Below are 42439 nucleotides of genomic sequence, written 5' to 3' on the forward strand. Positions count from 1 at the left end.
CCCGCGATTCGGCGCCCCGCGCCTGTCGCGCCCACTGCCGCAGCCCTTGCCGCAGCGGGCCCTAGCCCTCTTGGAATCCCCCCGTGTCCTACGCCCCCGAAACCCGGCGCCGCCGCACCTTTGCCATCATCTCCCACCCCGACGCCGGTAAAACGACGCTGACGGAAAAGCTGCTGCTGTTCTCGGGCGCAATCCAGATCGCGGGCGCCGTGAAGGGCCGCAAGGCCAGCCGCCACGCCACCTCCGACTGGATGGAGATTGAAAAGCAGCGCGGCATCTCGGTGGCCTCGTCGGTGATGCAGATGCTGTACCGCGAGCATGTGATCAACCTGCTCGACACACCCGGCCACAAGGACTTCTCGGAAGACACCTACCGCGTGCTCACCGCCGTCGATTCGGCCCTGATGGTGATCGACGCTGCCAACGGTGTGGAAGCACAGACCCGCCGCCTGATTGAGGTCTGCCGCCAGCGCGATACGCCCATCATCACCTTCGTGAACAAAATGGACCGCGAAGTGCGCGACCCACTGGACATCATGGACGAGGTGGAGCGCGAACTGGGCATGCCCTGCTGCCCCATGACCTGGCCTGTAGGCCAGGGCAAAAGCTTCGGCGGCATCATCAACCTGCGCACCAAAACCATGACGGTGTTCGAGTCCGGCAGCGAGCGCCGCCCGCAGGACTTTGAATCCATTCCCCTGACCGACGAAGCCACGCTGCGCGCTCGCTTTGGCGCCGAGTTCGACGCCGCGCTGGAGAGCATGGAGCTGGCCGTGGGCGCATCCCCCGCATGGGACCATGAAGCCTTCCTGGCCGGCAAGCTCACCCCCGTGTTCTTCGGCTCTGGGGTGAACAACTTCGGGGTGATGGAGGTGCTCGATGCGCTGGTGGACATGGCCCCGCCCCCCGGCCCCCGCATCAGCACGCTCGAAGTCAACAAACAGCCCGTGGTCAAAACCATCCAGCCCGAAGACGAGGGCTTCTCCGGCGTCGTGTTCAAAGTGCAAGCCAACATGGATGCCAACCACCGGGACCGCATCGCCTTTGTGCGCGTGGCGAGCGGCAAGTACACGCCGGGCATGAAGCTCAAGGTGCAGCGCACCGCCAAGGAACTGCGCCCCACCTCGGTCGTAACGTTCATGTCCCAGCGCCGCGAGGCGGTGGAAGAAGCCTACGCAGGCGACATCATCGGCTTCACGACGCACGGCGGCGTGCAGCTGGGCGACACCATCACCGACGGCGCCAACCTGCAGTTCACCGGCCTGCCGTTCTTCGCGCCCGAGATGTTCATGACCGTGGTACTCAAGAACCCGCTGCGCACCAAGCAGCTGCAACAAGGCCTGGCCCAGCTGGGCGAAGAAGGCGCCATCCAGGTCTTCAAGCCCGACGCAGGCGGCAACATGCTGCTAGGCGCCGTGGGCCAACTGCAGTTTGAAGTGGTGCAACACCGCCTCAAGGCCGAGTACGACGCCGACGTGCGCCTGGAAGGTTGCCAGTACACCGGCGCGCGCTGGATCACTGCCGACAACGCGGCCGACCTGCGCGCATTCACGGATGCCTACCCGCTGCGGCTGGCGCACGACGCGGCGGATACGCTCGCGTACCTATGCACCTCGCCCTATGACGTGCGGCTGGCGCAGGAAAGGTTCCCGAAGATTCATTTCCATCCGCTGCGAGAGCATGCGGGGTTGGCGCTGCAAGTGGGTGGTTGAACCATGCCAAGCCCAACGCAAACCACGACAAACCTATCAGCAGCAGCTACCCACCCTGGAAACAACTTTGATGCGATCCGTATCGCAGCGGCCCTGGCCGTACTAGTCAGCCATCACTACGCACTCACGGCACAGGCTGAGCCCTCGTTTCTAGGACTCCACAGCTGGGGAGGGACTGCAGTCATCGTTTTTTTCGTCATCAGCGGCTACTTGGTAACGTCAAGCTGGTACAACGACCCCAGCGCTTTGCGGTTTGCCCAACGGCGCATCCTTCGCATATGGCCTGCACTCACCGTGGTGGTGGTGGTGACCGCCTATGGCCTGGGCGCATGGGTTACCAGCCTGCCGCTGATGGAGTACTGGAAGCACCGGGCCACGCTGGACTACCTGCTGAACCTCAAGCTGGATGTGCACTACGTACTACCAGGCGTCTTCGAAAGCAACCCATACCCCAGGGGCGTCAACGGCTCCCTATGGACCATTCCACTGGAAGTGCGTTGCTATGTGGTGATGGCACTTGCGGGGCTGCTGGGTTTGATGCGGTTCAGGAGCGTCTGGATGATCCTGATCGCAGCTTACCTAGTCTGGTTCATGGCCAAAGGCAATGCGGACGTCACGGGCAAGATGAACTATGGGCGCGAACTCAGCGCCTACTTCCTTGCGGGCTCTGCGCTTTACCTCCTGCAGTCTCAATGGGAGCGTCGCCCAGCGGCTTGGCTCTTTATCGCCTGCACAGGCGCTGCAGCGCTTTGGGTCAGTGGCTGGCACCACACAGCTTTGCTCCTGCTGTTGCCCCTGTTGGTGCTCTATATCGGCACCCGCTCGACCGCAGTGGTCAGGCGCTTTGGTCGCTGGGGCGATCCGTCCTACGGAATCTACTTGATTGCCTACCCCGCACAGCAGACCGTAATCCATTTTCTCTGGCCAGAACTGGGGTTCTTTGGCACCCTGACACTGGCATCGGCAATCACCATCGCACTGGCCTATGTGTCGTGGCACGGAATTGAAAAAGTCGCACTGAAACTGAAGCCCCGCAGACAATGATGGCAGCACTTCCGATGGCATCTCGCAAGCGATTTGGCCTTCTATTGGCCCTGCTCTGCTTTCTGTATGCTCTTTGGATGGTGGCCAGCTGGCCCGGCGTTCTAGGCCAAGACAGCTTGGCTGTCATCAAAGAAGTTGACTCTAACCGGGAGTTCCAAGCCGGTAAACCAGCGTTTTGGTACCTGTGGGTGCTGAGTTTGTATGGGCCCTGGCGGCTGGTAGAAATACCCATCATCTGCCAATTGCTGGTCTGCGCGCTGGTGTGCGCACGCATGCTCAACTGGATGCTGGACCAGGGCATGCGCAAAAGCTTTTGGTACAGCCTGCTGGGGGTGGCCTTGGCACCAAGCGTGGTTTACTACGCCAGTAGTCTGTACTCTGATGGTATCTACGCTATTGCAACAGCAGGGATGCTGTTTGAGGTGTGGCGCAGCTACCGCGAACGCAGACTAGACGGCACCGCCTGCTGGATGCTACTGCTCACCGTTCCCTTTGCACTATTTTCCCGCCCCAATGGACTCCTCAACGCGATAGCGCTGGTTGTCCTTGCCTTGGCATTGCCCAACGCAGGCCGCTGGAGGCTTGGGATATTGGTGCTGCCCTGGTGCCTCATCGCCCTGGTTGCCCACTCACAATTCAAGTACCGAACACCCATTGGCTCCGTTTTTCCGCTGGCCGTGTACGAAACCGTTGGCTTTCTGGAGCATCGCCCCATGGGCCTGTGGGAACGTAACGAGCCAAGGGTCAGCAAAGAAACCGTGCAGGCATTGACGGCTGGGGGCAAAGACCTCGGTCACATCCAGCGCTTCTACGACCACTACTACTGGGATCCGCTGGTCTTCTTCCCTGAAGGGCCAGATATGTTGGCACTGCCCGAAGAAGCCAAAACAATCATCATTCGCGAGTTTTTTACCTACAACTTGTGGCACAACTTCCCGGCCTTTGCGGCAAGCCGCGTGAATATTTTTCTCTACGCTGCTTTCGCCAACGGAGGGATAGCTGGCCCTAACAACGCCGAAAACATCTTGCCACACACCCAGGCCAGCTCCAAAATTCTCTTTCGCAATGGCAAGACCCACCACACCCTGGTGGGCTGGTTCGATTTCACAATCAAGCATCGCACGATCTTTTGGACCCCATGGGTTGGGCTGTGGCTGATCGTGCTGGGCCTTGTGACGACATGGCGCAGGCGCGATCACGCCGGCCTGGTGGTATGCCTCGTGTTTGGGCTGCAATTGGCCGCTGTCTTCAGTTTTTCTATCGCAGGGGAATATCGGTACCTGCTGGCATTTTTCACCGCGCCATTGGTTTTGCTTCCCGTCATACATACCAAGCCCCAACCAGCACATGCCTAAGCTTCTCATCCTGTACACACTAGCTTGCGTGCTGGCCATCAGCGTTGGTCAACTGATGTTCAAGAAAGCCGCTGCGGCAATGCTTGTCCCCCTGACGTTGTCCAACCTTTTGCAAAACGGCTGGCTCCTTGCGTCGCTGCTTTTGTATGGTTTCACCACGCTGGCCTGGGTCTGGGTTCTACGCAATGCACCGCTGCACCTCGCCTACCCCTTCATGGGGCTGGCATTTTTGATCGTTCCAACCTTGGCATGGATGTTCCTTGGTGAGCCACTGCACTGGCGCACGCTAGCAGGAGGCGCACTCATTTTGGCTGGCGTCGCTCTGGCATCATCGAGCTAAGGACTGTTTATGCGTATCGCCGTCGCGATCCCCTGCTACAAAGTCACCCAACACGTACTCGGAGTGATTGCCGCCATCGGCCCAGAAGTTCACACCATCTACGCCGTCGATGACGCCTGCCCAGAGGGCAGTGGCCGCTTCATCGGCGCACACAACCAAGACTCCCGTGTCAAAGTTCTGTTCAACCCAGAGAACCGGGGCGTGGGTGGGGCCATCGTCACCGCTTACAAAGCAGCCATTGCCGACGGCATGGACATCGTGGTGAAGATTGATGGCGACGGGCAAATGAACCCGACCCTGCTGCCCCAGTTTGTCCGCCCGCTGCTGCGCGGAGAAGCCGACTACACCAAGGGGAATCGCTTCTTCCGCCCAGAATCCGTGCAGGGCATGCCGCCTGTTCGGTTGTTCGGCAATGCAGTGTTGTCCTTTATGACCAAGCTCAGCTGCGGGTACTGGAACATCATGGACCCCACCAATGGATACACCGCCGCTCGCACCTGCGTGCTGGCTGAGTTGCCTTTAGAACGGCTGGAGAAGCGCTACTTCTTCGAGACCGACATGTTATTTCGCCTCAACACATTGCGTGCTGTGGTTAAAGATATTCCCATGGACTCTGTCTATGCAGATGAGGAGTCAAACCTCCAGATCGGCATAGTATTGCCAGAGTTTTTGAGGAAGCACGCGGCACGCCTGTGGCGTCGATATGTTTACAACTACTTGGTACGCGATTTCAATGTGGGCAGTCTCTACAGCCTCTTTGGCACGCTACTTGTACTTTCGGGATCAGTTTTTGGCAGTGTGCATTGGCTTAACAGCACAAACTCCAATCATCCTGCCACCAGTGGCACCGTCATGCTGGCGGCTCTGCCCATCATGATTGGTATTCAGTGCCTGATTGCATTCCTCCACTACGACGTAAGCAACATCCCCACAGAGCCCCTGAGCCGTTCGATATCCAAACCACCTGCCGATGAGTCCTGAGGTGTGAGTGTGGCATCCACCATCCTGGCATCAAGCCCCCCCCTGCGCCAAGGCCCCGCGCCATTCTTTATGTTATGGGCACTGCTGACCGGTGCTTATGCTGTTTGGCTGATGGCATTCTGGCCTGGCGTGCTGGGCGAAGACAGCGTAGCCATATTGCAGGAAGTACAAAACCCAGATGCCTTTCGATCCGGCAAAACGGTTGTCTGGTACTACTTTGTCAAATGGCTATACGGGTGGACAGGGCGTGTCGAAGTTCCGGTGGGCTCCGCACTGGTACTCTGCGCTGGAATGCTGGCCCGCATCCTAGCTTGGTGCTGGACGCAGCGTTTACATAAGACGCTTCTGTTTGGGCTGCTGGCCATCGCGCTAGCTCCCCACATGGTGTACTTCATGGGCACGCTATACCCCGATGGGCTATTCGCTGTCGCTTCTGCGGCCTTGCTGTTCGAGGTCTGGCTGTGCGTACAACGCAGGGCGGCATCCAGCGCTAGCTTACTCATGGTGGCTGTGGCACTACCTTTCGCTGCGTTCCTGCGACCCAATGGTCTAGTCTTCCTGGCCCCTGTGGTGATCGCCTGTTGGTGGCTTGATGCACGCAGCCGCCTGTGGACACTTATCATCGTTTCAGTGTGGTCTGCTGCCGTTTTCGCTGGCAGCCAAGTGCATAAGTCAACCACACAGGAAACCCAGTTCCCCCTCGCAGCCTTTGAAACGGCGGGCTTCCTTCAAAAGCGGGCGATGAACGAACTATGGGCGTTGTACCCTCACATGAATGACCCGTGGGTACTGCAAAAGCCCAAGGTTTCCCCCGCAAGTGTGGAAGCCTTGAGCCGCAAACACCCCATTGAGAAGATTCAACAGTACAGAGACCCAGCGTATTGGGATATGCTGGTCTTCCACCCAGACGGCCCGCAGCTGGGAGCTTTGTCGGACATGGACAAACAAACCGTAGTCCGCGAGTTCTGGACCTACAACCTGTGGCAGAACCTGCCCGACTTCATCGCCAGTCGGGTCAATGTGTTCGTATCTGCCGCCCTGGCACAGGGCGGGTTTCCTGCGTCGTCGTACGCAACCAATGTGCTGCCCCGGGTGTCATCACAGTCCTCATACCGACTGTGGCATTTGGATCAACTGGAGCACTTCCTAAAAAAAGTGCACGCGAAAAGTTACGCTTGGCGGTGGTTGCTTTGGACACCTTGGTTGGGCTTCATGCTCTTAGCCTGGGCCAGCATCCGAGGGATGCGTCGCGCCGACGCAGGCTTATTACTGATCAGTATTCCTATGATCATCCAATGGGGCGGGGTTTTTGTGTTTTCGATCGCAGGGGAGTATCGCTACCTGCTGCCTTTTTTCACATTGCCATTAGTCATGCTGCCAGCCATCGCGAAGGGATATCCCCCCACACACCTGGACACGCGCACTCAGGCCAACGTACCTCGGGCTGCGCAGGGAGCACTGCTAGTGACTGCGCCGTAGACGTGCAGAACTGAAGCCGCAGAACCAGCAATATGGTTCACAGATCTCCGCCAAGCGCCGATCAATACGCCAAAAGAATGACAACCTTGCTTCGCTCTATCCGTCCATTTAACACTTGGGTCTCACCGCAGAGACTACATGGCATATTCACCGACATCGACGATACCCTCACCACCGAAGGCGCTATCACGCCCGACGCACTGCAGGCGCTGGCCGACCTGAAAGCGGCAGGTCTCACGGTCATCCCCATCACTGGGCGGCCGATTGGCTGGTGTGAACCCTTCATGACCGGGTCTGCAGGTATGGGCTGGCCCGTGGATGCAATGGTGGCGGAAAACGGGGCCGTGGCATTTGCCCGGGATACCGACCCGCAAAAGCCGCTGGCCAAGCTGTACCAGCAGGACTACGCCACGCGCAGTGCAAACAGGGCGCGCATGCGAGAGATCGCCGCCACCGTGGCAACCAAGTTGCCCAGTGTGGCCCTGAGCCGCGACAGCGCCGGGCGCGAGACCGATCTGGCGTTTGACTACGCCGAGTTCGACCGGCACTCGCCCGAGACCGTGCAGCAGGTGCTGACCCTGCTGCAGCAGGCGGGCATGCTGACCACGGTGAGCAGCATCCACATCCACGGCTGCTTTGGCGACTTCAACAAATGGCAGGGCGCAAACTGGATCGTGCGCGAGCTGCTGAACCGCGATCTGGCACAGGAGTTGGACCGCTGGGTGTTTGTGGGCGACTCGGGCAATGACCAGGCGATGTTCCAGCACTTCACACACAGCGTGGGCGTGGCCAATATCGCGCGTTTCGTTCCGCAGCTCACGCACCTGCCGCGTTTTGTGACGCAGGGCGAACGGGGTGCGGGGTTTGCCGAGGTTGCGCGGGCGATCCTGGCGGGCCGATAAGACAGCGGAAAGACTATCAGCGCCCGGATTCACCGAAGAAACTGGAGAATAACAGGGCTTTCCGCGCGCTGGACGTTCCCACACAGCTACATATTTGATAGCGATTGATTTCAACGCACTGCGCTGCCGAAGCAGCGCCTTGAGAACGATTTCCGTATCTGGCGTAAAAAGCTCGCAAGGGCTGCAGTACCCCGACCAGCGTGCGGGCATCCAAGCCCATAGTGCCCAGAGCAAGCCGGAGCGACTGGTGTGGGCCTTCCCGGTCATAGCCGGGCAGTGCGTGGCAGGAGCCTTCGCACAGCCCCTGCAGTAGCCCCGGGGCGGCAGCGCCATATGCCGTTTTGTGATTCAGGTCCAGGAACGCAGTGGCCGAGACGATGCAGCGAGTCAGGCCTGCCGCAGAATGTACGACCCACGCCCCGACTGAGCCCCAGCCACGGAGCCTGTGGGATGTGCTTGTCTTAGGCGGCCATAGGATCGATCCCGCCAAGACGAGGCTTGGCAAATGAGCTGCGCGGGGGGTGGAGCAGGCGGGTTGCACGCCCCGGCTGAAGAAGTGCGAGAGAGGCTCACGCCGCGGCACTCAGCTACCACAGCGGCTAGAAGACTCTCATTCGGCAAGTTTTTCGGACGGTTTGCGGGCTCGGCTGCGCGGGCGCGCAGCGGGCGCCTTGGCGGGCTCCGTGCCCTCCGCATCGGTGGCTGACTGCTGCTGAATAGTCGCTGCCAGAGACGGGGCCCCCTCAGCATCGCCCGCTTCCGTAGCGGCACGCACTCCACGCACACGGGGCGCAACGGTCTTGCGACTGGTGCTCCGTGGGGTGGCGCCAGACTTGGCATCATCCCCACTGCGAGCACGGCTGCGGCGAGGAGCTGCGGCATCAGCGCCGTCGTGCTGGGCGGAATGACCTTGCACCGAAGCACCCGCGCCATCCTCTGCGTCTAGGCGTGCATCCTGCACAGGAGCGGTGTCGGCCACTGGCTCCTGCAACGCGGCCCCGACGGCCACGGACTGGTTGAAATAGCGGCTGGCCGGGCGCTCTGGGGGCGCATCGGCCTGCTCGAAATCCTGCGGCTCGTGGTGCAGATCACTGCGCAGCTCGTTGCGTGGCGTTGGGCGAACATCTGAGCGATCAGCCACCTCACTGCGACGGCCCCTGCCCCTGGCTGACGCGCCCTGCCCTTCGCCACCGTCAGAACGCAAGTCAGTCGCTGTAGCTACCGCATGAAAGTCATGCCGCGTAGCCCCGCCCTGGCTGGGGCGCTCCCCCACGCTCTCAGACCGTGCGGGCATCGCTGCTGCGCTGGGCACGCCATGGCTGCGGTACACATACGCCCCCGACTTTTCATCGCGCCCAAACTCCAGCAGACCACGCGCCTGCGCTTCTTCCAGCAAATTGCCAAAGGTGCGGAAGCCATACCTGCCCTCGCTGAAATCGGGCTTGCGGCGCTTGATGGCCTCCTTGAGCACCGAGGCCCAGATCTTGCCGCTGTCGCCGCGCTCGAGCAGCAGGGCCTCAAACGTTTCCGCGGCCAGTTCCACGCCCTGGGTGCGGCGCGCATCCTGGCTTTCCTTGCGGCTGCGCTCCTCCTCGGGGCTGCGACGGGGCGCAGGTGGCGGATTGCTGCCAGGGCTCTGACGTCGGGCCTGGGCGCGCTGGTTTTCGCGGACCAGGTCGTCGTAAAAGATGAACTCGTCGCAGTTGGCGATCAGCAGATCGGACGTGGACTGCTTGACGCCCACACCGATCACCTGCTTGTTGTTCTCGCGCAGCTTGGACACCAGCGGCGAAAAGTCCGAATCGCCACTGATGATGACGAAAGTGTTGACGTGCGACTTGGTGTAGCAAAGGTCTAGCGCATCCACCACCAGGCGGATGTCGGCCGAATTTTTGCCGGACTGGCGCACATGGGGGATTTCGATCAGTTCGAAATTCGCCTCGTGCATGGTGGCCTTGAAGCCCTTGTACCGCTCCCAGTCGCAATAGGCCTTCTTGACGACGATGGAGCCCTTGAGCAGCAGGCGCTCCAGGATGGGCTTGATGTCAAACTTTTCGTACTGCGCATCGCGCACGCCCAGCGCAACGTTTTCAAAGTCGCAGAACAGGGCCATGCTGATGCTGTCGGAGGGGGATGCCATATCGTGTGTGAGTTCCGTTCAATGCTGCGGATCATCACACGGAACGGGCAATACCCCTCCCCAGGGTCAGCTTCACACCGGTTTTGCAAGCCCCAGCTTTTCCACCAGTGCCTTCTCTCGTGCAAAGGTGTCTGCTGCAAACTTCTTGTAAGCCGATGTGCTCATGTACATGGGCACCATGTCGTAGCGCGCCAGGGCGGTTTTGTAGCTGTCTTGCTCCATGGCCTGCTTGAAGGCATCGTGCAGGCGCTTGACCACAGCATCGGGTGTGCCCTTGGGCGCACCAATGCCAAACGGCGAGTTCTGCACCAGGTCGAGCCCCAGCTCCTTGAGCGTAGGCGCGTCCGGAAACTTGGCCAGGCGCTCCGCCCCCCAGGTGTTGAGCACGCGCAGCTTGCCAGCCTCGACCTGCGGCGCAAAGCCGGTGGAGTCGGCCGCCGCCATGATCTGCCCGCCCAGGATGGACTGCATGAGGTCGGCGCTGCCCTTGTAGGGCACGTGCAGGAGTTCGAGTCCCAGCTTCTGCGCAATCAGCTCCATCGTGAGGTGCGGGCTGGTCATGGTGCCGGTGGAGCCGTAGCTGAGCTTGCCAGGGTTGGCCTTGGCCCAGGCCACGAAGTGCGTCCAGGTCTTGAGCGGCGAGTCGGCAGGCACTACCAGACCAAACGCATAGCCGGTGACATTGAGCACGTAGCTGATGTCCTTGACCGGGTCCCAGTTGATCTTGGTGGTGTAGGGCAGACGGAACACACCCAACGGGATCTGCGCCACTGTGTAGCCATCGGCGGGAACCGTCTGCAGCGCCTGGGCAGGCAAGGTGCCACCCGCGCCGGGCTTGTTCTCCACGATCACGGGCTGGCCCAGGATCTTGCTGGTGTTGTCGGCCAGCGCGCGCATGGTGATGTCGGTGGGGCCACCGGCCGGAAAGGCGATGACCAGCTTGATGGGCTTGTTGGGAAAGCTCTGGGCCTGTGCCAGGAATGCGGGGGCAGCCAGGCTGGCGGCTCCCCATTGGATGATCTGGCGACGTTGCATGGCGGGGCTCCTGAAAAAGCAAAAACAAAGACTTCTCCATTGGACTGCAGGCCACGCTGCGAGGGCATGCGGAAACCCCCTAGCCGCTGTCGCCCATGTGCCAGGAGAGCCGCCAGCAGAGCCGCATCAAGCCTTGTAGGTGGACAACAAGATGCTGGTTTCAGTGTTCGCAATGCCCGGCGTGAGGCGGATGCGACCCAGCGCCGCGTCAAACCCTTCCAGGCTCTCGGCGCGCACCTCGGCCACGATGTCCCAGCGGCCATTGGTGGTGTGCAGCGTGCCCACCGTGGGCTCACCGCGCAGCGCGTGGATCACAGCGGGGGCGGCATTGCCCTCCACGGCAATGCTCATCCAGGCGCGGATGCGCTGCGGCTCGGAGTCGGGCCGCAGGCGCACGGTGTAGCCGGTGATGACGCCACTCTCTTCCATCTTATGCAGGCGGTTCTGCACGGTGCCGCGCGATACGCGCAGCTTTTGCGCCAGCGTGGCCACCGGGGTGCGGGCGTCGGCGCGCAAGATGCTGATGATTTCGCGATCGGTGTCGTCGAGCTTGGTCATGGTGGGCGGGGAAACTGGCAGAACGGCAATTTTCTGCGCATTTTGGTGACTCCGGTGCTCTGCCGAACCCGCTGAGCAAACCACGCCCGTGCGCTCCGCCACGCGCTGCGCGCAAGGGGCTGGCTACCGGCCTGTCTATGCGCTTCGCGGATAAGATCCGAACAAAAACAGCCGCCATCGCCTGTCAATAAAGCGCCAAAAGCTATCAAAACAGGAGCAAATAGACTCATTGACCAGGCGGAACCGCCTGCACGTCCAGCCGCGCATCGCAGCCAATGCCCGCTGCAATCCAGCGCCTCGCCAGCGCCGACATGGCGCGTACCGCCCAGGGGTGGGCGAGCCCCGTCACCTCGGCCGGGTCGGCCACCATGCCGCACCAGTAGCGCTGGTCCGTCTCGCTCCAGCGCAGGGCCACGCAGGCGCCCCGGCGGCGGCGCGACACCAGCACGCCCAACGGGCAGGGCTCCGCCAGGCAGCACAGGCCGCAGCCGTTGCAGGGCGCGCCCTCGGCGGGCTTGGCGGGGGCCTCGGGGTGTAGCCAGACCACCGAGGCGTGCGCGGAAAGAGGGTCAGGCATGGTGGATGGGTGCTCAAGCGCGCTGAGCGCACAAAGGCAGCGCGCAGCAACATCCATTGTGCCGTCACACGGGCCTCAGCGCCGCAGGTGGCGTGGAGGCTCTATGCCCGCCGCAGGCAGCACACACAAGACTCCCTCAGCAGCCCGACGGCCTGTTGGGCCGCATCGGCACGATGCCGCTCACGCGCAGCGTGGCCCCCGAGCCGTCGCTGGCTGTCAACGTCTTGCCGGTGATCCGCACCTGGTCGCTTTCGCGCACCACGGCAGTGTCGGAGGGTTCGCCACTGCCGTATTCCTTGCCGTCAAAGGTCAGGAACACCTGGTGCAGGCTGGTGGTGTCGGGGCGGTAACGGAGATCGCCGAAGGCCGTGGCGGACGAGCCCATCTTGTTGGCGCCGTCAAAGCGGAAGGTGCACAACTCCGGCACCGAGCCCACGGGGTTCTTCTTGTCTACCTCGGTGAGGTTGAGCGCTCCGTTGCCATACACGCCATTGAGGCCGTCCACCGTGGCGCTGCTCACGGTCAGCACACCGGGCTCGTTGCTGGGTGTCGGGTCGTCGTCATTGCCACCGCCGCAGGCAACCAGCAGCACCGAGGTGGCCGCCAGCGCAGTACAGGTCTTGAGGAAATTGAAAGCGTTCATGGTGATGGGCGTCCTTGTATGTGGATGAAAGGTAGGGAGCCAATCCCCTGCAATCCATCGTAGGAAGCCCTCCCCATGCAGCGCGTGCGCCATGTTCCGCGCACTGCGTAGGACAGGTGGCCGACAGGGCTGTGCACCATCCCCCAGGCTCGCACCAGCCACCGGCCCTCAGCCCCTCACAACCCCCACATGCCTCAGCGCGCCAGCACCGGCGCCAGGGCTTTGCCCGTGTGCGTGCCCGCCGCCACCACGTCTTCAGGCGTAGCCGCCGCCACGATCCGCCCCCCTGCACCACCACCTTCGGGCCCCAGGTCCAGAATCCAGTCGGCCTCGGCGATCACATCCAGGTCGTGTTCGATCACGATCACGCTATGCCCGCCATCGACCAAGCGGTGCAGCACGCGGATGAGCTTGTCCACGTCGGCCATGTGCAGCCCCACGGTGGGCTCGTCCAGCACATACAGCGTGTGCGGTGCTTTCTGGCCCCGGCGGCCGACCTCGTCGCGCACCTTGGTCAGCTCGGTCACCAGCTTGATGCGTTGCGCCTCGCCACCGCTCAGCGTCGGCGAGGGCTGGCCCAGCGTGAGGTAGCCCAGGCCCACGTCCTGCAAGAGCTGCAGCGGGTGCGCAATGCTGGGCATGGTGGCGAAGAAGCCCACGGCCTCGTCCACCTCCATCTGCAGCACGTCGCCAATGCTCTTGCCGCGCCAGGTCACGGCCAGCGTTTCGGGGTTGAAGCGGGCGCCGTGGCAGGTTTCGCAGGGCACCTTCACATCGGGCAAGAAGCTCATCTCGATGGTGCGCACGCCCGCGCCTTCGCAGCTGGGGCAGCGGCCTTCGCCGGTGTTGAAGGAAAAGCGCCCGGCCGCATAACCGCGCGCCTTGGCCTCCAGCGTTTCTGCAAACAGCTTGCGGATGGTGTCCCAGAAGCCGATGTAGGTGGCGGGGCAACTGCGCGGCGTTTTGCCAATCGGCGTCTGGTCCACTTCCAGAACGCGGTCAATGCTCTCGAAGCCCGACAGGCCCGTGCAACCGACCAAGGGCGGCGCCTTGCCTGCATCCATCGCATCGCGCCCGGCCTTGGTACTGCGCTGCTGCACCCAGGCCTGCACGTTGGCGAGCAGCACATCGCGCGCCAGCGTGGACTTGCCTGAGCCGCTCACGCCCGTCACCGCCACCAGACGGTGCAACGGCACGGTGGCGGTCACGTTCTGCAGGTTGTGCAACTGCGCGCCATGCACGGTGAGCCAGCGCATCGCAGCGCGCTCCTTGGCCTCGGTCAGCGCATCCGCCGCCAGCGATGCAGCCTGAGCTGCGCGCTTCTTCACGGCTGCGCTTTGGCGGCCCGTGGGTGCTGCCGCCTCGACCTGCGCAAAGGCCGCCGTGGCCTCGGCGCTGACCTCGCCGGGCGCCATGCTGCGGCGCAGCTGCAGCGGGTGCTTCATCGCGTGCAACAGGTAGCGGCCGGTTTGCGAATCTTCGGCGCCCGTGATGTCGGCCACGCTGCCCTGCGCCACCAGGCGCCCGCCGCGTTTGCCAGCGCTCGGGCCAATGTCGATGATGTGGTCGGCACGGCGGATGGTGTCCTCGTCGTGCTCCACCACCACCAGCGTGTTGCCCTTGTCGCCCAGCTTGTGCAGGGCGTTGAGCAGGATCTGGTTGTCGCGTGCGTGCAGGCCGATGGTGGGCTCGTCGAGCACGTAGCACACGCCTTGCAGGTTGCTGCCCAGCTGCGCGGCCAGGCGAATGCGCTGGGCCTCGCCGCCGCTGAGCGTGGGCGCGCCACGGTCGAGCGTGAGGTAGCCCAGGCCCACTTCTTCCAGAAATTCGAGGCGGCTCTGGATCTCGGGCACCAGGTCGCGGGCGATGTCGGCCTCACGGGCTGTCATGCCACCCTCCACGCGCAGGGTCTCCACCCAGCGGCGCACGTCCGTGACGGACAGCGCGGCAATGTCGGTGATGCCCACGCCCGCAAACTTCACAGCGCGGGCCGTGACGTTCAGCCGCGTGCCGCTGCAGGTGGGGCAGGCCGTGTCGGCCAAGTCTTCCACCTCGGGCTCGGCAAAGGTCTGCTCGCGGCCTTTTTCCTTGTCGCCCTGCACCGAGTCGTCAAACACCTTGCGCTGGTCTTTGGTGAGCTTGACACCCGTGCCCACGCAGTCGGGGCACCAGCCGTGTTTGCTGTTGTAGCTGAACAGGCGCGGATCCAGCTCGGCATAACTCGTCGCGCACACGGGGCAGGCGCGCTTGGTGGAGAACGCCTGCAGCGTGCCAATGCCCGCCGTGGGCTGGCCGCCCTCCATGGCTTCACGCAGGCCTGTGATGCCAGAGAGAACATGCACCACGCCCTTGCCGTGCGTAAGCGCATCGGCCAGCGCTGTGCGCAGTTGCGCTTCGTTCTCGGGCGACACATCGAGGCTTGCCACGGGCAGCTCGATGGTGTGTTCCTTGAAGCGGTCGATGCGCGGGAAGTTGGTGGTGGGCAAGAAGTTACCGTCCACCCGCAGGTGCGTGTAGCCGCGCGGACGGGCCCAGTCGGCCAGCTCGGTGTACACGCCCTTGCGGTTCATCACCAGCGGCGCGAGCAGGCCGATGTGCTGCCCCCGGAACTGCGTGAGCAATTGGGCGGCAATACTCTCGGGCGTTTGCGGCTGAACGGCGGCGCCGTCGTGGATGCAGTGCTGCGTGCCCAGCTTGACGTACAGCAGGCGCAGAAAGTGCCACACCTCGGTGGTGGTGCCCACGGTGGACTTACGCCCGCCGCGCGACAGGCGCTGCTCGATGGCGACGGTGGGCGGAATGCCGTACACCGCATCCACCTCAGGCCTACCAGCGGGCTGCACGATGGAACGCGCATAGGCATTGAGCGATTCGAGGTAACGCCGTTGGCCCTCGTTGAACAGGATGTCGAACGCCAGCGTGGACTTGCCCGAGCCACTCACGCCTGTGACCACATTGAACTTGCCACGCGGGATGTCCACGCTCAGGTTCTTGAGGTTGTGCTCCTTCGCATTGACGATTTCAATGGCATTTTTGGCCTCCTGCGCGCGCCCCTCCTGCCCAAGCAGCTCCTTTTTTCGTAGCACAGCAGCCTTTTCGTGCACCGAATGGCCGCCCACGCCCAGCGCCAGCTCGTAGTCGCGCAGCGCCTGCCCGGTGTGCGAGGTGGCGTGGGCGCGCACGTCTTCGGGCGTGCCCTCGGCAACGATCAGTCCACCCGCGTAGCCGCCTTCAGGGCCCAGGTCGATGAGCCAGTCGCTGGCGCGAATCACATCGAGGTTGTGCTCGATGACGATGAGCGAGTGCCCCACATCAATGAGCTTGCGCAGCGCACGCATGAGCTTCGCGATGTCGTCAAAGTGCAGGCCGGTGGTGGGCTCGTCGAACAGGAACAGCGTGCCTTTGCGCGCCACAGCCTGGCGGGATTTGGCGGCGGTTTTGGCAGCTTCTGCCAGGAAGCCTGCGAGCTTGAGGCGCTGCGCTTCACCACCACTCAGCGTCGGCACGGGCTGGCCCAGCGCCACGTATTCGAGCCCCACATCCACGATGGGCTGCAGCGCGCGGATCACGTCGCGGTCATTGGCAAACACTGCGGCGGCCTCGGCCACGGTCAGGGCCAGAACATCCGCCACATTCAGTGTCCGCCCGCCGCGCTCGATGGTGATTTCCAAAATCTCAGGGCGGTAGCGCTTGCCGTCGCAGTCCGGGCAGCGCAGGTACACGTCCGACAGGAACTGCATCTCCACATGCTCGAAGCCCGAGCCTCCGCAGGTCGGGCAGCGCCCATCGCCGCTGTTGAAGCTGAATTTGGCGGCGGTGTAGCTGCGCTGTTTGGACAGCGGCGCCACGGCAAAGAGTTCGCGGATGCTGTCCCAAGCGCCCACGTAGCTCACGGGGTTGGAGCGGGCCGTCTTGCCGATGGGGGATTGATCGACAAACACCACGTCCGACAGGTGGTCGGCGCCCAACAGGCGGTCGTGTGCGCCGGGCGTGTCGGTGGCCTTGCCGAAGTGGCGCAGCAGCGCGGGGGCTAGCACGTCCTGGATCAAGCTGGACTTGCCCGAGCCGCTGACGCCAGTGACCGTGACCAGGCGCTGCAGCGGGAACTCGACCGACACGTTCTGCAGGTTGTGCTCGCGTGCACCTTCGAGGATGAGGCGGGGGGTTGATTCCGTCACCATGCGCTTGAAGCCAAAACCCACCTGCTTGCGCCCCCCCAGGTAAGCGCCTGTGAGCGTGTCGGCCTTGCGCAAATCTGCCGTGGTGCCGTCAAACACGATCTGACCGCCCAGTCGGCCCGGGCCGGGGCCCATGTCGATCATGCGGTCGGCCGCGAGCATCACAGCCGGGTCGTGCTCCACCACCACCAGCGTGTTGCCCGCATCGCGCAGGCGCAGCATGGCCTCGGTGATGCGGTGCATGTCGCGCGGGTGAAGGCCGATGCTGGGCTCGTCCAGCACGAACAGCGTGTTGACCAGGCTGGTGCCCAGTGCGGTGGTGAGGTTGATGCGCTGCACCTCGCCGCCGCTCAGGGTGCGGCTTTGCCGGTCGAGCGTGAGGTAGCCAATGCCCACGTCACACAGGTACTTGAGGCGCGTGGTGATTTCTTCGTGCAGCAGTTTGAGCGCTTGCGCATCGCCACCCTTCGCGTCATCCCCAACGGGCAACTGCATGCGCGCAAAGAACGCGCGCAAGCGGTCGATAGGCAGCAGCATCAGGTCGTGCAGGCACAGGCCGGGGAGCGCTTCGAGTTGCTCGCGTGACCACTGCACACCCTCTGGCATGAAGCGTTTGCCCGGCTCCAGCACCGCATCCGCATCTTCCTTGCGGCCCATGCGCCAGAGCAGGCTTTCGGTCTTGAGCCGCGCGCCCGCGCAGGTGGGGCACGGCGTGTAGCTGCGGTACTTGGACAAGAGCACGCGGATGTGCATCTTGTAGGCCTTGCTCTCCAGGTATTCGAAGAAGCGCTTGATGCCGTACCACTGCTTGCTCCACTGGCCGTCCTTGTAGCCGGGCGCGCCGTGGATGACCCATTTCTTCTGGTCGTCGGTGAGCTTGTACCAGGGCGTGTCGCGCGGGATGCCTGCTGCCTCGGCATGGCGCATGAGGTCGTCCTGCGCCTCTTGCCATGCGGGGGTCTGGATGGTCTTGATGGCACCGGCGCGCAGCGTGAGTTTGTCGTTGGGGATGACGAGGCCATAGTCCACGCCGATCACACGGCCAAAACCCCGGCAGCTATCGCAGGCGCCCACGGCGGAGTTGAACGAGAAGGCCGAGGGGATGGGGTCGCTGTAGCGCAGGTCGCTGTCTGGGCAGTGCAGGCCGGTAGAGAAGCGCCAGAGTTCCGGCGTGAGTGCTGCTGCCTCCGTTCGCATTGAGCTTGTCGAAACGCTGTCCCTGCCTTCGACAGGCTCAGGCTGAACGGCCTGTGGGATGACATAGACATTCAGGCGACCCGTGCCGCGCTTGAGCGCGACCTCGATGGCCTCAATCACCCGCGCCTTCTCCGCATTGCCCAGACGAAAGCGGTCGGCCACCACATCGAGCACCTTCACGGCCCCCACGCTCCCCACTGCGTGTGGTTCGCTGCCCCCCGCGGGGGCGCTCGCTTGCTTGGGGCGGCCCGGCGCGGCGCTCGTGCGCGGCCCCGTGGGCCTGGCCTCTTCGCGCTCGGCTTGCACCTTGGTGAAGCCGCTGGCGGACAACCATTGCTCGACTTGCTCTGCGCTGGTGTTGGCGGGCAATTCCACAGGGAATGTCAACACGATGCGCGGATCGCCCGCCGCTGCACTGCGCTGCTGCAATTCGGCGTAGATGGTTTCCGGCGTGTCGTGCCGCACGGGCTGCGCCGTCTGCTTGTCGAACAACTGGCCTGCACGCGCAAATAGCAGCTTCAGGTGGTCGTTCAACTCCGTCATCGTGCCCACGGTGGAGCGGCTGGAGCGCACGGGGTTGGTCTGGTCGATGGCAATGGCCGGGGGCACACCTTCGACCTTGTCCACGGCGGGCTTGTCCATGCGGTCGAGGAACTGGCGGGCGTAGGCGCTGAAGGTCTCCACGTAACGGCGCTGGCCCTCGGCATACAGCGTGTCAAACACCAGGCTGGATTTGCCCGAGCCGCTCGGGCCCGTGACCACCGTGAGTTCGCCGGTGCGGATGTCCAGATCCAGGTTCTTGAGGTTGTGCTGGCGTGCGCCGCGGATACGGATCAGTCCCTGGGTCATGGAAGCAGTCTTTTTCGAGGGTGAGGCGGAACATTCTAGGGACGACCGGTGCACTGCGTGTGCCCCAGGCGATTACCCCCGCAGGGCGGTGCGACGGAGTTTGACAACGCACAAAACCCACGCATCAAAGGGTTTTTCACCCGGATAAATCCCTTTGGCTCTTGCGGGGCATGCGTTTAGACTGGCCAGGGCGTGTCACCATTCAACTCCCCCACGCGCAGGCCGCGCAATGCGGATGGATGCGCGAAGCGGGGTGGCGCCTATAGAGTTGTTTGTGGGCAGGCCACGCGACAAAGCAGAATCCGCATTGCGCAGCCAGCCCGAAGGGAAAGCCACCCAGGCCAAGCATTGCGTCGTTGCCCTCCGCTTGTGTAGCCAATCTACGCAGCCCTCGGGGCGCCTAGCACTGCGTGGCCTGGCTGGCTTGCTGGCTTTAGCATGGGGGAATTCAACGGTGACGCGCCCTAGCTCACCCCGACGACAAGACACCAGCAAGAGGAGACAGCCATGAAGCAATGGCAAACACTGTGGGCCGGTCTGGCCCTGGCCCTTTCCGTGGGCGGTACCAGCCATGCCCAGATCCTGATCGGCCAGACCGCCGGGTTTTCCGGCCAGGTGGCAGCCGGGGTGAAGGAGACCACGGACGGTGCCCGGCTATACATTGACGCCATCAATGCCAAGGGTGGTGTGAACGGACAGAAGATAGAGCTCACCTCGCTCGACGACAAGTTCGACCCCAAGCTCGCCGCCGAAAACGCGCGCAAATTGATCGAGGAGCAGAACGTGGCGGCCATGTTCCTCACACGCGGCACTCCGCACACCGAGGCCATCATTCCGCTGCTCGAAAAACATGGGGTGGCACTGGTAGCACCCTCCACTGGCGCCATGGTGCTGCACCAGCCGGTACGCAAGTACATCTTCAATGTGCGGGCAACTTACCAACGTGAGGCCGAGAAGGCCATGACCCACCTGGCCTCCATGGGCATTACACGGATTGCGCTGGTATACGCCGATGACAGTTTTGGTGCCGATGGCATTGCAGGTGCCCAGAAGGGTCTGGCCTCTGCCAAGCTCACGCCGGTGGTGGTGGAAAAGTTCGATCGCGCCAAACCCGACTTCCCCCCCATTGCCGCCAAGATCGCCAAGGCCGACACCCAAGCGGTGCTGATGGTGGCTTCGGGCTCGGCGGTGGTGGATGCTGGCAATGCCCTGCGCACCGCAGGCTCTGCGGCGCAGCTCGTGACGCTCTCCAACAACGCCTCGGGCGGCTTTATCAAAAGCCTTGGTACCAATGCGCGTGGCGTGATCGTGACCCAGGTCTACCCCAACGAACGCGCCGTGACCTTCCCCATGGTCAAGGAGGCCCAGGAGCTGGCGAAGGCCAAGGGCCTGACAGAAATCAGCCCCGCCATGCTGGAAGGCTTTGCCGCCGCCAAGGTGCTTGTGGAGGGCCTCAAGCGCGCCGGCCCCAAGCCCGGTCGCGACAAGATCCACGCCGCACTGGAGAGCATCAAGAAGTTCGACCTGGGAGGACTGGAAGTGAACTACGGCCCGGATGACCACACGGGCCTGGACTTCGCGGACCTGTCCATCATCGGAACGGACGGCAAGTTCAGACGTTAAAACCCCGGGTCTGGCAGCGCCTCCATGGGCCTCTGCCAGCCCCAGTCGCCTACGCGTTTTTACAGTTGCCCCGCCGGTGGCCGTGCCTACACTCGGGCACTCCATACGCAGGAGACAACCCATGAAGATCATTGGCCGAGCCAGCACGCTCTGCACTCTATTGGCCGCCCTCGGGATCGGCTCCGCACACGCCCAGCTACTCATCGGCCAAAGCGTAGGCATCACCGGTTCGGCAGCAGCCACGGTAGCCGAGTCCATGCAAGGCGCGGCACTGTACATCGACCACATCAATGCCAAAGGCGGCGTGGGGGGTCAAAAGGTCGAAGTGATCTCTCTGGACGACAAGTTCGACCCCAAGCTCACACAACAAAACACCAAGACGCTGATCGAGGAAAAAGGCGTGGTAGGCCTGTTCATGACGCGCGGCACGCCCCACACGCAGGGCATCATGCCGCTGCTGGAGCAACACGGTGTGCCACTGGTCGGCCCATCCACCGGGGCCATGGTGCTGCACCAGCCCGTACCCAAATACGTCTTCAACGTGCGGGCCCCCTACCAACGCGAGGTGGAAAAGGCCATCACCCACCTCCACACTCTGGGCATCAAACGCATTGGCGTTGTGCATGTGGACGACACGTTTGGCGCCGATGGCCTCGCGGGTGCGCAATCCGGGTTCAAGGCCAACCAGCTGGACGCCCTTTTTATTGAAAAGTTTGACCGCGCCAAGCCCGACTACAGCGCGATAGCGCCCCGGGTGGCGCAAAAGCAGCCGCAGGCTGTGGTCTTCATTGGCACCGGTGCGGCAGTGGTAGACGGCATCAAGGCACTGCGTGCTGCTGGCGTCAACGGGCAAATCGTTACGCTGTCCAACAACGCCTCGGGCGGCTTCGTGAAACTGCTGGGTGACCACGCCCGGGGTGTGGTGGTCACGCAGGTTTTTCCGTCGGAACGCTCGCTCAACTACCCCGTCGTCAAGGAGGCAATGGAACTGGCGCGGGCCAAGAACATTTCCGACCTCACCCCGGCCATGGTGGAGGGGTTTGTGAGCGCCAAGGTCCTGGTGGAAGGCCTTAAGCGTGCAGGCCCCAAGCCTGACCGTGCCAAGCTGCACGCCGGGCTGGAAAGCATCAAGAAATGGGACCTGGGCGGGGTGGAACTGAGCTACAGCCCCACCGACCACAGTGGCCTGGTGTTTGCCGATCTTTCCATCATCGGGAGCGACGGGCGTTTCAAGCGCTGAGGGCCTGCCCGGCGCAGGCAGCAGACCCCGTCAATGGCGCTGAGCACTGGACCGCAGTCGAACAAACCAACTCGGCACAGTCGCCCGTGCCGCGCACACCCATGCCCCGGGAAGCGGGTCTTGTGGTCTGCAGCGCGCTGGGCGGGCTGTGTGTTACTTGCGCCCCAGGGGCTCAGGTATGTGACGGGTTGCGCATGCGCGGAGATTACTTGGCTTCGCTGGCGCCGGATGCAGGCGTCGCAGCGGCAGGTGCAGCCGTCGTGGCAGCGGGTGCGGGTGCGGTTGGGGCCGCAGCCGACGCACCGGAGGCTGGTGTGTGCGAGGTGTCAGTACCGTGCTTTTCGCCACCCATATCCAGGTTGCTGCCGCCCTTGATGATCACAAACATGGCCAGCGCCGCAAACACGATGAAACCGACCGCAATTTTCCACATGGCAATTCTCCGTAATTAAGGTTCACTTAAAGAAAGGCCTTCCGGTCACAGAAGGCCTTTGATTAAATGCCCCGACCGTCTGGTCGGGACGCTGCATTCAACCGGCTCAGTCGTTTGCGTAGATGTCGTTGTTCTTGGTTTCCCGTACGAAGATGAGGCCGATCACAAACGTGGCACTAGCGATCACGACGGGGTACCACAGGCCGTGATACATGTTGCCGTTCTGGGCAACCATCGCAAACGCGATCGTAGGCATCAGGCCACCGAACCAGCCGTTACCGATGTGATACGGCAGCGACATAGAGGTGTAACGAATGCGGGTCGGGAACATTTCCACCAGCATGGCAGCAATAGGGCCGTACACCATGGTCACATAGATCACCAGGATCGTGAGGATCACCACGATCATGACCTTGTCCATCTTGGCGGGGTCGGCCTTGGAGGGGTAGCCGGCAGCCTTCAGTGCCTCTGACACTTCCTTCTTGAAGGCGGCGATGCTCTTGACACTTTCCTCGTCGAACTTGCTGTTCACGACCTTGGCCGTGGGCGCGGCGATGACCTTGTCGCCGATCGTCACGGTCGAGGGGCCAGCGGCCGTGGCAGTCACGTTCTCGTAGCTCACCGAGTTCTGAGCCAGGAAGCGCTTGGCGATGTCGCAGGACTTGGTGAAGTCGATTTCGCGCGCCACGGGGTTGCCCTGGAACGAGCAGTCACCAGCAGGTGCCGTCACGACGATCTTGTTCTTGGCCTGGGCCGCTGCGAGGTCAGGGTTCGCGGCGTTTGTCAGCATGCTGAACAGCGGGAAGTAAGTCACCACGGCCAGCGCCATACCGGCCAGGATGATCGGTTTGCGGCCGATCTTGTCCGACAGCGTACCGAAGATCACGAAGAACGGTGTACCGATGAGGAGCGACAAAGCCACCAGGATGTTGGCCGTGGCGCCGTCGACACGCAGCACGCTGGTCAGGAAGAACAGCGCGTAGAACTGACCCGAATACCAGACCACAGCCTGACCCGCCACCAGGCCGAACAGGGCCAGCAGCACGATCTTCATGTTCTTCCACTGGCCGAAGGCTTCGGTCAGCGGGGCCTTGGAGGTCTTGCCCTCAGCCTTCATCTTCTGGAAGGCAGGGGATTCGTTCATCGACAAACGGATGTAGACCGAAATGCCCAGCATCACGATCGACAGGATGAACGGAACGCGCCAGCCCCAATCGGCAAAGGCAGCCTCACCAATGATGGTGCGGGTACCCAGGATAACCATCAGCGACAGGAACAGGCCCAGCGTTGCCGTGGTTTGGATCCAAGCCGTGTAGGCACCGCGACGGCCATGGGGCGAGTGTTCTGCCACGTAGGTGGCCGCACCGCCGTACTCACCACCGAGGGCCAGACCCTGCAGCATGCGCAGGACGATCAGGATGATGGGGGCTGCAACACCGATCGTGGCGTAGTTGGGCAGGATACCGACGATGAATGTCGATGCACCCATCAGAAGGATGGTCACCAGGAAGGTGTACTTGCGACCAATCATGTCCCCGAGGCGGCCAAACACCAGCGCACCGAATGGACGCACGATGAAGCCCGCAGCAAAAGCCAGCAGCGCAAAAATGAACGCGGCTTGCGGGTCCAGGCCCGAGAAGAACTGCTTGGCGATGATGGCTGCGAGCGAGCCGTACAGGTAAAAGTCGTACCACTCGAAAACGGTGCCGAGCGAAGATGCGAAGATGACCTTTCGCTCTTCGGCTGACATCGGCCGCGGTGCGGGATGAACGGTTGCCATGTGTGAGTCTCCTATTGGTTATTCAGACCGCACTGCGGCGGGCTGCACGCATTCTTGGAGATTGCACTGACCACGCTCTGACGCGAAACCAACAAGAGCTTTCATCAAACTGACCGCTCTCTGACAACTTAGGGTGAAACCCGCAGCACCTCTTTCAGCATCCGGAAACAGCTCAGGACTTCGCGGGTAAACCCGATGGGAGCTGACTGACAGCATTCCAGCCCGCTCCATCAAACCAAGCGTCGCCCTCCAGATAGGCGCGCAGCATGGGCAGGCTGTCGAGCCCCCAGAAGACCTTGCCGTCCACCCCAAACGCAGGCACGCCAAACACGCCCGCTGCCTGCGCGGCCTCAGTGTTGGCGCGCAGCAGCGCCTTGGGGCCATCGCTGCTCGCGTCCTGCCCGGGGCGGATCTGCTCGGCCAGATCGGCCGCCAGTGCGGCAAGGCGTTCGGGGTCCAGCGCATCGTGCCCGCCCTGCCACACATGGCGCAGCACAGTGCCCGCCACATAGCGGTTGATGGAGCCATCGTCGCTGCAGGCCAGCGCCTGGCGCAGCAGGGGCAACGGGTTGAACGGGTGGCGCGCGGGCATCTGCAGTGGCGTGCCCTGCGCGTGGCCCAGCCAGGTCACGTGGCGGTAGGTCCAGGCACGCTTGGGCGCAATGCCCGCCGGGCCGGGGTTGGCATGCTGCTGCAGCAGCGCGCCCAGCAGCACCGGGCGGTATTCCACGCTGTAGCTCAGGTCCACCAGGGCCTCGGGCAGGCGCTCGAACGCCAGCCATGCATAGGGCGAAACAAAGTCCAGATAGAAGGTGATGTGCTTCACGGCGACGACTCCTCTTGCTGCTTCACGGGCTGGAGTGGAATGCCCGCACGGCCCAGCAGTTGCTCCCAGATGCCCCGGCGCAAGCTGCCGTCTGCGCGCGACCAGAGGCGGATCTCGTCCAGCGTGCGAAAGCAGCCTTCGCAGTGGCTGCGGTCGGGCGACATGCGGCACACCGAGATGCAGGGCGATGGCACCGGCTCTGTATTTTTAGGGTCAAAATGGCCGTCTGCGCGCAACTGATACGCGCGATCAGCTAGCAAATCTATAGCATTCATACCACTGCTGGAGCCTGCACTACATCCACCACCGGTGCACCCGTCAGCCGCTGCAGGTCGCTGGGGTGCAGAGCAAACACGCCGTGCGGGTGCCCTGCGGCCGCCCACACCACCTCAAAACGCAGCAGGTCCTGATCGATCAGCGTGACGGGCGCGGTGGCATGGGCCACGGGCGATACACCGCCGATGGAAAAACCCGTGCGGCTTTTCACAAACTCGGCATCGGCGCGGCCAATCTTGCCGCCCACATGGGCCTCCACCTTCTTCTCATCCACGCGCCGGTCGCCCGATGTGACCACCAGCACGGCCACATCGTCGCTCTTGCGGCGGAAAATGATGCTCTTGGCGATCTGCCCCACGGCAATGCCCAACGCATCGGCCGCCTGCTGCGCAGTGCGCGCGGCGTCATCCAGCATCTGCGGGCGGTGGGGGTGGCCCAGGGATTCCAGCGCAGCAGCCACGCGCTGCACGCCCTCGGGCAGGGTTTTCAGTTCAGCTCCACACACAGTTCTTTCTCCTGCACCGGGCGGTTTCAGCCAGCGCGTTTGGTGAGCAGCGCATTGGCCGCCCGGGAATTGGGTTTGCGGCCGAGAAAATCACTGATGTACGCGCCCGCATCGATGAGCTTATCAAGGTCGATGCCCGTCTCGATGCCCATGCCCTGCAGCATGTAGACCACGTCCTCGGTCGCCACATTGCCGGTGGCGCCCTTGGCGTAGGGGCAGCCGCCCAGACCCGCCACAGAAGACTGGTAGTTCCACACACCCAGCTCCAGTGCCGCCAGTGTGTTGGATAGCGCCTGGCCGTAGGTGTCGTGGAAGTGGCCCGACACATCGTCGATGCCAAAGTGCTGCAGCGTGGCCTCGATGGCACGCTGCACCTTGCGCGGCGTGCCCACGCCAATGGTGTCGGCCACGTCCACGCGGTCTACGCCAATGCTTTTGAACAAGCCAGCAAGATAGGCCACACGTTCTGGGGCAATCTCACCTTCATACGGGCAGCCCACGGTGCAACTCATCGCGCCGCGCACGCGGATACCCGCCAGTTTGGCCTCGGCAACCACCGGAATAAAGCGCTCAATGCTCTCGGCAATGCTGCAATTGATGTTGCGCTGGCTGAAGGCCTCGCTGGCGGAGCCAAAGACGACGATCTCGCCGGGCTTGTCCAGCACAGCCGCCTCAAAGCCCTTGAGGTTGGGCGTGAGCACCGAATACGCCACGCCGCTCTGGCGCGCGATGCCCGCCATCACCTCGTGGTTGTCGGCCATCTGCGGCACCCACTTCGGACTCACGAAGCTGGTGACCTCAATCTCCTGCAAACCGGCAGCCTGCAAGCGGTGCACCAGTTCGATCTTGACGGCAGCGGGCACCGGCATCTTTTCGTTCTGCAGGCCGTCGCGGGGGCCAACGTCAATCAAGCGCACGCGGGCGGGGATGGAGGAGGTCATAGGAATCCTGATTCAAATAAGGGCGCGAGGTCAGTACCCCCGCGCCGGGTTGACGATGCCCGCCACGACCTCGCCCCGCTGCAGCGAGGCGATCTTGCGCGCAATCTGGGAGATGCTCTCGTCGCGCAAAGTGCGCGCCGAAGTGTGCGGGGTGAGGGTGATGCGCGGCTGGTTCCAGAAAGCATGGCCTGCAGGCAGCGGCTCGGTGCGGAACACGTCCAGCGTGGCGCCCGCCACCTGGCCGCTTTCGATGGCGGTCAGCAAGTCCGCATCCACCAAGTGTGCGCCACGTGCCACGTTGATCACGTAGGCCCCAGGCAACAGGCGGGCCAGCGTGTTTTTGTTGATCACGTCGACCGTCTCAGGCGTGAGCGGCAGCAGGTTGACCAGCACCCGGCTGGCGGCCAGGAAGTCGTTGAACTGCTCTGCGCCGGTGAAGGCCCGCACGCCCTCGATCACCTTGGCGCTGCGACTCCAGCCGTTGATGGGGAAATCGAATTGCGCCAGCGCCTTGGCCACGCGCTCGCCGAGCACGCCCAGGCCCATCACGCCGATGGGGAAGTCGCTGCGCAGGCGCGGCTTGCGGTAGCCCCAGCGGCCAGCGGTCATGTCCGCCTCGTAAGCATCGAACTCGCGGAAGTGGCGGATAACCGCATGGCACACGTACTCGGCCATCTGCACGGCCATGCCCGCATCGTCGAGCCGCACCACCAGCGCGCCCGGTGGCAGGCGCAGCTTGAGCAGCGCATCCACGCCCGCGCCGATGTTGAACAGTGCCTTGAGGCCCGACTGCTCGTCCATGAACTGCTGGGGCGGCGCCCAGACCACGGCGCAATCGGCCTGCGGTGCGCCGGGATGCCACACGGAAATTTCAGCGCCGGGCAGCGCGGCGGCCAGGCCCTGCAGCCAGGGCTCGGCCTTGGTGTCGGTACAGCAAAAGGTGATTTTCATGGCTGCCGAGCGTACCGCGCCCTGCCGCTGCCTGCTGTCACGCAGCGGAAAGCTTGAGCAGTTCAGCCCCTTCGGTGACCTGATCGCCAGGCGCGTAAAGCAGCTCCTGCACCACACCATCCGCAGGCGCGGCAATGGTGTGTTCCATCTTCATGGCTTCCATCACCGCCAGGGGCTGGCCCTTGGCCACGGTGTCGCCCGCCTTCACAGCAAACGACACCACCTTGCCGGGCATGGGGGCCGTCAGGCGCCCCCCTTCGGCCGCGACCTCGCCCGCATGGGCCAGCAGGTCGATGGCGGTGATCTGCGTGGCGCCACGCGGGGTGAACACATGGTCCACCTCGCCCTGCGCATACACGGCGGCGCGGGTGCGCTGGCCAGCAAACTGCAGCTCGATGCCATCGGCCTGTGCGGCAAACACCAGCGGCCCCGCCACGGCGGTTTCCCCTTCACCCACCGTCAGGAGCAGGCTGCCGCCACGCTCGTAAGACAGCCAGGCCTTGGCATGCTCGCCGCCAAACTCAAATTCGAAGCGGCGCTGCACCACACCATGGGTGTGGAAACCGTCGCGGCGGCTGAACGGGTCCACGCCTTCGCTCACGCGCTCCTTCAGCAGTGTTTGCGCCACCGCAGCGGCAGCGGCCAGCGCCAGGCCGACGGGCTCCTGGTGGAACAGCACGGCCTGCTCGCGCGGGATGAGCGCGGTGTCGAGCTTGGCTTGCGCAAACGCATCCGTCCTCGCCACGCGGCGCAGGAACTGCACGTTGGTCGCCAGGCCCACGATGTGGGTCTGCGCCAGCGCTTCATCGAGCCGCGCCAGCGCCTGCTCGCGCGTGTCGCCGTGCACGATGAGTTTGGCCACCATGGAGTCGTAGAACGGGCTGATCGCATCGCCCTGGCGCACGCCGGAATCGACGCGCACCGCGCCGCGTTCAAACGTCACGCACTCGGGCAGCGCATACACGTTGAGCGCGCCCGTGGCGGGCAGGAAGTTGTTGTCGGGGTTCTCGGCGCAGATACGCGCCTCGATGGCGTGGCCGGTGATGCGCAAGTCTTCCTGCTGCAGCGGCAGCGGCTCGCCCGAGGCCACACGCAGCTGCCACTCCACCAAGTCCAGGCCGGTGATGGCCTCGGTCACGGGGTGTTCCACCTGCAGACGGGTGTTCATCTCCATGAAGTAGAACTTCATCTGGTCGGGCCGCTCGTACCCGCCCGGCTGCTCGACAATGAATTCCACCGTACCCGCGCCCACGTAGTTCACCGCCTTGGCGGCGGCCACGGCGGCCTCGCCCATCTGTGCGCGCAGCTCGGGCGTCATGCCTGGGGCGGGGGCTTCTTCCAGCACCTTCTGGTGGCGGCGCTGCACCGAGCAGTCGCGCTCGAACAGGTACACGCAGTTGCCGTGCGTGTCGCCAAACACCTGGATCTCGATGTGCCGGGGACGCTGCACGTATTTTTCGACCAGCACCGCATCGTCGCCAAAGCTGTTGATGGCCTCGCGCTTGCACGATTCGAGTGCAGCGGCAAAGTCCTCGCTCTTGTCCACCGCGCGCATGCCCTTGCCACCGCCGCCCGCGCTGGCCTTGATGAGCACCGGGTAGCCAATGCGGTCTGCCTCGCGCTGCAGAAGCGCCGGGTCCTGGTCTGCGCCGTGGTAGCCAGGCACCAGGGGCACACCGGCCTTCTCCATGAGCTGCTTGGACTCGGCCTTGAGCCCCATGTCCTTGATGGCCGAGGCAGGCGGGCCAATGAACACCAGGCCCGCCGCCGCGCAGGCCTGCGCAAAGTCCTCGTTCTCGCTCAGAAAACCGTAGCCCGGGTGGATGGCCTGCGCGCCCGTGGCTTTGGCCGCCTCGATGATGCGCTCCCAGCGCAGGTAGCTGTCCTTGGGCGCGCTGCCGCCAATGTGCACGGCCTCGTCGCACACGGCGACATGTTTGGCGTTGGCGTCGGCGTCGGAATACACCGCGACGGTCTTCACGCCCAGGCGCTGGGCCGTGGCGGCGACGCGGCAGGCGATCTCGCCGCGGTTTGCAATGAGTATCTTGTTGAACATTTTTAGGCCACCTTGGCAGAACCAGAAAAGAAAGAGGAAAGACGCAGCACTACCGCGCGCAGAAACTTGAATAGCACCACCAACAGCAGCACCGACACGGCCACCATCACCAACAGCGCAATACCAAACGCCACCGGATGCTGCGTGGCCAGCCACACCACAGCCACCACCAGACCGTCTTCAAAGAACGACAGGCCCCAGTTGGAAAACGGCTCGGGCGAGGTATTGACTGCGGCCCGCGTGGTCATCTTGGTGGCCAGTGCCGTGGCCGACAGCGAGCCGCCCAGCAGCCCCGCCACCACCGCCATCGTGGCGTTGTCAGCGCCAAACACGCCGTAGGCCAAGGCAGCGCCAGCAGGTACGCGGATGAACGCATGGATGGCGTCCCATGCGCTATCCACCCAAGGCACCTTGTCGGCAAAAAACTCCACCAGCAGCATGAAGCCGCTGACCATCAACACCAGCGGGTGTTGCAGCATGGCAAGGCCAGGGGGCAGAGGCATCCAGCCCAGCACACCCATCATGCCAACCAGGAACACCACGGCATACAGCCGAAAACCGCTGGCCCAGCCCAACGCAGCCGCCAGGGCCAGCAGGCTGGGCATGTCGAGCTGCGCGGTAGCGTTGGCCGCTGCGTCGCCCACAGCGCGCGCCGTTCCGCCATCCACATGCAGCCCCAGCGTGTGGAGCCACTGCACGATGTTGAACCAGACGGTGTCCATGTCAGTCCTCCGCCGAGCCCGGCCTTGCCCCAGACGTGAGAGCCCGCCACGACTCCATGCCAGGGATGCCGAGCAAAGGCCGCCCCGCAGCGAGGGCATCGTCCCCCTCCCGCGAAGCGAGAGAGGGGGAAGACGCGCAGCGACTCAGGGGGTGTTTCATATCAGCCAATTGGGCTTGCGCTTGTTCAGGAAAGATTGCACGCCTTCTTTACCTTCATCGCTGGCACGGATATCGGCGATGCCCTGAACGGTGACGGCGACCAGGTCCGGATTTATTTCACGGTCGGCTACGTCAATGACCAGCTTCTTGCACACGCGCACGGCGTTGGGGCTGGCGGCAGTCAAGGCTTTGAGCACTTCATCGACCTTGGCGTCCAACTGGTCAGCAGCCACTATTTCGTGCACAAAGCCGATGCGCAGCGCCTCGGCCGCGCCAAAGCGCTCGGCCGTCAGGAAGTAGCGGTGCGCAGCGCGTGCACCCATGGCGCGGATCACATAGGGGCTGATGGTGGCCGGGATGAGCCCCAACTTGACTTCGCTGAGGCAAAAGCCCGCCGTGTCCACCGCCACCGCCATGTCGCAAGCGGCCACCAGGCCCATGCCGCCTGCATACACATCGCCCTGCACGCGGGCCACCGTGGGCTTGGGGCATTCATAGATCACGCGCAGCATCTCAGCCAGCTTGCCCGCGTCGGCGATATTCTCATCGCGCGTGTAGTCGGCCATACGGCACATCCAGTTGAGGTTGGCTCCCGCGCAAAAGGCGGGACCCTCTGCAGCCAACACCACGGCGCGCACATCGGGGCGACCGCCCACGTCTGTAAAGGCGGCGGTGATCTCGGCGATGACCTCGTCGCTGAAGGCATTGCGCACCTCGGGCTGGGTGAGCGTGATGCGCGCCACCGCGCCGGACTGGGTGATGGAAAGGTTCTGGCTGTTCATGGCTTGGACGGGTTTTGCAAGAAGTAGACAAAATCCAGCTCGGGACTGGGCTGACCCAGGGCAGTCAATGCGGCAGTGAGCTGCCCCCGGTGGTGTGTTCCGTGGTTGAACACATGGGCCAGCGTGGCCGCAAACGGCAGCGATGCCGCCGTGCCGCGCATGGTGGTGTAGTCCAGCGTGCCTCCCCAGCGCTCGGGCGCGAAGGACGCAATCAGCGGCGCCCAACGGGCAGCCCCCTCGCGCAGGCGGGTGTCCAGCTGCGAACGGCCCGGCTCCACCTCGGCGTCCAGCGCCACCGTGGGTGAGCGGCCTTCGGCAAACCGCACAAACCACAGCAGCTGCTCGCCCACAAGCAGGTGGTTGAGCGTGCCATGGATGCTTTTGAAGTACAGGCCCACATCACGCCGGTAGTCCGCATCGGGCAGCACACCCACGGCGCCCAGCAAGCGCGCCGTGGCCCACAGGTTGTAGCCTGCTAGCAGCTCGAAGTGCGCCGTCCAGCTTGGGCTCATGGCGCAGTGCGGGTGGTCAGCACCCGGCTCCAGAAAACATCGAGAGCGGCCAATGACTTGGCACGTGCTTCGGGGTTGCCGCCCTGGTGTACGCCCTGTGAGGAGGTGCCGTTGGGCACATCCGCACGCAGGCGCACCGGGGTCGTGCCGTCAAAGCCGTGGTAGCTGCCCTCGTAGACCTGCACCGTGATGTCATCGCCACCGCCGCGCGCCTGCAGACTGCGCGCAAATTCCACGCAGGGCTGGGCAGGTGTCCAGTCGTCCAGAGCGCCCAGCAGCATCAGCAGCGGCACAGTCTCCAGCGCCGCCTGGCGCTTGGCCAGCGGGCCACAGCCAGGGTAGAAAACGGCGGCCCCGGCGATGGCGGGCTCGCCCGGCTCGGGGTGGGCGCGGCGTTGCTCCAGCAAGTTCAATGCAGTGGTCGCACCATTGGACCAGCCCAGCACACCGATGCTGCGCGTGTCCACCTGCGGCTGGGCCGCCAGCCAGGCCAGCGCTGCACGCGCGTCCTGCACACGCTGGGCCACATTCATGCTGCGATCACGGTATCGGGTCTGGCAAACGTCGCGCAGCCCCCGCGAACCGAAGCTGTCGGGCATCAGCACAGCATAGCCTGCGGCATGCAGACGCTCGGTCGTCTCGCGGTAACGCTCGGCCAGACCACCCCCCTTGGCGTACAGCCCGCCGCAGCCGTGCAGTGCTAGCACCGCCGGGCGGCGATCCCCGCCTTCTGCGGGCAGCCAGTGTGCGCGCAGCACCACGCCGGAGGGCAACGGAGGCAGGTCCACGCGCTGCAAGGCGGGGGCAGCATGCGCAGCAGCCATGGCGAACCCGGTGGCCATGCAGAACAAAAAGCGAAAAACACAAACCATGATCTGGTGCCTCTGTTACTTCCGGCCACCTGGCGAAGCAAAGCCATGGCTGTCGAGAAACTCCGAAACCAGCGGTTGCCACACCTGGGGGAATTGACTGAATAGAAAGTGCCCGTCGTCCCCCTGCGGCGGAAGCTGGGCGAACTTCGCGGTACCACCGGCCTGCACAAAGGCCGCATGCCAATCGCGCGGCAACTGGCGACCGAAGAACTGGTCGTTCTCGGTATAGATCCAGAGCATCGGCACACGAGCCTGCGCACCGTAGTCTCGGTAGACCTTCTCCAGGCGGGCAGAGGAGCAGGGGTTTTGCGGCCGCCCCACCGGATCGCCCCCCGAACCCCCTGCAAAATTGATGGCCGCCGTCAGCCCCGGCGGGTTCATAGCCGCCAGCGCCACGGTGGATGCACCACCGAAGGACTGCCCCACCGCCAGCACACGGTCGGGCGCCACATCTGGCCGCTGGCGCACCACCGCCAGCGTCGCAATCGACTGGTCTGCGGCGGCAGCAAACCCCGGTGCAAAGTTGCGGCTGTTGCAGACCCCCGTATCTTCCACATCCGGCCCGCCAGACACGCCATAGCCGACGCGCGTGGGCACCGCAACAACAAAGCCGCGCTGAACAAAATAGCGCGACGCATCGACAAAACGCGCACGCCCCATGCGCGCACGCGCTTCTGCGCTGGTGGCCCGACCGTGGTTGAGGATAGCGATAGGCGCCGGGCGCGGGTTGGCATCATCAGAGAACACTGTCACGCGGATGTTTTGCGCCGACTCCTTGCCCCATGCGTCGCGCACCCGCACGGGCACATCAATCTGCTCCTCCACCAGGCGCGCAGACGCAGCGCCAGGCATGGTCAGCAGCAGGCTGGCGATAAGGCAATACAGCGATGTTTGGCAGCGCATGGCAGGCACTTCCTGGACAGCGGCGACTACATGCGGAACACACCAAACTTGGTGTCTTCGATCGGTGCGTTGCGCGTGGCAGACAGGCCCAATGCCAGCACACGGCGGGTGTCAGCCGGGTCGATCACGCCGTCGTCCCACAGGCGGGCTGTTGCGTAGTAAGGGTGGCCCTGCTCTTCATACTGGCGGCGGATGGGGGCCTTGAAGGCTTCTTCTTCCTCCATGCTCCACAGGCCGCCCTTGGCCTCAATGCCGTCGCGCTTGACGGTGGCCAGCACGCTGGCGGCCTGCTCGCCGCCCATCACGCTGATGCGCGCGTTGGGCCACATCCACAGGAAGCGGGGGCTGTACGCGCGGCCGCACATGCCGTAGTTGCCCGCGCCAAAGCTGCCGCCGATGATGATGGTGAACTTGGGCACGCTGGCCGTCGCCACGGCCGTGACGAGCTTGGCGCCGTGGCGGGCAATACCTTCGTTTTCGTACTTGCGACCCACCATGAAGCCGGTGATGTTCTGCAAAAACACCAGCGGGATCTTGCGCTGGCAGCACAGCTCGATGAAGTGCGCGCCTTTTTGCGCGCTCTCGCTGAACAGGATGCCGTTGTTGGCGATGATGCCCACAGGCATGCCCTCGATGCGCGCAAAACCACACACCAGGGTGCTGCCAAAGCGGGCCTTGAACTCGTCGAACTCGCTGCCGTCCACCACACGCGCAATGATCTCGCGCACATCAAACGGTTTGCGCGTGTCCACCGGGATCACGCCATACAACTCATCCGCTACAAATTTAGGAGCTATCGGGGCTTTATCAGCAGGCGCAGAGGCCTTATTTTTATTCAGATTGCGCACTGCGGTGCGCGCCAGCTGCAGTGCGTGCAGGTCGTTCTGCGCCAGGTGGTCGGCCACGCCAGACAGTCGGGTGTGCACGTCGCCACCGCCCAGGTCTTCGGCGCTCACCACCTCGCCTGTTGCGGCCTTCACCAGCGGCGGGCCGCCCAGAAAGATCGTGCCCTGGTTCTTGACGATGATGGATTCGTCGCTCATGGCGGGCACGTAGGCGCCACCTGCCGTGCAGCTACCCATGACCACCGCGATTTGCGCGATGCCCTGGGCACTCATGTTGGCCTGGTTGAAAAAGATGCGGCCAAAGTGGTCGCGGTCAGGGAACACGTCGTCCTGGTTGGGCAGGTTGGCGCCGCCCGAGTCCACCAGGTAGATGCAGGGCAGGCGGTTCTGCGCGGCCACCTCTTGGGCGCGCAGGTGCTTCTTCACCGTCATGGGGTAGTAGGTGCCGCCCTTCACCGTGGCGTCGTTGCACACGATCATGCAGTCCACCCCGCTCACGCGGCCGATGCCCGCGATCAGGCCCGCGCCGGGTGCGTCGTTGTTGTACATGTTGAGCGCGGCCAGCGGGGCCAGCTCCAGGAAGGGAGTGCCGGGGTCCAGCAGGTTGGCCACGCGCTCGCGCGGCAGCAGCTTGCCGCGGGCGGTGTGTTTGGCGCGGGCCGCTTCGCCGCCGCCCTGGGCAATCTTGTCCTGCTGGGCGCGCAGGTCCTCCACCAGCGCGCGCATGGCGGCGGCGTTGGTCTGGAAGTCCGCCGAGCGGGCGTTGAGTTGGGTGTCGAGAATGGTCATGCTGTAGTGCTTCTTGGGTGTTTCACGCGGTCTTGGCTTCGACCAGACCGAGCTGGTCCTTCATCTCGTCGCGGATCTTGAACTTCTGGATCTTGCCTGTCACCGTCATCGGAAAGCTGGTGACAAAGCGGATGTAGCGCGGCACCTTGTAGTGTGCGATCTGGCCCTTGCAAAAGGCGCGGATGTCGTCTTCCGTCGGTTTTGTGCCCGGCTTGGCGATGATCCAGGCGCACAGCTCTTCGCCGTATTTCTGGTCGGGCACGCCCACCACCTGCACATCCTGCACCTGCGGGTGGCGGTACAAGAATTCTTCGATCTCGCGCGGGTAAATGTTCTCGCCGCCCCGGATCACCATGTCCTTGATGCGGCCGACGATGTTCACATAACCCTCTGCATCCATGGTGGCCAGGTCACCGGTGTGCATCCAGCCGCCCTCGTCAATCGCCTCGCGAGTCTTGGCTTCGTCACCCCAGTAGCCGTGCATCACCGAATAGCCCTTGGTGCAGAACTCGCCGCGCTGGCCGATGGGCACTACCGCCCCGGTGTCGGGGTCCACGATCTTGATCTCCAGGTGCGGCTGCACCTGGCCCACGGTGGAGACGCGCTTGGCAAGCGGCGTGTCGGTGCTGCTCTGGCAGCTCACGGGGCTGGTCTCGGTCATGCCGTAGGCGATGGTGATCTCGCGCAGATTCATCTGCTCCACCACGCGCTTCATCACCTCGGTGGGGCATGGCGATCCGGCCATGATGCCGGTGCGCAGGGTGCTGAGGTTGAACTCGGCAAAACGCGGGTGGTCCAGCTCGGCAATGAACATGGTGGGCACGCCGTGCAGGCCGGTGCAGCGCTCGTCCTGCACGGTCTGCAACACGGTGAGCGGGTCAAACCCGTCGTTGGGATAGACGATGGTGGCGCCGTGCGTCAGGCAGGCCAGGTTGCCCAGCACCATGCCAAAGCAGTGGTACAGCGGCACGGGGATGCACAGCCGGTCTTCGGGCGTGAGCTTCATGCACTCACCGATGAAGAAGCCGTTGTTCAGGATGTTGCGGTGCGTGAGCGTGGCGCCCTTGGGGAAGCCCGTGGTGCCGCTGGTGAACTGGATGTTGATGGGGTCGGTGGCCTTCAGCGTGGCGGCGACTTCTGCCAGGCGCGGGTCGGCCGCGTTGCCGCGTGCCATCAGGTCGGTAAAGCGCATCAGGCCGGGTTCGTCGGCGCCCTGCCCGGCTTCGTCATCAATCCACACCACCGTCTTCAACTGCGGCAGCTTGGCCGCGTGCAGGTGGCCCGGCTGCTGGCCCAGCCATTCGGGTGCCAGCTCGCGCAGCATGCCCAGGTAGTCGCTGGTCTTGAAGCGTGCCATGGTCACCAGCAGCTTGCAGCCCACCTTGTTCAGCGCGTATTCCACCTCGGAGGTGCGGTAGGCCGGGTTGATGTTGACCAGCACCAGCCCCACCTGCGCGGTGGCCAGCTGCATCAGCACCCATTCGGCGTTGTTGTGCGACCAGATGCCGACGCGGTCACCGGGTGTGAGCCCCATGCCCAGCAGCGCGCTGGCCAGGCGGTGTGCCTCGGTCTGCAATTGGGCGTAGGTATAGCGGCGCCCCTGGTGCCTGCTCACCAGCGCCTCGCGCTCGGGCTGACGGGCCACCATGTCGGCAAAAAAGGCGCCAATGGTCTGCTCGATCAGGGGAACGTCGATGGCGCCACGGGCGTGGCTATCCACCAGCGGTGCGAAATTCGTTGCGGCTGCGCTCGTCACGGGGTTTGTCTCCTCTGTGATCCCGCCCTGCGCCATGGGTGGTCTGCGGGCGGCGATCCGCAAGCATAGAAGCCTACGCCCTCTGAGGGTGGACACAATGGTTGCAAATCGTGCCATGGCTGGCACACTCTGTGGCGTGAAACCGCCTGCCCACCCTCACCACCGCCAGCCTGCGCCTTCTTCAGCCCCCGCCGCCACGCCCATCGCCTTTGTGCGCGCCATTGTCCTCGCCTACGAACGGCGTGGCCTGGACCCCGAACGCGCGCTGGCCCAGGCACAGATTGCGCCGCAACTGCTGCAGGACGACAGCGCCCGCATCACCGCCTGGCAGATGGAGCAGATCTCCGACGCCGCCATGCAGGAGCTGGACGACGAAGCCCTGGGCTGGTTCAGCCGCCGCCTGCCCTGGGGCAGCTACGGCATGCTGGCGCGTGCCAGCATCAGCTCGCCCACGCTGCAGGTCGCCCTGGCCCGCTGGTGCCGCCACCATGGTCTGCTGGCGGACGACATCGTGCTGCACCTCACCACCAGCGGCGACACCGCCACCCTGGCCATCACCGAGGCCTGCGACCTGGGCGCGCTGCGCGAGTTCTGCCTGGTATCCGTGCTGCGCAATGCCCATGGCCTGGCCTGCTGGATGGTGGACTCGCGCATCCCCCTCATCGCTGCCGAATTTGCGTTTGACCCGCCACCCCATGCCGATGCGTATGCCGTGCTGTTCCGTGGCCCAGTCACCTTCAGCACCCCGCGCACCGCCATCCACTTTGATGCCCGCTACCTGCACCTGCCCCTGCGCCGCGACGAACAGGCCCTGCGCCAGATGCTGCAGCACGCCCTGCCCCTGACGGTGCTGCACTACCGCCGCGACCGCCTGCTGGTGCAGCGCGTGCGCCAGCTGCTGGCCGCGCCCCTGCCCGGGCAACCGGCCCATGCCCTGCCCCAGCACAGCGCCGAATCACTGGCCGCGCTACTGCACGTGTCGCCCCGCACGCTGCACCGGCAGTTGAAGGAAGAAGGCGCCACGCTGCAGGGCCTGAAGGATGACGTGCGCCGCACGCGTGCAGTGGAGCTGCTGCACCGCACGCAGCGGCCGATCAAGCAGGTGGCAGAGGCTGCGGGGTTTGAGAACGAGAAGAGTTTTATCCGGGCGTTTCGGGGGTGGACGGGACAGTCGCCTGCGGAGTTTCGGCGGGAAGGGAAGGTGCCAACACCGACGCTACCTCTGAATGATTAACAGCTCGGGTAAGCTCAATCGCCGTGAAATGTAACTAGAGAGAATATTCGATGCCAAGTTTCTTGCGCGATGTATTGGTGCGTAACGTGGTCATTAGCGACGACGCGATTACCGAGTTGCACTCCACCTTTCTGGAGCGAGTTGCTGCACACAACCACGCCGTGCAGGATGAGGAGCACAAACTCACGCCAGTTTACGTAGTCCGCTTTGATGGTAGAGGCTACCGAACCTTCTCTCCGGAAGAAGCTTGGCGTTTCTACAAAGGTGCTGGCTCTGTTGAGCGAGTAGTTCTAGGCGCCATATCTCCAATTGGTATACGAACCAACCAGACTCTTGGCGGGCAGATAGACATCGTGCTCGACGCGAGCCCCAATGCCACCTCCCACATCATGATTGGAGGCGAATCGAAAGATTGGGTTGAGTCAACATTCTCGGCATTTGAGATGGCGTTGAATCGGCGCAAAAATCTAACGACAGCTGTTGTACGCACTCAATGGACTGCTCTAGCGTTGCAACTTCTTGGTGTCTTGGTAGGCGTGCTTTTGGCTTTATGGCTTGCAACGCTCACAGCGCCAGCCATCGGGGGATTGGAGTATCCGCGCGCCGTAGCTTTCGCATTCTGGCTTCTGATCTACAGCAACCTTTGGACGTACCTACAACAGCGCGCGATAGCGGGAATCGGAGCATTGTTTCCAAACGTCCGCTTCAATAGAAGCGGGGACCACTGGACTCAAGCACTGCTTCGTAAAGGGATTGAAGCTGCAGGGATCGCGATTTCTCTCTGGGCGCTCGGCTGGCTTACCAAGTGGGCCTCAACAGTCATTTCGCCGTTCCTTACCGGCACCGCTTAGCGCACCCGCAAGGCTAGAAGCAACCGCATACCAACGGTATAGCCCGCACAACAGACTATTGGCCGAGACATGTCTGATCTGAGAGCGAGAACACGCTAAATACCCCCATGCTCCACCTCCACCACTGCATCAGCGCCCGCTCCTTCCGCCCCCTGTGGATGCTCGAAGAGCTGCAACTCCCCTATCAGCTCCACATGCTGCCCTTCCCGCCGCGCGCCAAGGCCCGGTGGTTTCTGGACGAAAACCCGCTGGGCACGGTGCCGCTGCTGGTGCAGGGCGAGGTGCGCATGACCGAATCGGCTGCCATGTGCCAGTACCTGGCCGCCACGCACTCCGACGCAGGGCTGGATGTGGCGCCCACGCACCCGGCGTATGGCGCCTACCTGAACTGGCTGCACATGAGCGATGCGACGCTGACCTTTCCGCAGACGCTGGTGCTGCGCTATGGGCGCTTTGAACCCGCTGAACGGCAGCAGCCGCAGGTGGTGGAAGACTACAGCCGCTGGTTCCTGGCACGGCTGCGCGCGGTAGAAACGGCATTGATCCACAGCCGCAGCGACTACCTGTGCGCGGGCCGGTTCACGGCGGCGGATGTGGCGGTGGGGTATGCGCTGCTGCTGGCGCAGCACCTGGGGCTGGATGCGCAGTTTGGGCCTGCCACGCAGGGCTATTGGCAGCGGCTGCAACAGCGGCCGGGATACCAGCGGGCGATGACGGTGCAGGTGCGGGCAGCAGAGGAACAGGGCGTGCCCACGACCCCGGCGCCGGAAACACGGCCTTGATGGCCTTGAGCGTCACAGGGCGGCCCTGAGCGTATGGGGCTTGGGTGTCCGCTCCGCGTCCATTTTCTGCCCCCACCACGCTGCGTGGCGCGACTTTATTCCTTGGCCTGCAGCCCCGCTGGCGGTGCATGCGGGGCCTGCTGTGCAGGGCCGCGCAGCGATTGCACCAGCGCCCGGAACTCAGGCGAATGGCGCAGCACGCTGCCACCGGCATCGATGAGGTCGGTGACTTCTTCCGACGTGATCGACAACGCCGTAGGCACCTGCAGCAGGCGACGGCGGGCGACATCGTCGGGTGCATCGCGCAGGTTGACAGGGATGACGTGGATCTCGGCATCGGGCGCAAACACATCGGCGCTGCCCAGCGAGCCTGCAGCGAGCGATTGCTGCCACTGCCGCGTGATGTCACGCAGAAACTCCTGCGTTTCGCGCGTGGCGCGTGCGCCGGAGCCAAACAGCAGGGCATCCACTACCTGCGCCATGTTGGGCACCTTGTCGCTCTGGTTGATGTCCACCGAGGGGTCGCGCTCGGCATTCACCGTGATGAGCACCAACTTGCGGATGGTGCGGGGCGGGATACCCACCTCGCTGAAGGTTCGGCGCAGGCCGCCACCCGCCAGGGCGCGGTCGAGCAGGCGCTGCACGCCCAGGTTGTCGGCCAGGCCGCCGTCCACGAGATGGATGTAGGGCTTACGCTGCGCGTCGGTGTAGCTCAGCTCGTGCGCGCGGTATAGCCGGGCGCGGTAGTCGCCGGTGGCAGCGCGGGTGCTGGCGTCCGAGGTGATGCGGCGCTCGGGGCACTGGTGGGCATAGTTCTTGAGCGTCATGGGGCTGAGCAGCAACGGCACGGCCGATGACGATGCCACGGCAAACGAAAGCGGCACCTTGCGCAGGTCGGAGCAGATCAGCGAGAACTGCTCCCACGTGAATTCGAAGCCCGTGCCCAGCGACATGTCGGTGGCTGTGATGAACAGTTGCGGGTGGCGGGGGCGGCGCTCCACGTCGCCAAAGGTAAGGCCGCCATACAGCTCGTCAAGCCGCCGCTCGAGCAGGTGGGTGCGCCCCAGCCAGGGCGAGGTGAGGTCAATGAGGCTGCCGGGCCGCAGCGCCTGGGTGATGAGGCTGTTCTGAAAGTTCTGGCGAAGGAAATCGCGCTCGAAGCGCGGCAGGCCCTCAATGCCATGCGCCGCAAAATAGGCCGCCACAATGCTGCCGCCCGACACGCCGCTGACGAGGTCGGTAGCGTCAAGCAGTGTGGTTGGGGAGCCGTTCCAGACAAACCGCGTTTCCTGCATCTCGGTCAGCACACCAAACCCAAAGGCCGCCGCCCGCGCGCCCCCACCAGACAGGGTTACGGCCACGAGGATGGAGGGGTCGCGCTCGGACTTGCGCACCGGGATGCTCTGGTCCTCGGGCGCAAGGGGTTCGTTGATCCAGGGCTTGACGGAAGAGCAACCGGCCAGGACCAGCGCGGCCACGCCGAGCGCCATCCCGCGCGACCAACGCGCCCAATGCGCCCAACACGTGCTGTTGCGGTTCATCACATGCATGTCGTTCCTTTTTTCCTTTTGTCCCTTGTATGGCGGTCGCTCTGGGCAGTCAGAGAATCGGTCCACCCGTCAGCAGCCCAGCAGGCCAGGCAGGTCTGCCATGCTGCTGAAGACGCATTGGGCCCCTGCGGCACGCAGCGCTGCACCGTCGCCCAGCGGGGCGTAGCCCAGCACCGTGGCTCCAGCCGCCACGCCTGCGGTGACCCCGATGGCGGAGTCTTCCACCACGGCGCAGCGCGTGGGGTGGACCTGCAGCGCGGCCGCTGCAGCCAGGTAGACATCGGGAGCGGGCTTGGTCTTGGGCATCTCGTGCCCGCTGAAGATGCGGCCTTCAAAGTACGGCATCAGCCCCACCTTGGCGAGCTGCATTTCGACCTTGAAGCGGTCGGCCCCCGACGCGCAGGCAATGCGCCCGCCGTGGTGGGCGTGCACGCGTTCAATGGCGGGGTGGATGTGGTCAATGGCCAGCAGGCGTTCGTTCAGGGCGATGTTGCGCCGTTCGTAAAAGTGGGCCATCCACTCGTCCGTGAGCGGGCGGCCGGTTTCGGCCTCGATGCGGGCGGTGGCGCTGCGCACGGTGCGGCCGATGAAGTAGTCCATGCACTCCTGGTGCGAGATGGCCCAGCCCGCCTCGTTGAGCATGTCGCGCAGCACGCCATTGGTGATGGGCTCGCTGTCCACCAGCACACCGTCGCAGTCAAACAGGATCGCTTCAAATTTCATAGCAAAAAAGGCATGATGGTCGCGCGCAGACGGCCATTTTTATTCATATTTTCAGGCATGGATGTCGCCATCCACATAAAACCAGCGCCCGCCTTCGCGCACGAAGCGGCTGGTTTCGTGCAGGCGCACGGCGCGGCCGCCCACGCGGTAGCGGGCGACAAACTCCACCTCGGCCCGGTCGTCACCTGTGAGGCGGTGGCGGCGCACTTCCAGCCCCAGCCACTTGGTGCCGGGCTCGAAATCCAGTGCTGCCGGGCGGCTGCTGGGGTGCCAGGTGGCCTGCAGGTAGTCGCCACGTTCGCGGACGAAGGCGGTGTAGCGTGAGCGCATGAGGCTC

At 63.9% G+C, this 42439-nt stretch carries 36 protein-coding genes; 12 read left to right on the forward strand and 24 right to left on the reverse strand.

Features of this window, described 5'->3' with window-relative positions; genetic code table 11:
- The first annotated feature begins 83 nt into the window (after window positions 1–83).
- From DBR12_RS14880 to DBR12_RS14910, 7 genes are all read left to right on the forward strand, one after another.
- Window positions 84–1712 carry a peptide chain release factor 3 gene (locus DBR12_RS14880; RefSeq protein ID WP_108617971.1) on the forward strand — a complete coding sequence of 543 codons (1629 nt, stop codon included), beginning with the start codon at window positions 84–86 and terminating at the stop codon, window positions 1710–1712.
- A gap of 3 nt (window positions 1713–1715) precedes the next feature.
- Window positions 1716–2756: an acyltransferase gene (locus DBR12_RS14885; RefSeq protein ID WP_108617972.1), complete on the forward strand. Its 1041-nt coding sequence runs from the start codon at window positions 1716–1718 to the stop codon at window positions 2754–2756.
- Entirely contained in the window at window positions 2756–4111 is a 1356-nt protein-coding gene (locus DBR12_RS14890) for a hypothetical protein (protein ID WP_146185547.1), read from the forward strand. Before DBR12_RS14885 ends, DBR12_RS14890 begins: the two co-directional genes overlap by 1 nt.
- The gene (locus DBR12_RS14895) at window positions 4104–4451 is read left to right on the forward strand and encodes an EamA family transporter (RefSeq protein ID WP_108617974.1); all 348 of its coding nucleotides are present in this window, start codon (window positions 4104–4106) and stop codon (window positions 4449–4451) included. Before DBR12_RS14890 ends, DBR12_RS14895 begins: the two co-directional genes overlap by 8 nt.
- Window positions 4452–4460: 9 nt before the next feature.
- On the forward strand, window positions 4461–5432 hold the full coding sequence (locus tag DBR12_RS14900; protein WP_108617975.1) for a glycosyltransferase: 972 nt from the start codon (window positions 4461–4463) through the stop codon (window positions 5430–5432).
- A gap of 9 nt (window positions 5433–5441) precedes the next feature.
- Window positions 5442–6911 (forward strand): hypothetical protein, encoded by a 1470-nt coding sequence (locus tag DBR12_RS14905; protein WP_146185548.1) that lies wholly within the window; start codon window positions 5442–5444, stop codon window positions 6909–6911.
- A gap of 98 nt (window positions 6912–7009) precedes the next feature.
- Window positions 7010–7813 carry an HAD-IIB family hydrolase gene (locus DBR12_RS14910; protein WP_369861574.1) on the forward strand — a complete coding sequence of 268 codons (804 nt, stop codon included), beginning with the start codon at window positions 7010–7012 and terminating at the stop codon, window positions 7811–7813.
- A 610-nt stretch (window positions 7814–8423) separates the two neighbouring features.
- Here the strand turns inward: DBR12_RS14910 and DBR12_RS14915 are convergent.
- The 6 genes from DBR12_RS14915 to DBR12_RS14940 all read right to left on the reverse strand — a co-directional run bounded on the left by DBR12_RS14915 (window position 8424) and on the right by DBR12_RS14940 (window position 18990).
- Complete coding sequence (locus DBR12_RS14915) at window positions 8424–9953, reverse strand: NYN domain-containing protein (protein ID WP_108617978.1); 1530 nt, start codon at window positions 9951–9953, stop codon at window positions 8424–8426.
- 72 nt (window positions 9954–10025) lie between these two features.
- The gene (locus DBR12_RS14920) at window positions 10026–10988 is read right to left on the reverse strand and encodes a tripartite tricarboxylate transporter substrate binding protein (RefSeq protein ID WP_108617979.1); all 963 of its coding nucleotides are present in this window, start codon (window positions 10986–10988) and stop codon (window positions 10026–10028) included.
- Between the two features lie 126 nt (window positions 10989–11114).
- On the reverse strand, window positions 11115–11546 hold the full coding sequence (locus DBR12_RS14925; protein ID WP_108617980.1) for an Lrp/AsnC family transcriptional regulator: 432 nt from the start codon (window positions 11544–11546) through the stop codon (window positions 11115–11117).
- 226 nt (window positions 11547–11772) lie between these two features.
- Complete coding sequence (locus tag DBR12_RS14930; protein WP_108617981.1) at window positions 11773–12123, reverse strand: hypothetical protein; 351 nt, start codon at window positions 12121–12123, stop codon at window positions 11773–11775.
- A gap of 136 nt (window positions 12124–12259) precedes the next feature.
- Window positions 12260–12766, reverse strand: a complete 507-nt coding sequence (locus tag DBR12_RS14935) for a hypothetical protein (protein WP_108617982.1) — start codon at window positions 12764–12766, stop codon at window positions 12260–12262.
- Window positions 12767–12960: 194 nt separating this feature from the next.
- Window positions 12961–18990: an excinuclease ABC subunit UvrA gene (locus DBR12_RS14940; protein WP_108617983.1), complete on the reverse strand. Its 6030-nt coding sequence runs from the start codon at window positions 18988–18990 to the stop codon at window positions 12961–12963.
- 507 nt (window positions 18991–19497) lie between these two features.
- On the opposite strand from DBR12_RS14940, the gene DBR12_RS14945 reads away from it, so the two are divergent.
- Together DBR12_RS14945 and DBR12_RS14950 are read left to right on the forward strand one after the other, a co-directional pair.
- Complete coding sequence (locus DBR12_RS14945) at window positions 19498–20613, forward strand: ABC transporter substrate-binding protein (RefSeq protein WP_108617984.1); 1116 nt, start codon at window positions 19498–19500, stop codon at window positions 20611–20613.
- Window positions 20614–20734: 121 nt separating this feature from the next.
- Window positions 20735–21853 (forward strand): ABC transporter substrate-binding protein, encoded by a 1119-nt coding sequence (locus tag DBR12_RS14950; RefSeq protein WP_108617985.1) that lies wholly within the window; start codon window positions 20735–20737, stop codon window positions 21851–21853.
- Window positions 21854–22058: 205 nt separating this feature from the next.
- Here the strand turns inward: DBR12_RS14950 and DBR12_RS14955 are convergent, their stop codons facing one another.
- From DBR12_RS14955 to DBR12_RS15025, 15 genes are all read right to left on the reverse strand, one after another.
- Window positions 22059–22286, reverse strand: a complete 228-nt coding sequence (locus tag DBR12_RS14955) for a hypothetical protein (protein ID WP_108617986.1) — start codon at window positions 22284–22286, stop codon at window positions 22059–22061.
- A gap of 106 nt (window positions 22287–22392) precedes the next feature.
- Window positions 22393–24066, reverse strand: coding sequence for an MFS transporter (locus DBR12_RS14960; RefSeq protein ID WP_199226697.1), 1674 nt, complete (start codon window positions 24064–24066; stop codon window positions 22393–22395).
- Window positions 24067–24238: 172 nt separating this feature from the next.
- Window positions 24239–24892 carry a 2-hydroxychromene-2-carboxylate isomerase gene (locus tag DBR12_RS14965; protein WP_108617988.1) on the reverse strand — a complete coding sequence of 218 codons (654 nt, stop codon included), beginning with the start codon at window positions 24890–24892 and terminating at the stop codon, window positions 24239–24241.
- The gene (locus DBR12_RS14970; RefSeq protein ID WP_108617989.1) at window positions 24889–25167 is read right to left on the reverse strand and encodes a DUF1289 domain-containing protein; all 279 of its coding nucleotides are present in this window, start codon (window positions 25165–25167) and stop codon (window positions 24889–24891) included. Before DBR12_RS14970 ends, DBR12_RS14965 begins: the two co-directional genes overlap by 4 nt.
- Window positions 25164–25673: a YbaK/EbsC family protein gene (locus tag DBR12_RS14975; RefSeq protein WP_108617990.1), complete on the reverse strand. Its 510-nt coding sequence runs from the start codon at window positions 25671–25673 to the stop codon at window positions 25164–25166. The genes DBR12_RS14970 and DBR12_RS14975 overlap by 4 nt, the downstream gene beginning before the upstream one ends.
- Before the next feature lie 26 nt (window positions 25674–25699).
- Complete coding sequence (locus DBR12_RS14980) at window positions 25700–26614, reverse strand: hydroxymethylglutaryl-CoA lyase (RefSeq protein WP_108617991.1); 915 nt, start codon at window positions 26612–26614, stop codon at window positions 25700–25702.
- Window positions 26615–26644: 30 nt separating this feature from the next.
- Entirely contained in the window at window positions 26645–27565 is a 921-nt protein-coding gene (locus DBR12_RS14985; RefSeq protein WP_108617992.1) for a glyoxylate/hydroxypyruvate reductase A, read from the reverse strand.
- Window positions 27566–27602: 37 nt separating this feature from the next.
- Window positions 27603–29621, reverse strand: coding sequence for an acetyl/propionyl/methylcrotonyl-CoA carboxylase subunit alpha (locus tag DBR12_RS14990; RefSeq protein WP_108617993.1), 2019 nt, complete (start codon window positions 29619–29621; stop codon window positions 27603–27605).
- Window positions 29622–29623: 2 nt separating this feature from the next.
- A complete protein-coding gene (locus tag DBR12_RS14995) occupies window positions 29624–30343 on the reverse strand; it encodes a DUF4126 domain-containing protein (protein ID WP_108617994.1) in 720 nt (239 codons plus the stop codon).
- Between the two features lie 156 nt (window positions 30344–30499).
- The gene (locus DBR12_RS15000) at window positions 30500–31285 is read right to left on the reverse strand and encodes an enoyl-CoA hydratase/isomerase family protein (RefSeq protein WP_108617995.1); all 786 of its coding nucleotides are present in this window, start codon (window positions 31283–31285) and stop codon (window positions 30500–30502) included.
- A complete protein-coding gene (locus tag DBR12_RS15005; protein WP_108617996.1) occupies window positions 31282–31797 on the reverse strand; it encodes a DinB family protein in 516 nt (171 codons plus the stop codon). The genes DBR12_RS15000 and DBR12_RS15005 overlap by 4 nt, the downstream gene beginning before the upstream one ends.
- Window positions 31794–32621 (reverse strand): dienelactone hydrolase family protein, encoded by an 828-nt coding sequence (locus tag DBR12_RS15010; RefSeq protein WP_158275006.1) that lies wholly within the window; start codon window positions 32619–32621, stop codon window positions 31794–31796. The genes DBR12_RS15005 and DBR12_RS15010 overlap by 4 nt, the downstream gene beginning before the upstream one ends.
- Window positions 32622–32684: 63 nt before the next feature.
- The gene (locus tag DBR12_RS15015) at window positions 32685–33572 is read right to left on the reverse strand and encodes a S9 family peptidase (RefSeq protein ID WP_108617998.1); all 888 of its coding nucleotides are present in this window, start codon (window positions 33570–33572) and stop codon (window positions 32685–32687) included.
- A gap of 26 nt (window positions 33573–33598) precedes the next feature.
- Entirely contained in the window at window positions 33599–35206 is a 1608-nt protein-coding gene (locus DBR12_RS15020) for a carboxyl transferase domain-containing protein (protein WP_108617999.1), read from the reverse strand.
- A 22-nt stretch (window positions 35207–35228) separates the two neighbouring features.
- A complete protein-coding gene (locus DBR12_RS15025; protein WP_369861573.1) occupies window positions 35229–36962 on the reverse strand; it encodes an AMP-binding protein in 1734 nt (577 codons plus the stop codon).
- Window positions 36963–37077: 115 nt separating this feature from the next.
- Between DBR12_RS15025 and DBR12_RS15030 the strand changes: the two genes are divergently transcribed.
- The 3 genes from DBR12_RS15030 to DBR12_RS15040 all read left to right on the forward strand — a co-directional run bounded on the left by DBR12_RS15030 (window position 37078) and on the right by DBR12_RS15040 (window position 39829).
- Window positions 37078–38196, forward strand: a complete 1119-nt coding sequence (locus DBR12_RS15030) for an AraC family transcriptional regulator (protein WP_108618001.1) — start codon at window positions 37078–37080, stop codon at window positions 38194–38196.
- A gap of 50 nt (window positions 38197–38246) precedes the next feature.
- Entirely contained in the window at window positions 38247–39047 is an 801-nt protein-coding gene (locus tag DBR12_RS15035) for a hypothetical protein (protein ID WP_108618002.1), read from the forward strand.
- 107 nt (window positions 39048–39154) lie between these two features.
- Window positions 39155–39829, forward strand: a complete 675-nt coding sequence (locus DBR12_RS15040; RefSeq protein ID WP_108618003.1) for a glutathione S-transferase family protein — start codon at window positions 39155–39157, stop codon at window positions 39827–39829.
- 95 nt (window positions 39830–39924) lie between these two features.
- On the opposite strand, the gene DBR12_RS15045 is transcribed toward DBR12_RS15040, so the two are convergent.
- The 3 genes from DBR12_RS15045 to DBR12_RS15055 all read right to left on the reverse strand — a co-directional run.
- Window positions 39925–41370: a patatin-like phospholipase family protein gene (locus DBR12_RS15045; protein WP_233244544.1), complete on the reverse strand. Its 1446-nt coding sequence runs from the start codon at window positions 41368–41370 to the stop codon at window positions 39925–39927.
- Window positions 41371–41448: 78 nt separating this feature from the next.
- Window positions 41449–42102: an HAD family phosphatase gene (locus DBR12_RS15050; protein ID WP_108618005.1), complete on the reverse strand. Its 654-nt coding sequence runs from the start codon at window positions 42100–42102 to the stop codon at window positions 41449–41451.
- Window positions 42103–42153: 51 nt separating this feature from the next.
- Window positions 42154–42439: YchJ family protein (locus DBR12_RS15055; protein ID WP_255575921.1), on the reverse strand; the 286-nt coding region annotated here is incomplete at its 5' end.

The organism is Acidovorax sp. HMWF029 (genome assembly GCF_003060895.1).
Classification (GTDB): Bacteria; Pseudomonadota; Gammaproteobacteria; order Burkholderiales; family Burkholderiaceae_C; genus Acidovorax.

Bases quoted from the DNA above. Each gene is read 5' to 3' on its own strand.
- DBR12_RS15020 (WP_108617999.1), bottom strand. From the start codon at position 35,206: ATGACCATTCTCGACACCCAACTCAACGCCCGCTCGGCGGACTTCCAG.
- DBR12_RS14915 (WP_108617978.1), bottom strand. From the start codon at position 9,953: ATGGCATCCCCCTCCGACAGCATCAGCATGGCCCTGTTCTGCGACTTT.
- DBR12_RS14960 (WP_199226697.1), bottom strand. From the start codon at position 24,066: ATGGCAACCGTTCATCCCGCACCGCGGCCGATGTCAGCCGAAGAGCGA.
- DBR12_RS14990 (WP_108617993.1), bottom strand. From the start codon at position 29,621: ATGTTCAACAAGATACTCATTGCAAACCGCGGCGAGATCGCCTGCCGC.
- DBR12_RS14890 (WP_146185547.1), top strand. From the start codon at position 2,756: ATGGCAGCACTTCCGATGGCATCTCGCAAGCGATTTGGCCTTCTATTG.
- DBR12_RS14995 (WP_108617994.1), bottom strand. From the start codon at position 30,343: ATGGACACCGTCTGGTTCAACATCGTGCAGTGGCTCCACACGCTGGGG.
- DBR12_RS15030 (WP_108618001.1), top strand. From the start codon at position 37,078: ATGGCTGGCACACTCTGTGGCGTGAAACCGCCTGCCCACCCTCACCAC.
- DBR12_RS14935 (WP_108617982.1), bottom strand. From the start codon at position 12,766: ATGAACGCTTTCAATTTCCTCAAGACCTGTACTGCGCTGGCGGCCACC.
- DBR12_RS14950 (WP_108617985.1), top strand. From the start codon at position 20,735: ATGAAGATCATTGGCCGAGCCAGCACGCTCTGCACTCTATTGGCCGCC.
- DBR12_RS14955 (WP_108617986.1), bottom strand. From the start codon at position 22,286: ATGTGGAAAATTGCGGTCGGTTTCATCGTGTTTGCGGCGCTGGCCATG.
- DBR12_RS14970 (WP_108617989.1), bottom strand. From the start codon at position 25,167: ATGAATGCTATAGATTTGCTAGCTGATCGCGCGTATCAGTTGCGCGCA.
- DBR12_RS14920 (WP_108617979.1), bottom strand. From the start codon at position 10,988: ATGCAACGTCGCCAGATCATCCAATGGGGAGCCGCCAGCCTGGCTGCC.
- DBR12_RS14925 (WP_108617980.1), bottom strand. From the start codon at position 11,546: ATGACCAAGCTCGACGACACCGATCGCGAAATCATCAGCATCTTGCGC.
- DBR12_RS15045 (WP_233244544.1), bottom strand. From the start codon at position 41,370: ATGAACCGCAACAGCACGTGTTGGGCGCATTGGGCGCGTTGGTCGCGC.
- DBR12_RS15000 (WP_108617995.1), bottom strand. From the start codon at position 31,285: ATGAACAGCCAGAACCTTTCCATCACCCAGTCCGGCGCGGTGGCGCGC.
- DBR12_RS15050 (WP_108618005.1), bottom strand. From the start codon at position 42,102: ATGAAATTTGAAGCGATCCTGTTTGACTGCGACGGTGTGCTGGTGGAC.
- DBR12_RS15040 (WP_108618003.1), top strand. From the start codon at position 39,155: ATGCTCCACCTCCACCACTGCATCAGCGCCCGCTCCTTCCGCCCCCTG.
- DBR12_RS15005 (WP_108617996.1), bottom strand. From the start codon at position 31,797: ATGAGCCCAAGCTGGACGGCGCACTTCGAGCTGCTAGCAGGCTACAAC.
- DBR12_RS15015 (WP_108617998.1), bottom strand. From the start codon at position 33,572: ATGCGCTGCCAAACATCGCTGTATTGCCTTATCGCCAGCCTGCTGCTG.
- DBR12_RS14900 (WP_108617975.1), top strand. From the start codon at position 4,461: ATGCGTATCGCCGTCGCGATCCCCTGCTACAAAGTCACCCAACACGTA.
- DBR12_RS14940 (WP_108617983.1), bottom strand. From the start codon at position 18,990: ATGACCCAGGGACTGATCCGTATCCGCGGCGCACGCCAGCACAACCTC.
- DBR12_RS14980 (WP_108617991.1), bottom strand. From the start codon at position 26,614: ATGACCTCCTCCATCCCCGCCCGCGTGCGCTTGATTGACGTTGGCCCC.
- DBR12_RS14930 (WP_108617981.1), bottom strand. From the start codon at position 12,123: ATGCCTGACCCTCTTTCCGCGCACGCCTCGGTGGTCTGGCTACACCCC.
- DBR12_RS15010 (WP_158275006.1), bottom strand. From the start codon at position 32,621: ATGGCTGCTGCGCATGCTGCCCCCGCCTTGCAGCGCGTGGACCTGCCT.
- DBR12_RS14985 (WP_108617992.1), bottom strand. From the start codon at position 27,565: ATGAAAATCACCTTTTGCTGTACCGACACCAAGGCCGAGCCCTGGCTG.
- DBR12_RS14885 (WP_108617972.1), top strand. From the start codon at position 1,716: ATGCCAAGCCCAACGCAAACCACGACAAACCTATCAGCAGCAGCTACC.
- DBR12_RS14895 (WP_108617974.1), top strand. From the start codon at position 4,104: ATGCCTAAGCTTCTCATCCTGTACACACTAGCTTGCGTGCTGGCCATC.
- DBR12_RS14945 (WP_108617984.1), top strand. From the start codon at position 19,498: ATGAAGCAATGGCAAACACTGTGGGCCGGTCTGGCCCTGGCCCTTTCC.
- DBR12_RS15035 (WP_108618002.1), top strand. From the start codon at position 38,247: ATGCCAAGTTTCTTGCGCGATGTATTGGTGCGTAACGTGGTCATTAGC.